Here is a 56,226-nt window from a genome sequence, read left to right as displayed (position 1 = left end):
CGTCGTCCATCGCGTGCATCACCGAGCCGGCCCCGAGGAACATGTTGGCCTTGAAGAAGCCGTGGGTCAGCAGGTGGAAGATCGCGAAGGCGTAGCCCGCGACGCCGAGACCGGCGCCGAGCATCATGTAGCCGATCTGGCTCATCGTGGAGCCGGCCAGGCCCTTCTTGATGTCGTCCTTCGCGCACCCGATGATCGCGCCCCACAGCAGCGTCACCGTGGCCACGATGACCACCGCGGTCTGGGCGGTCGGCGCCAGCTCGAAGACGAAGTTGGAGCGGGTGATCAGGTAGACGCCGGCGGTGACCATGGTCGCCGCGTGGATGAGGGCGGAGACCGGGGTCGGGCCCTCCATGGCGTCGAGGAGCCAGGCCTGGAGCGGGACCTGGGCGGACTTGCCGCAGGCTCCGACGAGCAGCAGGACGCCGATCCAGTTCAGCGTGGTCTCGGTCGCGCCGCCCGCCAGGGCGCTGACACCGCTGAAGCTGGTGGTGCCGAAGGTGACGATCATCAAGAAGATCGCCAGGCTCAGGCCCATGTCGCCGACCCGGTTGATGACGAAGGCCTTCTTGGCGGCGGCGGCCGCGGACGGCTTGTGCTGCCAGAACCCGATGAGCAGGTACGACGCGAGACCGACGCCCTCCCAGCCGAGGAACAGGCCCACGTAGTTCTCCGCGAGGATCAGCATGAGCATGGCCGCGACGAAGAGGTTGAGGTAGGCGAAGAACCGCCGGCGACGCGGGTCGTGGGCCATGTAGCCGATGGAGTAGACGTGGATCAGCGAGCCGACGCCGGTGATCAGCAGCAGGAAGAGCGCCGACAGCGGGTCGTAGAGCAGATCCATGCCGATGTGGAGCTTCCCGGCGTCGATCCAGTCGTAGAGGTGCTGGGAGACCTGGCGCTCCCCCTCGTCGCGACCGAGCAGGTTGACGAACAGCACCAGGCTGATCAGGAACGAGCCGGCCGAGGTCGCCGTACCGAGCAGGTGGCCCCACTTGTCGGTACGCCGGCCGCCGAGCAGGAGGATCGCGGCGCCGAGCAGCGGCAGCGCGATGATCAGCCAGAGCAGGGTGAACGGCCCGTCGGCCTCGGTCGGCGCGACCACGGGGATGTGGGTCTCGCTGGCCTTGAGCGTCAGGGCCGGCGTCAGCGCGGTGAGTGCGTGCATCATCCCGTCCTCAGAACTTCAGCAGGCTCGCGTCGTCGACCGAGGCCGAGCGACGGGTCCGGAAGATGGTCATGATGATCGCGAGCCCGACCACCACCTCGGCCGCGGCCACCACCATCACGAAGAAGGCCGCGATCTGGCCGTCGAGGTTGCCGTGCTGGCGGGCGAACGCGACGAAGGCCAGGTTGCAGGCGTTGAGCATCAGCTCGACGCACATGAACACCACGATCGCGTTGCGCCGGGTGAGCACCCCGATCGAGCCGATGGTGAAGAGGATGGCGCTGAGCACCACGTATTCGGTCACGCCTCGTTCTCCTCACTGGAGCCGGTAGCAGCGCTCTTCCCCGCCGTTTCGGGCTTCTCCGTGGGATCCACGCCGAGCTGGTCCGTGATCGCGTCGATGTCGCGCAGGCCGGTCTTCTGCATGGTGCCGCGGGCCGCGAGCACCCGCGAGACCGACGCCGGCGCCGGGCTGCCGTCGGGCAGCAGGGCCGGGGTGTCGACCGCGTTGTGGCGGGCGTAGACGCCGGGAGGGGGCAGCGGGCCGAGGTGGGCACCGCTCTCGCCGTACGCGCGGATCCGGTCGGCGGCCAGGTCGGCCTGGGTCTTCTTCGGCGTGAGCCGCTCGCGGTGGGCGAGCACCATCGCGCCGACCGCGGCGGTGATGAGCAGCGCGCTGGTGGCCTCGAAGATGAAGACGTAGCGCGAGAACAGCAGATCGGCGAGCGCCTGCACGTTGCCGCCGGAGTTCGCCTCGTCGAGGCCGACGGCGGTGCCGAAGGTGAGCTGGGTCAGGGCGACGACCATCACCACGACGAACGCCAGGCCGACCACCCAGGCCAGCGGGCGCTGGCCCTTGATGGTCTCGACCGTGGAGTCGGAGGCGTCGACGCCGACCAGCATCAGCACGAACAGGAACAACATCAGGATCGCGCCGGTGTAGACGATGATCTGCACCGCGAACAGGAAGGGCGCCTCGAGCACGGCGTAGAGCACCGCGAGGCTGATCATCACCACCGCCAGCAGCAGCGCGGCGTGCACGGCCTTGCGGACGAACAGGATGCCGAGCGCGGCGAGCACCATGATCGGCGCGAGGATCCAGAAGGCGGTCACTGCTCGGCCCCCTTGAACTCCCCACGGTAGTAGTCGTCGTCGTTGCCGAGCAGCATCGGGTGCGGCGGCTGCTCCATGCCGGGCAGCAGCGGCGCCAGCAGGTCGGACTTCTCGTAGATCAGGCTGGCCCGGCTGTCGTCGGCGAGCTCGTACTCGTTGGTCATGGTGAGCGCCCGGGTCGGGCAGGCCTCGATGCACAGACCGCACAGGATGCAGCGCAGGTAGTTGATCTGGTAGACGCGGCCGTAGCGCTCACCGGCGCTGTAGCGGCCGGTCTCGCCGTCGGGTCCCACGCTGTCGTCGTTCTCCGCGCCCTCGACGTAGATCGCGTCGGCGGGGCAGGCCCAGGCGCACAGCTCGCACCCGACGCACTTCTCGAGGCCGTCGGGCCAGCGGTTGAGCTGGTGACGACCGTGGAAGCGCGGCGCGGTGGGCAGCTTCTCCTTGGGGTACTGCTCGGTGACGACCTTGCGGAACATGGTCCGGAAGGTGACGCCGAAGCCGGCGACCGGGTCCCAGAACTGCTCCTTGAGGGACGGGCCCTTCTCGCCGGTCCTCTTCGAACCGTGCTGGTCAGCCATTGCTCACCCCTGAATCGCGGACGGTCTCGTTGACGGTGGCATCGGAGCGGAACACCAGCGGCGCGGCAGCACCGCGGACCGCGCCGCCCGCGGGCATCGGCGGTACCGGGAAGCCCCCGGCGCGCGGAGCGACACCCTCGGTCTCGGGCTCGGCGTCCTTCTCGGGGAGGAAGAAGCTCAGCAGCAGCGCCACGAGCACCACGCCGGCGATGATCAGCCAGAACTGCGGGTTGCTGCCGAATCCCTCGTCGAACACGCCCTCGTTGCGGGCCGCGCGCATGGTGGCGACCGCGACGATCCACACCAGCGAGATGGGGATCAGCCGCTTCCAGCCGAACGCCATGAACTGGTCGTAGCGCAGCCGCGGCAGCGAGCCGCGCAGCCAGATGAAGATGAAGATGAAGAAGAGCACCTTGCCGAAGAACCACAGCACCGGCCAGTAGCCCTGGTTGGCGCCCTCCCACACGTGGTCGATCCAGAACGGCGCGTGCCAGCCGCCGAGGAAGAGCGTGGTGGCGAGCGCGGAGACGGTCGCCATGTTGATGTACTCGGCGAGGAAGAACAGCGCGAACTTCAGGCTGGAGTACTCGGTGTGGAAGCCGCCCACCAGCTCGCCCTCGGCCTCGGGAAGGTCGAACGGCGCGCGGTTGGTCTCACCGACCATGGCGATCGTGTAGATCACGAACGACGGCAGCAGGATCAGCCCGAACCACAGGTTGTCCTGGGCGGCGACGATCTCGCTGGTCGACATCGAGCCGGCGTACATGAAGACCGAGACCAGCGCGAGGCCCATCGCGACCTCGTAGGAGATCATCTGGGCGCTCGAGCGCAGCCCGCCGAGCAGGGAGTACGTCGAGCCGCTGGACCAGCCGCCGAGGACGATGCCGTAGATGCCGATCGAGGCGATCGCCATCACGAACAGCACCGCCACCGGCATGTCGGTGAGCTGGAGCGGGGTGTCGTGGCCGAAGAAGCTCACCTCGGGACCGAACGGGATCACGCTGAAGGTCACGAACGCCGGGACCACCACGATCACCGGCGCGAGCACGAAGACCACCTTGTCGGCGGCCTTGGGGATCAGGTCCTCCTTGAACGCCAGCTTCACGCCGTCGGCCAGCGACTGCAGGAGCCCGAAGGGGCCGTGCACGTTGGGGCCGATCCGGTGCTGCATCCGGGCCACGACCCGGCGCTCCCACCAGATGTTGAACAGCGTGAGCAGGACCAGGATCACGAAGATCAGCAGGGTCTTGAGCCCGACGACCCACCACGGGTCCTTGCCGAACAGTGCGAGCGACTCCTTCACCCGTGCACCCCTTCCGCTCCCGTGATGGTGACCGTGGCGCCGGGGGACGCCAGGTCGGCGAGGACGCCGTTGCCGACCGAGTTGGCCGGCACCCAGACCGCGCCCTCGACGAGGTCGTCGCAGATCTCGGCCGGCAGCGTCATCGAGCCGCGGTCGCCGGTGAGGGTGACCGTCGGGCCGTAGCTGTCGAAGTCGGCCGGCGTGACCAGGGCGACGGGCGTGCGGGCGGTCGCCTTGAGGTACTTGTCGCCGTCCTGCAGCGAGCCGTTGTCGAGCAGCTGCTTCCAGGTGGCGAGCCGGACGCCGTCACCGGGTCGCTCGGCCGGGTCGGTGGTGCCGAGCGATGGCCGCTCGCCGTCCCACGGCCCGAGCTGCGCCATCTCGGCGCGCACCTCGTCGACCGTGCGGAACCCGAGCGGACTCCCCTGACCGAGCTGGGCGAGCTCCTCGGCGATGCCGGCGAGCGCGCGCAGCTCCGGCAGCGAGGCCGGGTTGTGGAGCGCGGCCTCCCAGCCGCGCACCCGGCCCTCCCAGTTGACGAAGCTGCCGGCCTTGTCGGTGGTGGGCGCGACCGGGAAGACGACGTCGGCACGGTCGGTGACCTCGGTGCGGCGCAGGTCGAAGGCGACCACGAAGCCGGCCGCGTCGAGCGCGGCGCGGGTGGCGGCCGGGTCGCTGGTGTCGTCGGGGTCGACGCCGGCGACCACCAGGCCACCGAGCGTCCCGTCGACGAGCGCCGCGACGATGCCGTCGGCGTCGCGGCCCGGGGTCTCGGGCAGGTGCTCGACGCCCCAGGCGGCGGCGACGTCGACCCGGGCGCGGGCGTCGGCGACCGGGCGGCCGCCGGGCAGCAGGGTCGGCAGGCAGCCGGCCTCGAGCGCGCCCCGGTCACCGGCCCGGCGCGGCACCCAGGCCAGCCGGGCGCCGGTGGCCGCGGCGACCTCGGCGGCGGCGCTGAGCGCACCGGGCACGGTCGCGAGCCGCTCCCCCACCAGCAGGACCGACGTGGCGTCCAGCTCACCGGCCAGCGCGCGCAGCGCGGCCGGCTCGTCGCCGGGCAGGGTCGGGACCAGTCGGGCGGAGAGCTTCGCCAGGCCGCGGGTGGTGAACGGCGCCAGGCCGACCACCTGGGTGCCGCCGGCGCGCACCGACTTGCGCAGCCGCAGGAAGATCGTCGCGGCCTCGTCCTCGGGCTCCAGCCCCACCAGGACGACCTTCGCGGCCGACTCCAGGTCGTCGTACGTGACGCCGCCGTGGCCGGGCCCGGTCAGCACGACGTGAGCGGCGAGGAAGGCGGCCTCCTCGGCGGAGTGCGGGCGGGCCCGGAAGTCGATGTCGTTGGTGTCGAGCGCGACCCGGGCCAGCTTGGCGTAGGCGTAGGCGTCCTCGGCGCTGAGCCGGCCGCCGGTCAGTACGCCGACGCCGCCGGCCTGCTTCGCCGCCGCCAGGCCGCGGGCGGCGACGGTGAACGCCTCGGGCCACGAGGCCGGGCGCAGGCTGCCGTCGTCGTCGCGGACCTGGGGGTAGGTGAGCCGGTCGTCGGCCTGGAGGTAGGCGAACGCGAACCGGTCCTTGTCGCTGATCCACTCCTCGTTGACCGCGGGGTCGTTGCCGGCCTGGCGGCGCAGCACCGTGCCGCGGCGGTGGTCGATGCGGATCGCGGAGCCGCACGCGTCGTGCTCGGCGACACCGGGCGTGGAGACCAGGTCGAAGGGCCGCGAGCGGAAGCGGTACTGCTCGGAGGTGAGCGCGCCGACCGGGCAGATCTGGATCACGTTGCCGGAGAAGTACGACAGGAAGGGCGCGTCCTCGGCGATGCCGATCTGCTGCTGGGCTCCGCGCTCGACGAGTGCGATGAACGGGTCGCCGGCGATCTCGTCGGCGAAGCGGGTGCAGCGCTGGCACACGATGCAGCGCTCGCGGTCGAGCAGGACCGTGGGCGAGAGGTTGATCGGCTTGGGGAAGGTCCGCTTCACGCCGCGGTTGCGCTCGTCGGAGAAGCGCGACTCGCCGCGGCCGTTGGACATCGCCTGGTTCTGCAGCGGGCACTCACCGCCCTTGTCGCAGACCGGGCAGTCGAGCGGGTGGTTGATGAGCAGCAGCTCCATCACGCCCTGCTGCGCCTTGTCGGCGACCGGGCTGGTGACCTGGGTGCTGACGACCATGCCCTCGGCGACCGGCAGCGTGCAGGAGGCCTGCGGCTTGGGGAAGCCGCGTCCGTTCCCCGCGTCGGGTACGTCGACCAGGCACTGCCGGCAGGCACCGGCCGGCGCGAGCAGCGGGTGGTCGCAGAAGCGCGGGATCTGGACGCCGATCTGCTCGGCGGCCCGGATCACCAGGGTGTCCTTGGGCACACTGACCTGGACGCCGTCGATGGTGACGGTGACCAGGTCGGTCTTCTCGATCTCGCCGGCGCTCATGCCGACACCTCCTGTCCGGCCCAGGCCGTGGACCGCGCCGGGTCGAAGGGGCACCCTCCCTGCTGGAGGTGGGCGAGGTACTCGTCGCGGAAGTGCTGGATCGAGCTGGACACCGGGCTGGTCGCGCCGTCGCCCAGCGCGCAGAACGAGCGGCCGAGGATGTTGTCGCACTGGTCGAGGAGCTGGTCGAGGTCGGCCTCGCTGCCCTGGCCGTTCTCGAGCCGGGTCAGTGCCTGCACCAGCCACCAGGTGCCCTCGCGACAGGGCGTGCACTTGCCGCAGGACTCGTGCTTGTAGAACTCCGTCCAGCGCAGCACCGCCCGCACCACGCAGACGGTCTCGTCGAAGATCTGCAGGGCGCGGGTGCCGAGCATCGAGCCGACGGCGCCGACGCCCTCGAAGTCGAGGGGTACGTCGAGGTGCTCGGCGGTGAGCAGCGGCGTGCTGGAGCCGCCCGGCGTCCAGAACTTCAGCTGGTGCCCCTCGCGCACGCCACCCGCCAGGTCGAGCAGCTCGCGCAGCGTGATGCCGAGCGGCGCCTCGTACTGACCGGGCTTCGTCACGTGGCCCGACAGCGAGAAGATGCCGTGGCCCTTGGACTTCTCGGTGCCCATGGAGCCGAACCAGGCCGCGCCGTTCTTGACGATGGCGGGGACCGAGGCGATGGACTCGACGTTGTTGATGACCGTCGGGCTGGCGTAGAGGCCCGCGACGGCGGGGAACGGCGGGCGCAGGCGGGGTTGGCCGCGGCGGCCCTCGAGGCCCTCGAGGAGGGCGGTCTCCTCGCCGCAGATGTAGGCGCCGGCGCCGGCGTGGACGACGACGTCGAGGTCGTAGCCCGAGCCGTGGATGTCCGTGCCGAGGTGACCGGCGGCGTACGCCTCGGCGACGGCGGCCTGGACCCGGCGGATGACGTGGACGACCTCGCCGCGGATGTAGATGAACGCCTTGTTGGCGCGGATGGCGTAGGAGCTGAGGATGACGCCCTCGACGAGGACGTGGGGGTTGCCCATCATCAGCGGGATGTCCTTGCAGGTGCCCGGCTCGGACTCGTCGGCGTTGACCACGAGGTACTTCGGCTTGGGGTTGTCCTGGGGGATGAAGGACCACTTCATCCCGGTCGGGAAGCCGGCGCCGCCGCGCCCGCGCAGGCCGCTGTCCTTGACCGCGGCGATGACGTCGTCGGGGCTCATCCCGAACGCGACGTCGAGGGCCTGGTAGCCGCCCTGGGCGGCATAGGTGGCGAGCTTCCAGGACTGCTCGGCGTCCCAGATGTCGGTGAGGACCGGGGTCAGCGTGTCGGTCATGCGTCACCGTCCTTCTGCGGGGCCTCGACGGCCGGCGTGGCCGCCGGGTCGGGAGCGTGCCAGCCGCGCTGGCGGGCGACCTCGAGTCCGGCGAGGGAGGCGGCGCCCGCGGACGGCCCCTCGTCGACCCGGCCGTCGGGGAAGCCGGCGAGCACCCGCTCGGCCTCGCGCCAGGTGCAGAGCTTGGGACCGCGGGTGGAGCTGACCTCGTGGCCGGCGCGCAGCGCCTCGACCAGCTGGACCGCCGACTCGGGGGTCTGGTTGTCCATGAACTCCCAGTTGACCATCAGCACCGGCGCGTAGTCGCAGGCCGCATTGCACTCGATGTGCTCCAGGCTCACCGTGCGCGAGTCGCCCTGGCGCTGGACGGCGACCTCGTCGTTGCCGATCTCGAGGTGGTCCTTGAGCCGCTGGAAGATGGCGTCGCCGCCCATCACCGCGCACAGGGTGTTGGTGCACACGCCGACGTGGTAGTCGCCGACGCCGTGGCGCTTGTACATCGTGTAGAAGGTCGCGACGCCGTTGACCTCGGCGGCGCTGATCTCGAGGATCGCGGCGCACGCCTCGATGCCCTCGGGGGTGATCCGGCCCTGGGCCGCCTGCACGAGGTGCAGCATCGGCAGCAGCCCCGAGCGCGGCTCGGGGTAGCGCCCGGCGATCTCGCGCAGCTCGGCGAGCGTCTTGTCGTCCAGCGGCGGGGTGCTCATCGGTCGACGCCTCCCATCACGGGGTCGATGCTCGCGATGGCGACGATGACGTCGGCGATCTGGCCGCCCTCGCTCATCAGGCCCATCGCCTGGAGGTTGTTGAACGACGGGTCGCGGAAGTGCGCCCGGAACGGTCGGGTGCCGCCGTCGGAGACGACGTGGGCGCCGAGCTCGCCGCGCGGCGACTCGACCGGCACGTAGGCCTGGCCGGCCGGGACCCGGAAGCCCTCGGTCACCAGCTTGAAGTGGTGGATCAGCGCCTCCATCGACTCACCCATGATGTGGCGGATGTGGTCGAGGCTGTTGCCCATCCCGTCGCTGCCGATGGACAGCTGGCTGGGCCAGGCGATCTTCTTGTCGGCGACCATGACCGGCGCGCCCTCGAGCCGGGCCAGCCGGTCGGCGGCCTGCTCGATGATCTTGAGCGACTCGTGCATCTCGTTGAGCCGGACCCGGAACCGGCCGTAGGAGTCGGCGGTGTCCCAGGTCTGCACGTCGAAGTCGTAGGTCTCGTAGCCGCAGTAGGGCTGGGCCTTGCGCAGGTCGTAGCCGTAGCCGGTGCTGCGCAGCACCGGTCCGGTCAGGCCGAGCGCCATGCAGCCCTCGAGGTCGAGGTGGCCGACGTTCTCGAGGCGGGCCTTGAAGATCGGGTTCGCGTTGCACAGCGCGGCGTACTCGGGCAGCCGCTTCTTCATCAGCGCGACGAAGGAGCGGATCTCGTCGAGCGCGCCGGGCGGCAGGTCCTGCGCGACGCCGCCCGGACGGATGAACGCGTGGTTCATCCGCAGGCCGGTGATCAGCTCGAACAGGTCGAGGACCAGCTCGCGCTCGCGGAAGCCGATGGTCATCACCGTGAGCGCCCCGATCTCCATGCCGCCGGTGGCGATGCAGACCAGGTGGGAGGAGATCCGGTTGAGCTCCATGAGCAGGACCCGCATGATCTGGGCCTTCTCGGGGATCTGGTCCTCGATGTCGAGCAGCCGCTCCACACCCAGCACATAGGTCATCTCGTTGAAGAAGGGCGCGAGATAGTCCATCCGGGTGCAGAAGGTCACGCCCTGGGTCCAGGAGCGGAACTCCATGTTCTTCTCGATGCCGGTGTGGAGGTAGCCGATCCCGCAGCGGGCCTCGGTGACCGTCTCGCCCTCGATCTCGAGGATCAGCCGGAGCACGCCGTGGGTCGAGGGGTGCTGCGGACCCATGTTGACGACGATCCGCTCGGCCGCGTCGCCCTCCCCCAGGTCGGCGGCGATCTCGTCCCAGTCCTGGCCGGTGACGGTGAAGACCCTGCCCTCGGCCGTGTCGCTGGCGTCGGCGTAGAAGTCGGTGCTCATCAGTTGTAGCTCCTCCGCTGGTCCGGCGGTGGCACGCTCGCGCCCTTGTACTCGACGGGGATGCCGCCGAGGGGGTAGTCCTTGCGCTGCGGGTGGCCCGGCCAGTCGTCGGGCATCAGGATCCGGGTCAGTGCCGGGTGGCCGTCGAACTGCAGGCCGAACATGTCCCAGGTCTCCCGCTCGTGCCAGTCGGCCGCGGGATAGATCGGCACGAGCGACGGCAGGTGCGGGTCGCTGTCGGGTACGGCGACCTCGACCCGGACCCGGCGGTTCCAGGTGAACGACATCAGGTGGTAGACCGCGTGCAGCTCGCGGCCCGCGTCGCCCGGGTAGTGGACGCCGCTGACTCCCGAGAGCAGCTCGAAGCGCAGGCTCGGGTCGTCGCGGAGCTTGGTCGCCACCTCGAGCAGGTGGTCGCGGTGGACGTGGAAGGTGATCTCGCCCCGGTGGATCACGACCTGCTCGATCAGCGGGTCGAGCACGTCGGCCACGGTGTCGAACCAGCCGCCGTAGGGACGCTGCGCGGCACCGGGCAGCACCACGGGGACCACCAGGCCGTCGTACCCGCTCGTGTCGCCGGAGCCCTTCACGCCGAACATCCCGCGGCGCTCGCCGACGGCGCGGATCTCGACGCCGGGCTCGCCGAGGGACTCGGGCGCGTTCTCGGGCGACTGCCCGGTGGCGGGCTGCTCGACGGCCTTGTCGGGGCCGGCCGGCTTCTCGTCGCTCACCGCAGCATCCCCCTCATGTCGCTGGTCGGCAGCGCCACCAGGCCCTCGGCCTCGAGCTCGCGGATCTGAGCCTGGCGGTTGGCGCCGAGGGGCGTGTGCTGGACCTTGTCGTGGAGCTTGAGGATCGCGTCGATCAGCATCTCCGGGCGCGGCGGGCAGCCGGGGAGGTACATGTCGACGGGCACGACGTGGTCGACGCCCTGGACGATCGCGTAGTTGTTGAACATGCCGCCGCTGCTGGCGCACACGCCCATCGCCAGCACCCACTTGGGCTCGGCCATCTGGTCGTAGATCTGGCGCAGCACCGGCGCCATCTTCTGGCTGACCCGCCCGGCGACGATCATCAGGTCGGCCTGGCGCGGGCTGGCCCGGAACACCTCCATGCCGAACCGGGCGAGGTCGTACTTGGGGCCACCGCTGGTCATCATCTCGATCGCGCAGCACGCGAGCCCGAAGGTCGCCGGCCAGAAGCTGGCCTTGCGCATGTAGCCGGCCAGTCCCTCGACCGTGCTCAGCAGGACTCCGCTGGGGAGCTTCTCCTCGACACCCATGGTGTGTCCCTCCGGTCAGTCCCAGTCCAGGCCGCCACGACGCCAGACATAGGCGTAGGCGACGAAGACGGTGGCGATGAACAGGACCATCTCGATCAGCCCGAACCAGGCCATCGCGTCGAAGCGCACGGCCCAGGGGTAGAGGAAGATGATCTCGACGTCGAAGACGATGAAGAGCATCGCGGTGATGAAGTACTTCACCGGGAAGCGTCCGGTCAGCGCCTGGGGAGTCGGCTCGATGCCGCACTCGTAGGAGTCGTACTTGGCGCGGTTGTAGCGCCGTGGCCCGACCATCGTGCTCATGACGACCGACCCGACCGCGAACAGCGCGGCCAGAGCCGCCAGCACCAGCACCGGCGTGTAGAGCTCCATGAGACTCCCTCTCGTGATCTTGTGAACAGAATCACTAGTGGCGTGCCACACATATTGCCACTGCTCGGAGACCTCGGCACAGGGGGGTGCCCAAAGCCGGCTCCGCGCCGCCCGGAAACCCGAAAACCGCCCCTGACCTGGGGATTTAACGCACGAGAGGGTTGCGTAATTCGGCGGGCGCAGGGGCGCGGCCCGTCAGGTCCACAGCGAGGTGACCGGAACGGCCCAGACGCCGTCGACCAGCTCGAAGGTGGCCTCACCCCGGTGGAGGACCACGGTCGCCAGGAGTCGGTCCCCGAGCTGTTCGCGCAACCAGAGCAGGTGCCGCGCGTCAGCGGGTCGCGGTTCCACGCCGGCCTTGACCTCCACCGCCACGAGCCCGTGGTCGAGCTCGATCAGCAGGTCGACCTCGCGTTCGCCGCCTTTGGTCCGGACGTGGTGCAGGACGCCGCCGAGTCGGTCGCACTCCGGGCGGAGCTGGGTCGCGACGAAGGACTCGAGGAAGCGCCCGGCCAGCGCCGGGTCGCGGCGCAGCTGGTCGGGCCCGATCCGCGCGAGGGCCAGAGCCAGCGCGGTGTCGACGTACTGCCGCTTGGGATAGGTGGTGATGCGTTTGATCCTGTTGCTCTCCCACGCCGGTAGGTCCGCTCTGATGTGGGTGCGGGTCAGCATCTGCTCATAGGCAGCCAGGGTCACCCGGTTGATGTCGGCAGAACGCCACAGGTACTCGTCGGGGACGGCTTGTGACTCACACTCGGCCAGCACCCGCAGCAGCCGGTTGACCCGCACCGGATCGCGCTTGTCCTCGACGCTCCGTTCGGCGATCGTGCCGGCGTAGGACCGCAGCCAGTCAGCACTCCCAGCGAGTCTCGCCGCGGCGGGGAACCCGGTGATCGCCAGGTCCCCGATGTCGAATCGTGGGTGTCGGCGTCCCGGCGTCGCGACCTGGCCGGCAAGCAGCCGCTCGAGCCACAGCGGCTCGGCGCCGCCTCCTTCGAGCTCTCGCCGGGTCATCGGACGCAGTGCGATCCGGACGCTGCGCCCCGTCAGCGGGTACGTCGGACCATATGCCTCGGGCTCGACCGAGCCGGCGAGGATGAAGCCTCCCGGCGCGGGATCTGCGTCGACGATGGACTTGGCGGCCCAGAGCAGCTCGGTGCCCGCCAACTGCCATTCATCGACCAGAACCGGACGAATCTCGTCGGCCAGGACTCCACCTGGATCCGCCTGGACGAATGCGAGGTCACGGGGGAATCGGAGCTCCGACGTGACCACCCGCGCGGCAGAGGTGGTCTTCCCGGCCGCTCGGGCACCGTCGAGCATGACGACCGGGAAGGTGTCGATCGCGGCAGCCAGAGCCTCGTCGGCGATCCGCGGAAGATAGGTCACGCCATCCAGAGTAGCGGTTTCGTCGGCTCGGCAGTAGCGGTTTCGTCAGGCCGGCAGCCGCGCCAGCCAGGCGTCCGGCAGCAGCTGCCGCGGGATGGTGACCCACTGTCGGCCGACCTCGTCGCGAGCGAGGACGACGACCGGCCCGGGCAGCACCCGGGTCAGCCGCTCCCAGGGCAGCTCACTGGCCCCCGCCGCCGTCTCGAGCCGCAGCGCCTCCGCGCTCGCCTCGGCGGCCACGGTGGCACCGACCGGGTACGCCGCGACGAGCATCCGGCGCACCGGGCCACGCGCGGAGAACCAGAACCAGGCAGCCATGGCGCCTGCGGCCACCGGGCCCAGGAGCAGGCCGGGCGTGTCCCAGCGGGCCGCGCCGAGCACCGCCAGGGCGCAGCCGAACAGGAGCACCAGGTAGAGCGAGAGCCGGCGCCACAGCCGCCAGGTCGTCGTACGGATCAGCGTGGCCTGCTCGGCCGCGGTGACGGTCCACTCCACGCGGCCGACGGACGGGTCCACGAGGCGGGTCAGGCCGTCGCGCGGTGCAGGGCGACGATGCCGCCCGAGAGGTTGCGCCACTCCGGCTTGGTCCAGCCCGCCTCGGCGATCAGGTCGGCGAGACCGCGCTGGTCGGGCCAGGCCCGGATCGACTCGGCCAGGTAGACGTAGGCGTCGGGGGCCGAGGAGACGGTGCGGGCGACGGCGGGCAGCGCCTTCATCAGGTACTCGATGTAGACGGTGCGCCACGGCGACCAGGTGGGGTGGCTGAACTCGCAGACCACCAGCCGCCCGCCCGGCTTGGTGACCCGGCGCATCTCGGCGAGTCCGGCGAGCGGGTCGACGATGTTGCGCAGCCCGAAGGAGATGGTGACCGCGTCGAAGGTGGCGTCGCGGAACGGCAGCCGGGTGCCGTCGCCGGCGGTGAACGGCAGGTGGGGCAGCTGCTTCTTGCCGACCTGGAGCATGCCGATCGAGAAGTCGCACGGCACCACCGAGGCGCCGGCGTCGAGGAAGGGCTGGCTGGAGGTGCCGGTCCCGGCGGCGAGGTCCAGCACCCGGTCGCCGTACGACGGGTCGACCGCGGCGAGCACGTCCCGCCGCCAACGGCGGTCCTGCCCGAAGGACAGGATGTCGTTGGTCAGGTCGTAGCGCCGAGCGACGGTGTCGAACATCCGTCGTACGTCGGCGGGCTGCTTGTCGAGCTCTGCGCGGGCCACCGCGGCAGCCTAGTCGTCGCCTCGCAGCTGCCTGTCGAGCAGGTCCCGCAGCTCGCGGTAGTGCCGCTCGGCGCCGGCCTCCTGGTAGCTGCTGGTGTCGGCCATGGTGAAGCCGTGGGGTGCGTCCGGGTAGACGGCGCTGGTGTGGGCCAGACCGGCTGCCGTCAGTGCCTCCTCGAGCCGCGCGATCGCGTCGGGCGCCATCGACGGGTCGTGGTCGGCGTGTGCGAAGACGTACGCCGCCCGGCTGGCCGGGAGCCCGAGGTGGGGGCTGTCCGGACGGCGACCGCGCCGCCCATGCAGTAGCCGGTCACGCCGAGCGGACCGTCCGCGACGGCACCGTCGCGGTGGAACAGGTGCGGCGCGAGGACCACGTACCCCCAGGAGGCGATCCGGTCGGACATCGCCTCCACGGCGCTCAGGCCTGGTGGGTGAGGGCCAGCACCTTGTCGACGTACGACGCGACCTCGTCGGGCGTCAGGCCGTTGGTGAACAGGTCGTAGGTGAGCCCGTTGACGGCCTTGCGGCACTGCACGCGGTAGTCGGCGCCGGTCGGCTTCTCGCCGGTGGGCGCGCCGGTGGTCTGGTCGACCGGGTCGCTCCACGCGATGGCGCAGTGGCTCCCGTCGATGTCCTCGAGCGCGTAGTGGGTCCCGGAGTCGGTGTCGTCGACGACGAACGGGCCACTGGGGTTGACCAGGCCGGCCTCGCCGGGGACCACGGTGACCGCGATCTGAGCGGGCACCGACTGCGCGGCGCTCGTCGCCTGGGGCACGTCGATGTACGCGCGGACGGCGGCTTCGCCGTACTGCGCCTCGAGGGCCTTCTGCGACGCGGCCTCGGACGCCTCGGTCTCCTTGACGAAGGTGGCGTAGCGCTCGGCGTCGGCGCCCGTCTGCTCCTGGGTGACCTTCTGGAGCGCGACGAACCGGTCGTCGAGCTTGGTCGGCAGCGAGGGCACCGCGGCGGTGTCGTCGACCAGCTTGGGGAGGCCGACGCCGAAGCCCACGGCTCCGGCGAGGAGGAGGACGCCGGTGGTGGCGCCCACGACGGTGGATCGTGCGATCGGCATCAGGCCATCATGCCGGGTCCACCTGAGCGCCGGCTGATCGCCCCGGCCGGCGGGTCAGAGGTCGGTGCCGTCGGCCAGCCGGGCGTACTCCTGACCGGCGGCCTCCAGGAACCGGCCGAACTGGGCGTCGGCCACGCCCAGGCCCTCGGGCGAGAACACCCGGTCGTGGATCGCGACGTTGCGGGCCGCGCCGACCGTGCGGGCGAAGTCGACGCCCTCGGAGACCCGCATCCACGGCGCGCACACCGGCGCCAGCAGTACGTCGACCGCGACCCCCGGCGGGAGGAGCGCGTCCCCCGGGTGGAACACGGTGGTCTCCCCCGCAGCGAGCAGGTAGCCGCTGTTGTGGAAGCGCGGCAGCTCCGGGTGGATCACGGCGTGCAGCTCGCCCACCGCCCGCACCTCGATCCCGCCGATGGTCCAGGCCTGGTCGGGCGCCACCACGGTGACCCGCTCCAGCAGGTCGGGGGCGTGCTCGCGGATCTGGGCGGCGACCGCGTCGATGGTGAAGATGGGCGCGTCGGTGGCCCGCAGGTGGTCCGGCGCGTAGTGGTCGGGATGCTCGTGGGTGATCAGCACCGCGTCGACGCCCTCGACCGACTCCCGCTGGCTCCACGCGCCGGGATCGAGGACGAGGGTGGTGCCGGCGTGCTCGAGGCGGACCGCGGAGTGACCGAACTTGGTGAGACGCATGCCGTCCAACCTACTGTTGCGCCTTGTGAACTGGGGACGCTGTGGGGCACTGGTCGTCGCGCTCGGGATGCCGGGGCTGGTCGGGTTGACGGTGGCACCCGCCCACGCGGCCGGGACCGAGCTGCACCAGGTCGTCGCCTTCATCGACCCGGCCGCGACCGTGACGATGGGCGGCCGGGCCTACTTCTCCGCCGACGACGGGATCCACGGTCGGGAGCTGTGGACCTCGGACGGTACGTCGGGCGGCACCCGGCTGCTCGAGGATGCCCATCCCGGCTCGGGCAGCTCCGTGCCGACCGACCTGGTCGTGGTCGGGAGCCAGCTCTACTTCACCGCCAGCGACGACATCCATGGCCGCGAGCTGTGGACCTCGGACGGGACCCCGAGCGGCACCCGGATGGTCAAGGACATCGCCGGCCCCCACCTGGACGCGTTGTCGGGCGAGGGCGCCGGGCTGACCGCGCTGGGCGGCGAGGTCTACTTCGCCGCCGACGACGGCGTGCACGGTCGGGAGCTGTGGCGCTCTGACGGCAGTGAGGCCGGGACCGTGCGGGTCGGGGGCAGCAACGACACCGGCAGCAGGCTGCCTCCCACGGCCGCCATGGCGGCGGTCGGCTCCACGCTCTACTTCGCGGCGGATCCGGGCGGCACGGGCTACGAGCTCTGGGCCTACGACGCCACCGACGGCTCCGCAGGGGAGGTCGCCGACCTCTATCCCGGCACCACTCCCGGGGAGGACGGCCCGGTCGTCAACAGCTCCACACCGGCCGGTTTCGTGGCTGATGGGAGCACCCTCTACTTCGTCGCCGACGACGGCACCGGTCCCAAGCTGTGGAAGATCGTCGACGGCACGCCGAGCCGGGTCACGAACCCGGCCGTCGGCAGCGATCCCACGATCGAGCTGGTCGACGGGCTGCTCGCCGTCATCGACCACGTCCTCTACTTCGCGGCCGACGACGGCGAGACCGGCACCGAGCTGTGGCGGTCCGACGGCACCCCCGGCGGCACCCGCCTGGTCACCGACCTCGAGCCGGACGGGCCGGGCGCGCTCTTCGGCGTCTCGCGGAGCGACACCGCCGTCGTCGACGGCACCCTCTACTTCGCGGCCGCCGACAAGGGCCAGCTGTGGTCCACCGACGGCACCGCCGCCGGCACCCACCGCGTCGCGGACCTCTCCCCCAGCTTCCTGGCCGCGTCCGGCAGCACCCTGTTCCTCACCGGCGACGACGGCACCGGCGCCGGGCTGTGGGTGCAGGGGGTTGCCGAGCCGTCCACGCCCCCGGCCGTCGTACCGACGACCAAGCCGGGCTGCACCGCGGCCACCACCGCGGCGGCAGGCGCCGCCGCCCAGGTCACCAGCGCCACGGTGAAGCTGAAGAAGGCGAAGAAGACCCGCAACCCGGCCAAGGTGAAGAAGGCGAGGAAGAGGCTCGCGAAGGCCAAGAAGGCCGCCGCGACCGCGGCAGCCGCCCAGGCAGCCGCCTGCGCCTGAGCGAGCGCGTGAGCTGCTGTCGGCGGATCGGACGACACCGCGGCCCCTGCCGGTCAGGCACGACGCTTCCTAGCATCGCGGCCATGAGTCCAGCCGCGCGCCGACGTACCCGCAGAGCACTCAGCCGGATCGGTGTCGCCGCAAGCGTGGCGGCGGCCGCACTGACCTGCCCGTACGCCGCGGGCGCGGCTGACGACGACCTGGTTCCACAGCTGGTCAAGGACATCGCGCCCGGCCCCGACGGCTCCTGGCCTGACGAGTTCGTGACCTTCGACGGCAGCATGTACTTCGCCGCTTTCGACGATGTCGCCGGCACCGAGCTCTGGAGATCGGACGGCACGAGCGCCGGGACCACCCTGGTCAAGGACATCGCCCCCGGGTCGACGACGTGCACCGACGAGGACCGCAGCTACGCCTGCCCGATCTCGTCGTGGCCCACGAACCTCGCCGTGTTCGGCGGGGCGCTCTACTTCTCGGCGGACGACGGCAGCCACGGGCGCGAGCTGTGGACGAGCGACGGGACGGCGGCCGGGACCGTGCTGGTCAAGGACATCAGCGCCGGCACCACGTCCGACGAGGACGGCACCCGACCCGCGGGGTCCTACCCTCGCTCGTTCACCCCGATGGGCGGGGCCCTCTATTTCACAGCCGATGACGGCGGCCATGGCGAGGAGCTGTGGCGCACCGACGGGACCGAGTCCGGCACCGTCCTGGTCAAGGACGTCAATCCCGCGACCGAGTCCTGGGCCGGGGTCGGACAGGTCCGTGCTGCCGGCGGCTACGTCTACTACATCAGCGACCGCGCGGACGGCCGGCGCGAGGTCTGGCGGTCCGACGGCACTGCGGCCGGCACCGTCCCCTCGGGGCTTCCCGGAGGCTCGTACTACGCCGACGACCCCTACCTCGTTCCGGTCGGTGACACCCTCTATGCGTTCACCGGCTCCGAGCTGTGGACGACGGACGGCACGACCGTCGACGACGTCGGGCCCGCGCCCGCGACCCGTGACTACGGCGGCGCCTCCTTCGCGAAAGTCCTCGGCGACACCGTCTTCTTCGCCGGCCACGGTCCGGACGGCGGCAACGAACTGTGGAAGACCGATGGGACCGCACCGGGGACGGTGCGGGTCAAGGACCTCTACGCGGGAGACCCCGACGACGAGGAGGACACCGACGGCAAGTTCATCAGCCAGTTCCGGGTGATGGGGGACGTCCTCTACTTCGTCGCCGATGACGTGACCCATGGCCGGGAGCTGTGGCGCAGCGACGGCACCGAGGCCGGTACGGCCATGGTCAAGGACATCCACCCCAACGAGGCGGGCGCGTGGAGCAACGGGCCCGAGATCCTCGCCGTGCTCGGCACCGAGCTGTACCTCACCGCCGACGACGGCAGCCGCGGCCGGGAGATCTGGCGCTCCGACGGCACGGCCGCCGGGACGGTGCTGGTCGCCGAGCTGAACCCGGGGAGCGCGGGAGTCGCGGGCGGATCGGGCGGCTGGGAGGAGAGCGTCGCTGCGTCCGTCTACGACGGTCACCTCTACTTCGGAGGCGACGACGGGCAGCGCGGCCGCGAGCTGTGGCGCCTCGGCAGCACCGCCGACTCCCCGGGCGACGTGACGCCGCCCGACACGGCCATCGCCGCGGGGCCGGCCGCGGGCTCGGTGAGCACCTCGAGCAGCGTCAGCTTCGCGTTCACCGCCGTCGGCGACGACACCACCCGCTTCCAGTGCCGGATCGACGACCAGCTGTTCGCTGCCTGCACCTCGCCGCACACCGCCACCGGGCTCGGCAGCACCACCCACACCTTCGAGGTGCGCGCGGTCGATGCCTCCGGCAACATCGACCCCACCCCCGCCGCGCGGACCTTCACCGTCGCCGTGCCGACGCCTCCCGCCGGCCCGACCAGCCCGACTCCCGCCCCGGCCTGCGCTCCCGCCACGAGCGCCGCAGCGGACGCCGCCGCTGATGTGACCAAGGCCAAGAAGCGGCTGACGAGGGCGAAGAGGTCGCACTCGGCGCCAAAGATCAAGAAGGCCCGGAAGAAGCTGAAGAAGGCGAAGGCCGCCGCCGCGCCGGCGAAGGCCGCCCAGGCCGCCGCCTGCGGCTGAGCCGGTGGCCGACGCTCCTCCGGGCTCGGATGCGGAGCCGTCCCGGGTCTCCTGGACCCACAGTGACGGGTTGCCCGACGTCCTGACCAATGCCGGGTGCTCGCTGCTGGTCAGCACCTACCAGGCCGGCCAGCTCGCCGCGATCGGCGCGGCCGACGGGCGCCTCACCGTCTCCTTCCGCGCCCTCCCCCGGCCGATGGGCGTGGCGGTCGACCCCGACGGCGCGGGGCTGCGGGTGGCGAGCCGCGACCAGGTCTGGCTGCTGGGGAGCGCACCCGGCATCGCGCCCGAGCTGCCGCCGGCCGGCACCCACGACACCTGCTACCTGCCACGTACGTCGACCTTCACCGGCGACATCCAGGCCCACGAGCTCGTCTGGCTGCACCCGCCGGGACGCGAGCCGCGACAGATCGTGGTCAACACCGCCTTCTCCTGTCTCGCCGAGATCGACGACCTTGCCAACTTCCGGCCCTTGTGGCGACCGCCCTTCATCACCCGGCCCGCCGCCGAGGACCGCTGCCACCTCAACGGCGTCGCCGTGCGCGACGGCCGCGCCTCGGCGGTGACCCTGATGGCGGCCACCGACGAGGCCCACGGCTGGCGGCGGCTGCCGAAGAGCAGCGGGGTCGTCCTCGACGTACCGAGCGGGGAGGTGATCACGTCCGGCCTGGTGATGCCCCACTCCCCGCGCTGGTACGACGGCCGGCTCCACGTGCTGAACTCGGGCCTGGGCCAGCTCCAGCGCGTCGACCTCGCCTCCGGCGCCCGCGAGACCGTCGCGGCGCTGCCCGGCTACACGCGCGGGCTGGCCCTGCACGCGGGACTCGCCTTCGTCGGCCTGTCGCGGATCCGCGAGACGGCCGTGTTCGGGGAGGTGCCGCTCGCCGCGCACCACGACCGGCTCAGGTGCGGCATCGGGGTCGTCGACCTCGCGACCGGCACGACCGTGGCGACCCTGCAGTTCACCTCGGCGGTCGAGGAGATCTTCGACGTGCAGGTGCTGCCCGGCGTCCGCAGCCCGGCGCTCAGCGGGCCGGACGGCCAGGAGGTCTGGCTGGCCTCGTGACGCGCGCGCTGTCGACCGATCGGACGACTGGGGCGACGGCGGCGGCCTTCCTACGCTCACGCCCGTGAGCAAGGGACAGCGTGCGGCACAGGACCGGAGCCGGGAACGGCGAGCGATCGCGAAGGCCCGGCGCCGACGCCTGCGCAAGGCGGCGGCCCGGTCCGGCGCCGCGGCGACGGTGGCCGCCCTCGCCTGGGGTGGGCTGGTCCTCCCGCCGGCCACCGCGGCCGACGGCGATCCGGTGCTGGTCGCGGACATCGCGCCCGGTGCGGGGGACTCCTTCGAGGACTGGGACATGAGCGCCTCCGCCGCCCTGGGGGAGATACTCCTCTTCGCCGCCGACGACGGCGTGCACGGTCGCGAGCTGTGGCGCACCGACGGCACGGCCGCGGGCACCCGGATGGTGAAGGACCTCGCTCCCGGGGCCGACGGATCCTGGCCCGGCGCGTTCGTCACCTTCGGCGACGTCGTCTACTTCTCCGCCCGGTCGGCACCCGGCACCGAGGACGGGCTGTGGCGGACCGACGGGACCGCCGCGGGCACCACGCTCGTCGTCCCGGATGCCGGCGTTGGGGAGATGTATGCCTGGCGCGGCCGCCTCTACTTCGAGGGCTACGACGAGGCACACGGTAGCGAGCTGTGGTCCAGCGACGGCACGCCCGCCGGGACCGCGCTGCTCAAGGACCTGAATACGCGGACCGAGACCTACGAGGGCACGACCCACCCGGAGAGCTCGTCGCCGTTCAGCTTCACCGCGCTCGGCGACCGGCTCTACTTCGCCGCCGACGACGGCGACCAGACCGAGCTGTGGGCGACTGACGGCACCGCCGCGGGGACCCGACCGGTCGTCGACCATCCCCCGGAGGACTTCTTCCACGCCCGGCGGCTGGCCGCCGTGGGCGACACCCTGTTCTTCAGCGGCTACGACACCAACGGTGAAGAGCTCTGGCGCAGCGACGGCACCCCCGCCGGTACCCGGATGGTCGTCGACCTCGCGCCGGGCAGCGACCCGATGTACGGGCCCAACAAGACCCGGCCGAACAACCTGACCGCGTTCGGCCAGGCCCTGTACTTCGAAGCCTTCGGCTCCCTGTGGACCTCCGACGGCACCGCGCAGGGCACGATTCGGGTGACCGACGCGGACACCGTCGACGACATCGCCGACGAGTACGGCGACCTGATCGCCACCGAGCACGCCCTGTACTTCTCGGGCCACGACGACGACCACGGCTACGAGCTGTGGCGCAGCGACGGCACCTCGGCCGGCACGGCACTGGTCCAGGACATCTACCCCGGCACCTCTCCCCGCTACGGCCGGGAGTACCCCAACAGCTCCCAGGCCCATGTCCTGGGGCGCACGCCGACCCGGCTGTACTTCACCGCCGACGACGGCAGCCACGGCCGGGAGCTCTGGTCGCTGTCCCTGGCCGATGTGCCCACCACGCCGGGCACCCCGGGCACCCCCACCACTCCGCCGTCAGGTGCGCCGACCCCCTCGGCGTGCGCCCCCGCCACCGCGGCCGCCACCACCGCCCAGGCCGAGGTGGCCAAGGCCAAGAAGCGGCTGGCCAAGGCCAAGAAGGCGCACCGCGCGGCGGCGGTCAAGGCCGCGAAGAGGAAGCTGAGGAAGGCAAAGAAGGCCGCTGCCGCCGCAGCCGCCGCGCAGGCGGCCGCCTGCGGCTGACGCTCACCGGCTCACAGCCCGGAGGCGACCACCGGCGCGAGAGCTCGTACCCTCTCGACGAGCACCTGGTCTCCCGCGCCGACACCAATGACCCTGAGCAGGAACACATGCGTGGCCGTCGCCGCGTACCGTCCGTTCTCGACATCGACGACGGCGCCGCTACCTGGTGCCGGCGCCTCGGGCGGTGGTGGATTGGCTCCATCCGGGGACCAGACCGCCAGCTCGAGCTGACTGCCACTCGCCCCGGCCCACACGCACTGCCCTCCGGTCGAGTCATCGACCGCGCCGAAGGTCGCGACCGGGTCCACCTCAGCAGGGCCGATGGCGGCGGTCACGTTCTCCTCCCGCAGGAGCGCACAGACGTCTGAGGGCATCGGTCGGCCCGAAGGCGCTGGGTCCGACGCGACGTTCGACGCCGAGGGTGATGCGTCCGCCGGCTCGGCATCCGGACGACCGGGCGGTGGCGTATCCGCACCGCAGGCGGTGGCCAGCATCAGAAGGCCGGCGGCAACTAGCGCGCCGATCATCCTCATGGCGCGGTGTATGCCCAGGCGAGAGCGAACAGCGACTGAGTGCTTGCGGCGAGGTCCGTCCAGCCGAGCACGAAGGTTCCCGCGTTGTTGAACGTGACATCGGCTTCGAAGGCCTTGCCGTTGAACCCGGCCACATTCGAGGTGCCATAGACATAGAGACAGACCTTGCCCGCGGGAGCGGTCGGTCCGGCGAACGAGCCGCTACACGCCGGATCGGCGTCGACGGGCATCACGTTCTGCATGTTGACTGCGTCGTTCCCGACCAACGGGGCGCTGGGCAGTGCGGGCAGCTGGAACGACTGCACGTGGCCACCGGCGACCGGACCGGTGAGATAGCTCGTGTACCAGGTGCCCACGACCGTCGTGCCGGAGGGAATCCTCTCCCACGGCGAGGTGTCCACCAACGCCTCACGAGAACCGGCCGGCAGGTCCGCCCAGCTCAGCGAACCGTCCAGCACGTCGGCTCCGTGAACGGAACCGTCCTTGATGTCGGCACCGGTGAGCGAGCCGTTCTTGATGTCCGCCGAGGTGACCGTGTTGTTCCGGATCTGCTTGCCGGTGATCATCGCGGCGGCGCTCGCGGAGCCGGCGCTCGCCACCAGCACCACCACGGCCCACGGCACGACAGCGCTCCACCGCACCCTGCTCCGCCATGCTCTCATCGCTGCCCCTCATCTGCGTCGTCCATCGGTTCGGACGCAAGAGTGGCGGCAGATGGGCGACTCCGGGGCGCGATCAGGCCCGAACCAGTGCTTGCCCTACGTCAGCTACGTGGTCTCCCTACTCGTCGACGCCGAGCAGGCGGGCCGCGGCGGCGGCTCGCGAGCTGACCCGGAGGGAACGCAGGACCGCCGACACATGCTTCTCGACGGTCTTGACGCCCAGGCTCAGCTCCAGCGCGATCTCGGCGTTCGAGCGACCGGCGGTCAGCGCCGCTGCCACCTGCCTCTGACGCGGCGTCAGCCGGTCCAGCACGGTCTGGTCGAGGACGGCAGCCGGACGAGCGGCACCGACGATGCCGACCCGGCTCGTCACGCCGAGCACGTCGAGAACCGCCGCGACATGTACCTCGACGGTGCGGGGGGAGACCACCAACAGCTCGGCGATCTCCTGGTTGCGCAAGCCGCGCGCGGCCAGCCGCGCGACCACGGTCTGGGTGGGAGTGAGCCGGTCCCAGCCGACACCGGGAAGAGGTCGTGGTCGCCGCCCCGATCGGGCGAGCGCGCGGACCAGCCAGTCGCGCAGGTCGTCCCCCGCCACGTCGACCATCAGCCGGGCGACGTCCGCCTCGGCGATCGCCCCGACTCCGTTCGTCCCGGCCTGCGCCGCCGCCAGCACGGCCCGGACACCTATCAGATGACTGCTCACGCCCGCCGCCCGACCGGCTGCCGCCGAAGCACGCCGCAGGCCTGCCTCGACCTCGCCACAGGCGACCCGGTGCCGAGCGTGCGCGGCCTCTCTGGCGGCGATCATCTGAGCGTTGTCCCCGAGGGCGAGGCGGTCGAAGTCCGCGAGAATCCACTCCGCGAGCTCCAGGTTCCCCCCGGCGATCGCTGCCTCGACGAGCAGGTCGTAGCCGTAGGCGCGCAGTGCAGGCGGCAGGAGCGGTAGGCCGGCACCGCCGCTGCCGTACCGCAGGAGCTCCGCAGCAGCGGCCGGGTACCCACACGACGCCAGACCGAAGGCGCCCACGAGCGCGAGCCCACTGTCGGCGTACGTGGCGGGGGCGACGATCAGCGCGCGCATCTGCTCGGCCACCGAGACCACGGCCTCGGTGTCGCCGCGAAGGCCCGCGACGAGAGCACGCAGACAGCGCACCGCCTGCTCAGCGACCGGAGTCGTCGCGTCCGCCGCGGCGAGGTCCAGCTCGTCGGTCGCCCGGGCGATCTCCCCCTGGAACAGCAGCCCACGGACGAGTGCCAGCCTCAACCACGTCCGCACCCGTCGATCACGGACGCCCAACTGGAGGGCCTCCGACGCGAGCCGCTCGCACTCGCGCAGAGCTCCCACGACGTGCGCGGCCTCGCAGGTGTGAAACACCGCCATTGCCCCGCCCAAGGTCGCCGGATCGGCGCCGTGCGTGTCGAGGGAGTCGCTGATCGTGGCGGAACAGAGCGCTTCGACCTGGCGCCGCACGGCGCGCTGGTAGGGCGAGTGGCCCTCCGACATCGCCACCCTGGCGAGCGCCTCGTCGAACCGCGCAGCGAAGAGAAGGCCGTAGGCCGCAACAGCCGATGCACCCGGCGACCTGTCCGGCGGGCCCGACTCGACCAGCCGGTCGGCGGCGAGACCGTCCATCACCGCGAGAACCCGGCTGGCCGCCGCGTCGTCGTCCATCTCGTCAGCCGGTCTGGTGGTGGACGTAGCACCAGCGCCAGTCCTCGTCGGGCTCGACCGAGCGCATCACCGGATGCTGGGTCTCGCGGAAGTGGGCGGTGGCGTGGCGGCTCGGGGAGGAGTCGCAGCAGCCGACCTCGCCGCAGGTCAGGCACATCCGCAGGGCCACCCAGCGGGTGCCCTCGGCGAGACAGCGTGCGCAGACCAGCTCGTCGGGCGGGTCGAGGAGCGGCGTGCTCGCGAGGTGCTCGCAGCCGTCGTTGCGCTGGATGCGGGTGCTGTTGCGCAGCTCGGCGCGGTCCGCCTCGGCCGCGTCGAGCATCGACTCCTCGACGTCGAGCATGGCCAGCACCTCGCTGACGATCTCCGACGGCACCGACCCGGTGGACCGGATCTCCAGCACCCGGCGACGCTCGGCCTCGATCATGTCGCCGCGCCAGCGGGAGTACAGGTCGCTGGGGCTCTCCTCGCCCTCGGTCGTCCCGAGCCGCTCCCAGGCGGCGAAGTTGCGCTGCTCGATGCGCTGGATGATGAGCGCCCGGACCTGGTGCGGGTCGTCGCAGTCGGCGGCCAGCTCGTCGAGGCGGTGGATGCCGGCCTTGGCCGCCTGCTGGAGCAGGGTGGCGCGGGCCAGGGCGTCGTCGTGCGGGTCGGGTGCGGGCACCCGCAGCCGGCGCGCGAGGAGCGGCAGGGTCAGCCCCTGACCGAGCAGGGTGCCGGCCACGACGGTGAACGCGACGATGAGCAGCACCTCGCGGTGGGCGGTGTCCTCGGGGACGGTGAAGGCGGCGGCCAGGGTCACCACGCCGCGCATACCGGCCCAGCCGATGAGGAACGAATAGCGCCACGAGCGCTGCTCGCCGGTCACCGGGTCCGGGCCGTGCCGCAGCAGGAAGGCCTGGCCGGCGAAGACCCACAGCATCCGCAGCACCACGACCGCGACGAACGCGGCGACGCAGGCCGTCACGATGGTGCCGACGCCGAACTCGCTGTCCCCCACCTCGCCCAGCAGCCAGTCGGCCTGCAGCCCGATGAGCAGGAAGACGGTGTTCTCGAGGACGTAGGCGATGGTGCGCCAGTTCATCCGCTCCGCGATCCGCGACTGCGCGGTCTGCAGCACCGGCGCGACGTGCCCGAGCGCGAGACCGGCGACCACGACCGCGACCACGCCGGAGGCGTGGATCTCCTCGGCCAGGATGTACGCCGCGAACGGGATCACCAGCGAGATCGCGGTGTCCATCAGCGGGTCGGTGATCTTCTTGCGCAGGAAGCCGACGACCACGAAGGCCAGCGCGCCGACCGCCACGCCACCTCCGGCGGCGATCACGAAGTCGCGCCCGACCTGCCAGGCGGTGACCGTCGTACCGATCGCGGTGACGGCGGCGCGCAGCGCGACCAGCGCGCTCGCGTCGTTGAACAGCGACTCGCCCTCGAGGATGGTGACGATCCGGCGCGGCAGGCCGATCCGGCGCCCGATCGCGGTGGCCGCGACGGCGTCGGGCGGCGCGACCACGGCGCCGATCGCGAGCGCCAGCGGCCACTCGATGTCGGGGATGACCAGGCGGACCACAGCGGCGACGCCGACCGTCGTGAACGCGACCAGCCCGACCGACAGCAGCAGGATCGGCCGGCGGTTGGCGTTGAAGTCGACCAGGGAGGTGTTGACCGCGGCGGAGTACAGCAGCGGCGGCAGCAGCCCGAGCAGCACCACCTCGGGCTCGAGCCGCAGCTCCGGCACGCCCGGGACGTACGACGCCGCGACCCCCACCACGACCAGGGTCAGCGGCGCCGGGATCTCGGCCCGCTCCGAGATCGCGGTGACGGCGAGCACCGTGGCCGCGATGGCCACGAGCAGGAGGGCGATCTCCACAGGGGTCCGTCCTTGTCTGGGGGTCGACGGCGTGCTGCCCCAACCTAAGGCGTGGCCCGGAGATTCCGCTCCCCGGCCGGGCGCCGATTCGGGGGATTCGCGGCCGGCGCCCCGTCGGCGCACCTAGCATCCCGGTCATGCCCTCGCCCGGACTCCGCCCGCGCCCGCTGGCAGCGGTGCTCGTCGTCGTGCTGATCTCGGCCGGCGTGCTGGTCTGGGCGCTCGGCCGCGGCCATGACCCGGCCCCTGCGGCGTCCGACGGGCCGGCGACGACCGCACCGGCGAGTGCGCCCGCGCTGCCCGCCGGTTCGCCGTCGCCGCCGCCCTCGTCGGCGCCCTCCGGCCCCCACGCCGCGCCCAGCACACCCCCCGACGGGGGCACCCCGACCGGCCGTCCGTCCGCGCACCCCTCCGACCGCCCGTCGGGGCACCCGACGGGCGTCCCGACCACCGGGTCCTGTGGTGCTCCGGCAGGCCGAGGGCCGGTGGCGCCGGTGCCGGCGGACGCGGCGGCGCCACGGATCCGGGCCCAGGTCACGGGCACTCTGCAGCTGCTGCGCGAGATGGCCCCGCCCTCGGCGGTCCAAGCGGCGGTGGACGGCCTGCGCAGCTACTACCGTCGCGTCGGCGAGCTGGCCCCCGACGGCGACGGATCTCTCGACGGCGCGGCCCGCAGCCAGGTCGAACAGCTCACCCAGGAGGTCTACGCGCGATTCGCGCCGCCCGTCCTGGACTATCTGAGCCGGCGCTGCTGACGAGACCGGACGACCCCACCGGGTAAAGAATTCCGGGAGTTTCCTCGCGGTCCGGCACGCCGTCACTACCTTCGCTCCCATGAGCATGGGCCAGCGCCAGGCACGCGAGAAGTCGATCCAGCGGCGAGCGGCGAAGAAGGCCGAGCGCAAGCTGCGCCGGCGTCGGCTGCGCAGCGCCGGCGCCCGCTCCGGCGCCGCCGTCGCCGTGACCGCTCTGGGCCTGTCCGGACTCGGCATGGCGCCCGCCCTCGCCGCCTCGACCGACCCGCACCCGGTGGCCGACATCCGGCCCGGTCCCGATGGCAGCGACCCCGGTGACAAGGCGGCGCTCGGCGGCTCGGTGCTCTTCGCGGCCACCACGCCCGGCAAGGGCACCGAACTGTGGAAGTCGGACGGCACCGCCGCCGGCACCGTCCTGGTCAAGGACATCTACCCGGGCACCTCGTCGTACACCTACAACGGGCACACCTACACCGACGACAACAGCTCGTGGCCCCGCGACTTCGTCGCGATGGGGGGCAATGTCTACTTCACCGCCTTCGACGAGGCGCACGGGCGTGAGCTGTGGAAGTCCGACGGGACGGCCACCGGCACCGTCCTGGTGAAGGACGTCAATCCGGGCAGCGCGGGCTCGACGTACTCCGGGTACGGCGAGTACGGCTCCGGCGGCACCAGCCTCGCCGTCATCGGGAACACCCTCTACTTCGCCGCCTACGAGGGCGAGCACGGCCAAGAGCTGTGGGCGTCCAACGGCACCACGGGCGGCACCGCGCTCCTCAAGGACATCACCCCGGGGACCAGGTCCGAGACCTACACCGACGACGACGGCGTCGAGCACACCTACACCTACCCGAACAGCTCGAGCCTGGACGGCTTCGCCGCGGCCGGCACCATGCTCTTCTTCTCCAACTGGGACGAGACCAACGGTCGGGAGCTGTGGAAGTCATCCGGCACGTCGGCCGGGACCGCGTTCGTCAAGGACATCTACCCCGGCACCACCACCGAGACGGACACCTACGTCGATGACGACGGCGTCGAGCACACCTACTCGTACACCTTCGCCAACAGCGCGGACCCCCGGGCGGTCGGCGCGATCGGCAACACGCTCTACTTCTCCGCGACCGACGGGACCAACGGCCGGGAGCTGTGGAAGTCCGATGGCAGCTCCGCCGGCACCTCGCTGGTCAAGGACATCTATCCCGGGACCTCGACGTACACCTACGTCGACGACGACGGCATCGAGCAGACGGTGACCGAGACGAACCAGTCCTCACCCACGGCTCTGGCCTCGGCGGGCTCTACCTTCTTCTTCTCCGCGCGTGACGAGGCCCACGGCCGCGAGCTGTGGAAGTCCGATGGGACGACGGGTGGCACCGTGCTCGTCAAGGACGTCTCCCCCGGCCCGCGCAGCGGCACGTACTCCTACGGCCAGGGAGCCGGCTCCGGCGCGATGGTCGGCAGCACGCTCTACTTCTCCGGGCGCGACCAGGCCAATGGCGCGGAGCTGTGGTCCTCCGACGGGACCACCGGCGGCACCGCGCTGGTCGAGGACCTGTTCCCGGGCACCTACTCCTACACCGACAACGGGCACACCTACACCTACCCGAACTCGGGCGGGCCGGGCAGCTTCGCCGCGACGGGGAGCATCCTGTTCTTCTCCGCCGACGACGCTGCTCGTGGCCGCGAGCTCTGGGTGATCGGCGTGGACGAGCCCGCGACCGGTGGCGGCGGTGGCGGCGGTGGTGCGGGGACGCCCGCCGTGAACCCGGCCTGCGCGCCCGCGACCACAGCCTCCGCGAACGCCGCCTCGGCCGTGGCCAAGGCCAAGGCCAAGCTCAAGAAGGCCAAGAAGTCCCACAACGCGGCCAAGATCAAGAAGGCGAAGGCCAAGCTCAAGAAGGCCAAGAAGGCGGCGACGGCGGCGGCCGCCAACCAGTCCGCGTCCTGCGCCTGAGGACGGGGTGGAGAGCTCCGAGAAGGCGACGGGCAAGGACGCCGGCACCCCCGTCTCCTGGACCCACAGCGCCTCCCTGCCCGAGATCCTGACGCGGGCCGGGTGCAGCCTGCTGGTCTCGACCTACCAGGCCGGCCAGCTGGTCGCGGTCGGTGTCGACGAGGGACGCGTCCACCTGTCCTTCCGGCACTTCGACCGGGCCATGGGCGTGGCGGTGGACCCCGCCGACGCGCCCAGCGCGGCCGGACGGGCCGGCCCGGGCCTGACCGTGGGCTCGAAGAACCAGGTGTGGTCGCTGCGCTCCTTCCCCGGCATCGCACCCCAGCTCCCCGGCGCCAGGTACGACGGCTGCTACCTGCCGCGCAGCTCCATCTTCACCGGGCCGATCCAGGGCCACGAGGTGGTCTGGGGGCGCGACCCGGACGGCGCAGCCGAGCTGTGGCTGGTCAACACCGCCTTCTCCTGCCTGGTCGGGATGACGGACGCCGAGAGCGCGGAGCACAACTTCGTGCCACGCTGGCGCCCGCCCTTCATCAGCTCGATGGCCGCCGAGGACCGGTGCCACCTCAACGGGCTGGCGCTGCGGGACGGGCGGCCGGCGTACGTCAGCCTGATGGCCGCCACGGACGAGCCCTCCGGCTGGCGCAGGCTGCCGAAGGCCAGCGGGATGATCCTCGACGTCGCCTCGGGGCAGCCGGTCACGACCGGCATCGTGATGCCGCACTCACCGCGGTGGCACGACGGCCAGCTCTACGTCCTCAACTCGGGGATGGGCCACCTGCAGCGCGTCGACCTCGCCTCGGGCCGCCGGGAGGTGGTCGCGGCACTGCCCGGCTACGCCCGCGGCCTGGCCGTCCACGACGGCCTGGCGTTCGTAGGGCTCTCGCGGATCCGGGAGACCGGCATCTTCGGCGACGTCCCGCTCGCGGAGTACCACGACCAGCTGAAATGCGGCTTCGGCGTGATCGACCTGGCCTCGGGGACGACCGTGGCGACCTTCGAGTTCACCCAAGCGGTCGAGGAGATCTTCGACGTCCAGGTGCTGCCCGGCGTCCGGTGCGCCGCGCTGAGCGGCCCGGACACCGGGGAGATCTGGATCGCCTAGCAGCCGCTAGGTGGCCTCGGCGAGCCCGCGGATCCGCAGGTCCAGCTCGCGTCGCCCGGCCCGGGACACGACGGCCTCGACGACCTCGATGCCGCCGTTGGGGCTGGCGAGCGCCTGCTCCAGCTCGGGGCGCGAGCCGACCCGCAGGTGCGGGACCCGGGCGGCGGCGCAGAGCGCCGCGAGGTCGTGACCGTGGGGGGTGCCGAAGAGCCGCTCGAAGGAGGCGGCGTGCTCGGGTGCGCCCTGCTCCAGCATCGAGAAGATGGCGCCCCCGTCGTCGTTCGGTACGACGATCGTCAGGTCGGGGCGCGGCTCGTCGGGTCCGAGCACGAGCGCGGTCTGGTCGTGCAGGAAGGTCAGGTCGCCCATCAGGGCGAGGTTCCGGGTGCCGTCGGGGCGGCCCAGTGCGGCGCCGATGGCGGTGCTGATGGTGCCGTCGATGCCGGCGAGACCGCGGTTGGCGACCACCTTGCGCCGGGTGCCGACGGCCGGCGGGCGGAGCATCAGGTCGAGGTCGCGGATCGGGCTGGAGGCGCCGACGACGAGCAGGCCGCCGGCGGGCAGGGCGGCGTGGGTGGCCGCGGCGACGTCGTACGGCGTGAGGGCGGGCTGCTCGGCGAGGAGGCGGTCGAGCCGGCGCCCCAGCTCGCGGTCGGCCTCGCGCCAGGCGCCGAGCCAGGCCGGGTCGTCGGGTGCGCCGGACCAGGTGGGGCCGTCGACCGTGGTGGAGCCAGGGGGCCGGACCGGCCAGACGCCGGGCCCCGGGACCACCAGCACCTCGACGTCGGCTCGCTCGAGCAGCCGGGTGACCGGCCGGGACAGGGTCGGCCGGCCGAACACCACGACCCGCTCGATCGACGCGCCGAGCTCGGTGCCGAGCAGCAGCCGGTAGGTGCGCAGCGCGTTCTCACCGGTCCGCGCGCCGCTCGACGGCTCGGCCAGCAGGGGCCAGCCGGCGTCCTCGGCGAGCCGGCGGGCGGGCGGCCCGGCGCTGTCCCCGGCCACCACCACGGTCCGGGGTCCCGGGGCGAGCGGGTTCTTCTCGCGCATCTGACGAATGGGCTGCGAATCGGGCGAGATGACAGCCCATTCGTCAGATGCGCGGGGGACGGGCGGCACCAGCGGAGCGTCGAGCTGCAGGTTGAGGTGGACCACCGAGTCCCACGCAGCGGGTACGGCGGCCACCTCCGCCACCGAGGTGAGGTCGTGGGTGGGGACCAGGGGGCCGAAGATGCCGACCTGGTCGGTGGTCTGGTTGGCGCCGGTACGACGCAGCCGGGCCGGCCGGTCGGCGGAGACGACGACCAGGCCGATGCCGGCGTGCGCCGCCTCGAGGACGGCGGGATGCAGGTTGGCGACGGCGGTGCCGGAGGTGGTCAGCACGGCCGCGCGCGCTCCCGACCTGGTCAGCCCCAGAGCGAGGAAGCCGGCGGTGCGCTCGTCGATGCGCGTGTGCAGCCGGAGTACGCCGGCCTGCGCCGCCGCCCACAGCGCCATCGCCACCGGAGCATTGCGGGAGCCGGGAGCCACCACGACCTCGGTCACGCCGGCACGCCGGAGCCGGGCGACGAGGGCCTCCGCGAGCGCGAACGAGCTGTCGGTCATGGCCGCTGATCCTTCCGTACCGCCCGCACCGCCCGCACCTCCCGCACCTCGGCGAGCCGCGCCTCCCAGTGCGCCACCCGCTCGGGCGCGGCCCCGAGGGCGTCCAGCCGCGCCTCCTCCACCGCCGGCCGTACGACGGGCAGTGCGCCGTCGACGGGCAGCAGCGGCGTGGCGGCGACGTCGTCGGTGAGCAGCTGCACCGTGGCCAGCCCGCACGCGTAGGGCAGCTCCGGCAGCGCCGCCGCCAGCGCCACCCCGGCGGCGATCCCGACCGAGGTCTCCAGCGCGCTCGACACCACGACGGGCAGGCCGATCCGCTCGGCGATCTCCAGGCAGGCGCGGACCCCGCCGAGCGGCTGCACCTTGAGCACCGCGATGTCGGCCGCGTCGAGCTCGCGCACCCGGTAGGGGTCCTCGGCCCGACGGATCGACTCGTCGGCCGCGACCGGCACCGACACCCGGCGGCGGACGAGCGCGAGGTCCTCGACGGAGGCGACCGGCTGCTCGGCATACTCCAGGCCGCCGGCGGCCCGGTCCAGCCGGGCGATCGCGGCCACCGCCTCGTCGACCGACCACCCGCCGTTGGCGTCCACGCGGATCCGGCCCCCGGGGCCCAGCGCGTCGAGCGCGGCGCGCACCGCCTCCAGCCGGGCCTCCTCCTCGGCGAGGCTCTGCCCCGGCTCGGCGACCTTCACCTTCGCGGTCCGGCAGCCGCCGGCGAGCACGATCTCGTGCGCCCGCTCGGGACCGACGGCCGGCACGGTCACGTTGACCGGCACCCGGTCCCGCACCGGCTCGGGCCAGGCGCCCGCGGCGGCCTCCTCCGCGCAGCGCAGCCAGGGCTCGGCCACCTCGGGTGGGTACTCCAGGAACGGGCTCCACTCCCCCCAGCCCGCGGGACCGCGCACCAGCGCCGCCTCGCGCACGGTGATCCCGCGGAACCGGGTCCGCATCGGGATCGACACCACCCTCATCGCGCCGCTCACCCCGCCTGCTCCGCAAGCCGGAGCAGCGCCTGCCGGTCGGGCTTCCCGTTGGCCAGCAGCGGGATCGCGTCGAGCCGGACCAGCTGGCGCGGCGCCCACGCCCGCGGGTGGACGGCGGCCACCCACTCCCGCAGCTCGTCGAGGTCCGGCCCGCCGACCACGAAGGCGACGACCCGGTTGCCCCACTCGGGGTCCGCGATCCCCAGCACCTCTGCGGCGCCGACCCCGGCATGCCCCCGCAGTCGCTCGGCCACCGCCGGCCCGGGCACGTTGAGGCCACCCGTCACGATCACGTCGTCGACCCGCCCGATCACGACCAGCCGCCCGTCCTCGTCGAACCGGCCGGCGTCGGAGGTCAGGAACCAGCCGTCGACGAGCACCTCGGCGGTCAGGTCCGGCCGGCCGTCGTACGCCGTGAACAGGGTGGGCCCGGCGATCCGGATCCGGCCGCCCTCGCCCAGCGCGACGCCGACCCCGTCGAGCGGCATCCCGTCGTAGACGCAGCCGCCCGAGGTCTCCGCGGAGCCGTACGTCGCGACCACGCGCACCCCGAGCTCCGCGGCCCGGAGCCGGAGCGACGCACCGATCGGCCCGCCGCCGAGCAGCACCGTGTGCGCCCGCCGGAGCGCGGCGACGTCCTCGGGAGAGCCGAGCATCCGGGTCAGCTGGGTCGGCACCAGCGAGACGAACCAGCCCTCCCCGGCGGGCCAGCCGTCGCGCTCGAGCACGGTCGGCTCGTGGCCGGCGACGAGGGACCGCAGCACCACCTGCGCGCCCGCGACGTACGACGGCGGCAGCGCCAGCACCCACGGTCCGCTCGCACCGAGCCGGGCCGCGGAGGCCCGCACCGACGCGAGGAGCGCGGCGCGCGGGAGCCGCACCCGCTTGGGCTCCCCCGTCGAACCGGAGGTGGCGACGACGAGGTCGACCTCGGCGGGACCGTCGAGCCAGGCGCGCGCCTGCGCCACCACACTGTCGGGCGAGCCGTCGGGCGACCAGAAATCCACGCGACAGACGCTAGCCCCCGGCGCGAGGATGTCGGCGATGAGCACTCCCCTCTCGGGCGATCCACGTGGGTTCTTCGCCCGCCTGATGCCTCCTGCCGGCCTCCCGCGACGACTCGCCACCCAGGGCATGGTCTTCGCGCTGGGCGAGAGCGCGTTCATGACGGGCAGCGCGGTCTTCCTCACCAGGGTCGTCGGCATGTCGGCGGGCCGCGCCGGTCTGGCGCTGACGATCATGGGCATCGCCCAGTTCGCGTTCTCCTACCCGGCCGGGCGGATCATCGACCGCCTCGGCCCCAAGCGCGTCTGGGCCGCCCAGGCGGTGGCTCGGGCCCTGGTGTTCCTCGCGCTCCCGTTCGTCGAGGGCTTCGGGCAGTACGTCGTCGCGGCCGCCCTGATGGGCGCCTTCACCGCCTTCGGCCGGTCCAGCCACCAGGCCTACGTCTACGATGTGCTGCCGCCTCAGACCCGGGTCCAGACGCAGTCCTACATGTACTCCTGGCTCAATGTCGGCCACACCCTCGGCGCGCTGGTCGGCGGCCTGGCGCTCGCCACGGGCAGCCTCGAGGTGATCCGGTGGACTCCGGTCGTCACCGCGGCCCTGATGGTGCTCAACGCCGTCGGCATCACCCGGCTGCCCGCCGCGCCCCACGACCTGCGCGCGTCGAGCGGCGAGGCCCGCGTCCGGCCCACCGGCCCCGGGCCGCTGCGCAACATCGGCTGGATCCTCACGACCTTCTTCCTCGGCGTGATGTGGACCAACCAGATCCTGCTCAACGTCGTGATCCCGCTGTGGCTGGTGGAGGCCACCGACGCGCCGCAGGTCCTGCTGGCCTGGCTGTTCGGCACCAACACGGTGCTGTGCATCTTCCTGCCGGCGTACACCTCGAAGGGCGTGCGCACCCTCGACGACGCGCTGCGCTACACCTGGGTCTCCTCGGCCTTCTTCGTGACGTCGTGCGTCATCACGATGATCACCCACTCCACGGTGGGCCTGATCACCGTGCTGCTCGTCTGGCTCGGGCACGTCACCGTCACCGGCGCCGAGCTGGCGATCTCCGCGGCGAGCTGGTCGTTCGAGGCCGAGCTGTCGGACCCCGACCGGCGCGGCGAGTACCAGGGCGTCCAGGAGGTCGCGGGCGCGCTGGGCTTCCAGTGGTCGCCTGCCGTCTACACCTTCCTCGCGCTGACCTGGGGCGCCGAGGGGTGGCTGGTGATCGCCGCGATCATCCTCGCCGCCACGATCGGGCTCGGCCCCTCGGTGCGCTCGGCGCGGCGCTTCGCCGAGCGGAACTTCCGAGCCGCCCGGGACGGCGCGTCCACGACGACGCCGTAGCGGTGGCCGAGCGCGCACCCTCGGCACCCGACCCGGCTGGACGCCGCCGCACCCCCGCCTGCTTGAATCGGCCGTTATGGCCACTCCCGCGCACTGGATCGCCGGCGCCCGGCTCCGCACCCTCCCGGCCGCGGTCGCACCGGTCGTCGTCGGTACCGCCGTCGCCGTGTACGACGACCGCGGCGTGTGGTGGAAGGCGCTGCTCGCCGCCGTCGTCAGCCTGGCCCTCCAGGTGGGCGTCAACTACGCCAACGACTACTCCGACGGCATCCGCGGCACCGACGACGAGCGGGTCGGCCCCCTGCGCCTGGTCGGCTCCGGGCTCGCCAGCCCCGGCGCCGTGAAGCGCGCGGCCTTCCTGTCCTTCGGCGTCGCCGGCGTCGCCGGCCTGGTCCTCGCCGCGACCACGTCGTGGTGGCTGGTGCTCGTCGGCGCGCTCAGCGTGCTCGCCGCCTGGTACTACACCGGCGGCAAGAAGCCCTACGGCTACCTCGGCCTCGGCGAGGTCATGGTGTTCGTCTTCTTCGGCCTGGTCGCCGTGATCGGCACCACCTGGGTGCAGACCGAGCGCTGGGGCACCAGCGGCTGGGCCGCCCTCACGGCCGGCGCCGGCGTCGGCGCGCTGGCCTGCGCGATCCTGGTCGCCAACAACCTGCGCGACATCCCCACCGACACGGTGGCCGGGAAGATGACGCTGGCCGTGCGCCTCGGCGAGCGTCGTACGCGTGGCTTCTACGCCGTCCTCGTCGGGCTCTCCGCCGCCGCCGTCGTCGTGCTCGCGGCGATCACCACCTGGTGGGCACTGCTCGGCCTGGGCTTCCTGCTGCCCGCCGTCGCGGGGGCGCGGATCGTCCTCGGCGGCGCCCAGGGCCCGGCTCTCATCCCGGTGCTGCAGAAGACCGGTGTGGCCGAGCTGTTCTGGGCCGTGCTGGCCGGCGTCGGCCTGGTCGTGGGCTGAGGCTGCGCCTCAGTCCGCGGGGCTGCTGATTCATCACGGGATGTAGGCGAATCCCCACTTCTGTAGCGGGGTTCCGCTACAGAAGCTCCGGTTCGGCTACATCCCGTGATGAATGCCGAGCCAGCAGACCGATCAGCTCACTCCTCCGAGTCCTCCTTGGACCGCATCTCCTCGTACTTCTCCGTGATCCGGCCGGCGCGGTTCTCGACCTTGGCCGCGAACGCCGAGCGCTGCCGCTCGAGCAGGACGTACGACGCGATGCCGCTGATCAGGAAGGCGATCACGATGACCCACAGCACGTTGACGGTGTCGGCGGCGAGCAGCCAGACGCCGGCCACGACGCAGAACGCGCCGAGGAACAGGCCGGCCCGGAGGGCGGTGTAGATCCAGAACTCCTTCACCTCTCCAGCCTAGGCGGCCGACGGGCGGCCGCGGTCATCGGGACCCGACCCGATCTCACCGCCCACGGCCTACTCTGGAGACGTGAAGCTGTTGCTCGTCGTCCTCGTCTTCGCGGCCGTGACCTACCTCGCGGTCCGCTGGCTGCAGGACCACGGCCACGGCGACCAACCGGCCCGCCGTCGTACGCAGAAGCCCCAGCCGCCCACGCGTCCGGTCGCCCCCGACGACGACGACAGCTTCCTGCGCGACCTGGAGTGGCGGCGCCGCCAGCAGGAGCGGCACCGCGACCGGCCGCAGCCGCCGGACACCCCCGACGCCTGACCGAACGCCCGGCAGGACTCGGGCCCGCCGCCCCGGGCGGGTCTCCGTCAGGGGACGACCCGCTCCGCCGCGTACGAGTGCTGGCTGGTGGTCGAGAAGTAGTTGATCCCGATGAAGTTGAACCACAGCGTCGCGACGCCGACCAGCGCGAGGAGCGCGGCCTTGCGGCCCTTCCAGCCGGCGGTGGCGCGGGCGTGGAGGTATCCGGCGTACACGACCCAGGTGATGAACGCCCACACCTCCTTGGGGTCCCAGTTCCAGTAGCGCGACCACGCCTCGTGCGCCCAGATCGGGCCGGTGATGAGGACGGCGAAGGTCCACACCGGGAAGGCGAAGGCGTGCACCCGGTAGGCGAGCCGGTCGAGGGCGTCGAGCTTGGGGACCCGCTGCAGCCAGCCGCTCAGCGGGCGCTCCGCGGCGGCGGCGCGGCGCTCGGCGCGCATCCGGACGAGGTACATCACCGACGTGATGCCACCCAGCGTGAAGGCGCCGGTGGCGATCACGGCCGAGACGACGTGGATGACCAGCCACGGCGAGTTGAGCGCCTCGGTGAGCGGGGCGACGCCGTCGTAGAGCCAGATCACGGCGACCATCAAGGTGGCGACCACGAAGCCGACGACGAGCGGGCCCATCCAGCCCAGCGCGAACCTCCGGTAGAGCACGACGTAGAGCAGCGCCACCACGAAGGTGCCCGACAGGGTGAACTCGTACATGTTGCCCCACGGCACCCGGTTGGGGTCCGCGGCCATGCCGCGCCCGACCAGCGACACGAAGTGCGCCGCGCAGGCGATCGTGGTGAGCAGGATGCCGAGCCGGCCGAGGAAGGCGGTCCGGCCGGCGGACGCCGGCTCGCCCACCGTCGGCACATCGGCGGCGGCGCCCGCACCCACCAGCTCGCGGTCGGCGGCGGGCTGGCGCAGCGAGGCCCACTCGGCCAGGTAGACGACCAGGGCCAGGAAGTAGACGATGCCGGCCGCCCCCACGGCCTGGTTGCTCAGCGTCTCCCACGCGGTATTGCTCATGACTGCCTCACGTTCTCGGGTTTGTCCTGCAGCTGATCGAGTACGGCGGCGAGGACCTCGTCCATCTCACCATTGCCGGAACGGTCGAGCACCGCCACCTCGACCCGGGTGCCGCCGACGCCGGCCGGGACGGCGCGGACCCACACCCGGCGCGGCCGGATGAAGAGCGAGCAGCACAGCCCGACGAGGGCGAGGATCACGCCGAACAGCGCGATCCCCTTGCCGGGCGTCTGGCTGATCTGGACCCGGATCCACGGGTCCACCCGGTCGAAGGTCACCGAGCCCAGCCCGTCAGGCAGCTCCACGGTGCGGCCGACCTGGAGGTCGACGCGCAGCGGCTTGCCGTCGGCCTTCACGATCGGGGTCGCCTTCGCCTTGTCGAGGACGTAGACCGACTGGGAGCGACCGTCGTCGAGGCCGAGGTCGCCGGTGTAGGCGAGCATCGACAGGGTCGGGTTGAGGTCGTCGCCGAAGACCGTGACCGGGTTCCCGTCGACCATCTCGAAGGTCGGGAAGAACAGCCCGTCGAGGCCGATCTGGCCGGGCTTCGCGGTCGGTGCCTTCACGACGCCGTACGACAAGAAGCTGGCGTCGCGCGGCAGGAACACCGTCGGCCCGGTGTAGACGACCTGGCCGGTGCCGTCCTTGACCGTGATGACCGGGGCGTAGCCGTGGCCGATCAGGAAGACGTCGGTGCCGTCGATCTCGAGCGGGTGGTTGACCTTGAGCTCGTACTTCTTGGTCGCGCCGTCGCCGACCCGGTAGCTCAGCGAGGCCTGGAACTTGCGGGCCTGGCCGAAGCGCGGACCCTCCTTGAGCCAGTCGACGGAGAACTTGTCGACGGAGAACCGGAAGTTCTTCATCTGGCTCTGCCGGAACAGCCCACCGGGCTTGAAGTCGTCGTACTGGGTGAGGTTGTTGCTGAACGTGGTGCCCTGGACCAGGATCACGCCGCCCTGGTAGCCCCAGAGGCTGCCCATCGCGACACCCGCGAGCACGATCAGCAGGGACAGGTGGAAGACCAGGTTGCCGGCCTCGCGGACGTACCCGCGCTCGGCGGCCACGAAGTCGTCGCCGTCGGCGCCGCGGCGCACCCGGTGGCGGCGGCCGAGGACCCGGCGGGCCCGGGCGAGCACCTCGTCGAGCTCCAGCTCGGTGTCGTACGACGCCTGGACCGGCATCCGGGTGAGGTTCCGCGGCGCGACGGGCGGCTGGGCACGCAGCGCGCGGTAGTAGACGAACAGGCGCGGGATGATGCAGCCGACCAGCGAGAGCACGAGCAGCAGGTAGATCGCCGAGAACCACGGCGAGCCGTAGACCGAGAACAGGTCGAGCTTCTCGTAGATCGGCGTCAGCTTGGGGTGCTCTTCCTTCCAGCGGGTGACGGCGAGCGAGTCGACGTCGGCCTGCGGGATCACCGAGCCGGGGATCGCGGCCAGCGCGAGCAGCAGGAGCAGCAGCAGGGCGGTGCGCATCGAGGTGATCTGGCGCCACACCCAGCGGCCGAGCTCGCGCGCGGTCAGCTCGCCGGGCCGGCGCTCGTCGGTGCCGCTCATACGACGGTCTGCCCGAACTCGACGGTGCGCAGCTGCGCCCACTGCACGAGGTGGTCCCACCAGCCGGTGACCATGAGCAGCCCGATCGCGATCAGGAACAGCCCACCCACGCGCATCACGGTCGCCTGGTGCCGCCGGACCCACTTCAGCGCGCCGACGGTGCGGTTGTAGGCGAGCGCCACGACCACGAACGGGATGCCGAGGCCGAGGGCGTAGCAGAGCGCGAGCAGCGCGCCCCGGGCGGCGGTGCCGCCGTCGGCGTAGGTGAGGTTGAGGATCACGCCGAAGGTCGGGCCCACGCAGGGCGTCCAGCCGATCGCGAACAGCGCGCCGATCACCGGCGCGGCGCCGAGCCCCACGCCGGGCAGCTTGTGGATGCGGACGTCGCGCTGCAGCCACGGCACGAAGCCCGCGAACACCAGGCCGAGCACGATCAGCACCACCCCGAGGACGAGGGTGATCAGGTCCTGCCAGCGCTGCAGCCGCGACGCGAGCCCGCCGAAGGCGGTGCCGGCGAAGACGAAGACCACGGCGAAGCCGAGCACGAAGAGCACCGAGCCGAGCAGCATCCGGCCGCGGCGGCGGCTCGCCTCACCCGACGCCAGGTCGGCGCCGGAAAGGCCGGTGGCATACGACAGGTAGCCCGGCAGCAGCGGCAGCACGCACGGGGAGAAGAAGGACACCAGGCCCGCGATCATCGCGACCGGGATCGCGATGCCGAGCCCGCCGGCGAGCGCCTGCTCGCGGAACCAGTCACCCATCGGACTCCGCCAGGGTGTCCTCGACGATGGTGGTCAGCGTGGTCTTCGACGGCACCGGTCCGTTGATCAGCGCCGCGACCCGGCCCGCGCGGTCCAGGACGAGCGTCGCGGGAGGGGCGTACGGCGCGTACTTGCCCATGTCGAGCAGGGTCTCGCTGCCGGGGTCGTAGAGCGAGGGGTAGTCGACGCCGCGGTCCCGCTCGAACGCCGCCGCGGTCTCGGGCGCCAGGTCGCGGATGTTGATGCCGACGAAGGCGACCTGGTCGGGCTGGTCCTTCGCGAGCTCGTCCTCGGCCTCGACCAGCATCGGCATCTCGCTGCGGCACGGGCCGCAGCCGGACCACCAGACGTTGAGCACGACGACCTTGCCGCGCAGGTCGGCGATGTCGAGCGGGTCGCCCTGGACCGTCGTACCGCTGATGGCGAGCGGCTGCTGCCGCTTGCCGGAGTCGACGGAGACGACCTGCTGGTCGCCGTTGATGTACTCCAGGTCGCCGGTCCCGCCGATCCGGGAGCATCCGGAGGCGAGGAGGGCGACGCCGGCCAGGGCGGCGACGACAGCACGTCGGACCAGGGTCATGCCGGGGGCGTCCCCTCGGGCCGGTTCTCCTCCGGCGCGTCACCGGCGGAGAACGGGGCGGCGATGTCGCCGGTCGGGATCAGGTCGATGGCCGGCTCGGCGTACGAGATCTCGACCAGGTCCTCGCCCGCGAACCCGAACGAGGTGATCGAGCACAGCGTGCACTGGCGCTTGCGCGGGTCGTGGAGGAAGGAGCGCTTCTCGGCGGCCAGGCGGGTGGTCCAGATGGGCAGCTGGTGGGAGACCAGCACCGCCTCGTGGCCGGCGGCGTCGCGGCGGGCGTCGTGGACCGCCGCCATCATCCGCTCGACGATCGCCCGGTAGGGCTCGCCCCACGACGGCTTGAAGGGGTTGTAGAGGTGGCGCCACAGCAGCGGGTTGCGCAGCGCGTTGTTGCCCTTGCCGAAGGTGAGCCCCTCGAACCGGTTGGCCGACTCGATCACCCGGGCCTCGCGGCCGACCTCCAGGCCCAGCGCGGACGCCAGCGGCGCCGCCGTCTCCTGGGCCCGCTCGAGCGGGGAGGAGCGGATCAGGGTGATGTCGTTGCCCTTGAGCGCCTCCGCGACCCGGTCGGCCATGGCCCGGCCCCGGGTGGAGAGGTGGAAGCCGTCGCGGCGGCCGTAGAGGATGCCCTCGGGGTTGTGGACCTCGCCGTGGCGGACCAGGTGGACGACGGTGTCGGGGGTGCTCATCGGATCGCCTCCGCCGCCGCGCGGGCCGCCGACGGGAGCGCGTCGAGGACCTGCTGGACGGCACGGTCGTCGTGGGAGGAGGAGACGAACCACGCCTCGAACGCCGACGGCGGCAGGTGCACGCCCTGGTCGAGCATCGAGTGGAAGAGCGCGGCGTACGCCGGCACGCTGGTGGCCTGGGCCTGCGCGAAGTCGGTCACGGGGTGCTCGGTGAGGAACACCGAGAACATCGACCCGGTCGACTGGATGACGTGGGGCAGCCCGGCGGCGGTGAACGACTCAGCGATCCCGGCGCGCAGCGCGTCGGCGACCACGTCGAGCCGGGCGTAGACCTCGTCGGTCGCCTCGGTGAGGGTGGCGAGGCCGGCGGCGGTCGCGACCGGGTTCCCGGCGAGGGTGCCGGCCTGGTAGACGGGCCCCTCGGGCGCGAGGTGGGCCATCACGTCGGCGCGACCGCCGAACGCCGCGGCCGGGAAGCCGCCACCCATCACCTTGCCGAAGGTCATCAGGTCGGGCGCCCAGCCCTCGACGGCGCCGTCGGTGCCCCACTGGCCCGACCGGGAGACCCGGAAGCCGGTCATCACCTCGTCGCTGATGAACAGCGCCCCGTTGGCCCGGCAGGTCTCGGCGAGGAACCGGTTGAAGCCCGGCTCCGGCGGGACCACGCCCATGTTGCCCGGGGCCGCCTCGGTGATCAGGCAGGCGATCCGGTCGCCGTGCTCGGCGAACGCGGCAGCGACCGCCTCGCGGTCGTTGTAGGGCAGCACCAGGGTGAGCTCGGTGGAGCTGACCGGCACGCCCGGGGTGCCCGGGATGGAGAAGGTGGTGAGCCCGGAGCCCGCCGCGGCGAGCAGCGAGTCGACGTGTCCGTGGTAGCAGCCGGCGAACTTCACGACCACGTCGCGGCCGGTGAACCCGCGCGCCAGCCGGATCGCCGACATGGTCGCCTCGGTGCCGGAGGTCACCAGGCGCAGCCGGTCGACGGGGGTGCGCGCGACGATCGCCTCGACCAGCGCGACCTCGCCCTCGGTCGGGGTGCCGTACGACGTGCCGCGGGCCACCGCCGCCTGGACCGCGTCGAGCACGGCGGGGTGGCCGTGGCCGAGCAGCATCGGGCCCCAGGAGCAGATCAGGTCGACGTACTCGTTGCCGTCGACGTCGCTCAGCCACGGCCCGGAGGCGGAGCGGATGAAGCGCGGCGTGCCGCCGACGGCGTTGAACGCCCGGACCGGGGAGTTGACGCCGCCGGGGGTCACCTCACGGGCCCGGGCGAAGAGGGCCTCGGAGGTCGAGGTCAGGGGTGCGGACACCGCGCCATTGTCTCCGATGGGTCCCAATCGCCCTCATCGCGGTCCCTGCGTCGTGCGCCACGCCCATAGCATGTTCACAGAGTTGTGCGCGGGATCATGTGACACCCGTAACGTCGGTGTGTCACGATTCGTTGACTCGGTGCACAGGTGGGCACTGAGGGAGAGCCCGCGCGAACGGGGCCACTCGTGGCCAGGGGAGAGAGTCACACATGTCGAGGAAGCGTCTGGGGCGACTGCAACGCGTCGCCACGATCATTCCACTCGCCTTGCTGTCCGCGGCGTGGACCGCCTCGGTCGCCGGCATCGGGGGCATCGGCTCCCCCGTCCAGGCCGCTGAGACGCCCGGTCAGGTGACCGACGGCACCAGCGTGCCCGAGCAGTCGATCGAGGATCCCGCGAGCCTCTCCGACCCGGCCTCGATCGAGGGACTCGAGGACGGCAACGAGGCAGGCATCGTCTCCGCCGCGTCCACCAACGCCATCCCCGCCGCCGCCCTGGCCGCCTACCAGCGCGCCGAGACGGTCATCAACTCCGCCGACGAGTCCTGCAACATCACCTGGCAGCTCATCGCCGCGATCGGCCGCGTGGAGTCCAACCACGGTCGCCACGGCGGCAACGTCCTCGACAACGACGGCGTGGCCACCCCCGGCATCTACGGCCCCGCGCTCGACGGCCAGAACAACACCCAGGCCATCTCCGACACCGACGCGGGCGTCTACGACAACGACACCCAGTGGGACCGCGCCGTCGGCCCGATGCAGTTCATCCCGTCGACCTGGCAGGTCGTCGGCGTCGACGCCGACGACGACGCCGCCCGCAACCCCCAGGACATCGACGACGCGGCCCTGGCCGCCGCGGTCTACCTGTGCTCCGGTGACGGCGACCTCTCCACGGTCGTCGGCCAGCGTGCCGCGGTCTACCGCTACAACCACAGCCAGGCGTACGTCGACCTGGTCCTGAAGATCATGAACGCCTACCTCGAGGGCGACTTCACCTCGGTGCCCAACAACTCGACCGCCGCCGGCTACGTCGTCCCGGAGCCGCCGAGCTTCGACGTCCGCGGCCCCGGCAAGTTCAAGAGCGGCAAGGGCGGCGGCAAGGGCACCACCACCGGCAACCCGTCCAGCGACCCGACCGTCCAGGCTCCGCCCGCCGGTGCCGACAACGGGGGCGACAGCGGCAACGGCGGCACCCCGACCAAGCCGACCCCGAAGCCGACCCCGAACACCCCGTCCATCCCGAAGACCAACACCCCGCTCGACCCGGTCGTCGAGGGTGTCGACGACGGCGTCGGCGCGGTCACGTCCAACCTGATCAGCGGCGTGCTGGGCCTGCTCACCAAGCAGGACGCGGCCGCGGCCTGCCAGAAGCAGTACCCCAAGCTGACCCAGACGGTCGACCTGCTGAACTGCCTGCTGAGCTACGGCCTCAAGCCGTAGCCGGTCGCACGACCCGCGAGAGCCCCGGAATCTGACCCCCCAGTCCGGGGCTCTCGTCTTTCTCCGCGCTGGCTCAGCGGATCAGGCCGGCGGCCTCGGTCGCCCAGTAGGTGAGGATCAGGTCGGCGCCGGCGCGCCGGATCGAGGTGAGCATCTCGAGGATGGCGGGCTCGCGGTCGATCCAGCCGTGCGCGGCGGCCGCCTCGAGCATGGCGTACTCCCCCGAGATGTTGTACGCCGCCGTCGGGACGCCGAGCTCGCCCGCCGCGTCGGCCACCCGGCGCAGGACGTCGAGATAGGCCAACGCCGGCTTGACCATCACCACGTCGGCGCCCTCCTCGATGTCGAGCAGGGCCTCGCGCACGCCCTCGTTGGCATTGCGCCGGCCGTCCTGCTGGTAGGTGCGGCGGTCGCCCTGCAGCGAGCTGTCGACCGCCTCCCGGAACGGGCCGAAGAAGGCCGAGGCGTACTTGGCGGAGTACGCGAGGATGCCGGTGTCGGTGAACCCGGCCTCGTCGAGGGCGTCGCGGATGACGGCGACCTGGCCGTCCATCATGCCGCTGGGGCCGACCATGCCGGCGCCGGCCCGGGCCTGCACGAGCGCCATGTCGGCGTACCGCACCAAGGTGGCGTCGTTGTCGACCCGCCCGGCCGCGTCGAGGACCCCGCAGTGGCCGTGGTCGGTGAACTCGTCGAGGCACAGGTCGCCCATCACGACCAGGGCGTCGCCGACCTCGGCGACCACGTCGGCGATCGCGACGTTGAGGATCCCGTCGGGATCCGTGGCGCCGGAGCCGACGGCGTCCTTGGTCTCCGGTACGCCGAACAGCATGATCCCGCGCAGCCCCGCCTCGGCCGCCTCCACCGCCGCCTTCCGCAGCGAGTCGCGGGTGTGCTGCACCACGCCCGGCATGGAGCTGATCGGGATCGGCTCGCTCGCGCCCTCGCGGACGAAGACCGGCAGCACCAGCTGCTCGGGCCGCAGCGTGACCTCGGCGACCAGATCCCGGATCGCCGCCGAGCTCCGCAGGCGACGGGGACGGACGACCGGGCGCAGGATCTCGTTCACGCCTCCGAGTCTAGGAGTGCCACCGCGCCAGCCACTGGGTGGCGCCGGGGATCGGCTCCTGCGGACCGCTCGACGTGCCGACGGGGGTGTCCCAGAGCAGGTAGCCGTCGGGCACCGGTCCGCCGAGCGAGAACGACGAGTTCGCCTTCGAGACCCGCGCGAAGGCGCCGGAGGCCGGCTCGTAGACGTAGGTCCCCGCCCGGCCGCGCTCGTACGAGGTGATCTCGACCAGCCCGCCGGTCACCCAGCCGTCGATGCCGTCGCCCTGGATGGTGGTGACCGGCTCGCCGTCGGTCGTGAGCACCTGGATCCGGTCGTCGCGCCCGTTGTCGTAGGTGCCGCAGTACTGGCTGAGCACGATCCGGTCGCCGACCGCCCCGAAGCCGAGCAGGTTGCACTTCCTGCCGGAGCCGGGATCGAAGTCGTGCTCGGCGCCGGTGGCCAGGTCGCGCACGTGGATCCGGTCGTTGACGCCGCCGCTGACCGCCGACCAGATCATCGCGTCGTCGGTGAACGCCACCGCCCCCACCCGCAGGTGCTCGTCGCGGACGTCGGCCGGGTCGTCCAGGGACACCGACCAGAGGTCATGGGTGTCGCCCGGCGCCGCGGCGTCGTCGGCCTCGCCGTCGGGCCCGGTCGGCCATCCGCCGGGGGGCGCCGTGCCCTGGGTGGCCGGGATGCCGACGTAGAGGCGGCCATCGGGGCCGAGCTTGGGGATCGGGCCCTCGCTGCCGTCGGGCAGGCCCGGCCAGGACATCGTCGACCAGCTGCGGGTGGCGCGGTCGAAGACGTGGACGACCAGCGGCCCCGGCCGCTCCAGGCCCTCCAGCGAGGCGAGCACCAGCCGGTCGGTGCCGAGCTCCACCGGCCACGCCTGGCTCTGGTCGTCCAGCACGGGCAGCCACTGCTTGGCCCCGGTCGCCGGGTCCAGCAGGGCGTAGCGGCTGCGGTTCTCGGCCCCGTGCGGACCGTCGCGGAACAGGATCAGCCCGTCGTCGGTCACGCCGTCGTAGTACTGGCCGTTGGCGGCCTCGAGGTCGTCGTTCGTGTACGACGACAGCACGTCGTAGTCGGTGCCGGCCACCGCCGCCCGGGCGTCGGTGAGCCGAGTCACCGGTCCCTCCGGACGGGGTACGACGCTCGCCGCCGGCTCGTCCCGCCCATCGGCGCCGCGGCCGACCAGCGAGCTCACGGCCATCACGCCGACGACCGCGATCGCCACTCCCCCGGCCAGGCCGGCCCGACGCCGGCGTACGCGACGGCGACCGCCGTCCAGCACCGCCGCCAGGTCGACGTCGTCGGCCGGCGGGCTCGCCACCGCCTCGTGGAGCAGGGCGCGCATCTCGTTCACCATGTCCGCATTCCTCCCAGGGTCATCTCGCCGAGCGACGAGTCCTCGAACACGGAGCGGAGCCGGTCAAGCGCCCGGGCGGTCTGGCTCTTCACGGTGCCCTCGCTGCAGCCCAGCGCCTTCGCGGTGTCGGCGACGCTGAGGTCGTCGAAGTAGCGCAGCACCACACAGGCCCGCTGTCGCGGCGGCAGCTCTGCCATCACGGCGAGCAGCGTCTCCCGGGCACTCACCAGCTCGGCGACGTCGATCCCGTCCGGCCGCTGGTGGTCGGCCTCGACGACCAGCTCGGTGCTCGACCGGCGCCGCGCGTGGTCGAGCACCACGCTCACCAGCGCCCGGCGGGCATAGGCGTACTCGCGCCCGGCCCGGGTCAGCCGCGGCCACGCGACGTACACCCGGATCAGGGCGTCCTGGACGTGGTCCGCCGCCCGGTCCCAGTCACCGCACAGCAGGTACGCCGTCCGGCGCAGCCGGTCGCGCGCCCCCTGGGCGAAGGCGACGAACTCGTCCTCGTCACGCATCGGTCATCCGCTCCATGACGGACCCAACGTGGTGACCACGCCCCCAGGTTGCACCGACCCGGCACAAACTGGCTCTCGAATTGCGCCGACCCGGCAGAAAGTAGCTCCCGGAAGACGCCGACCCGGCAGAAACTGGCTCTGCTTTGAGCCACTTTCTGCCGGGTCAGCGCGAACCCAGAACCACTTTCTGCCGGGTCAGGCCTTCCGACGACGAGCCGACGGCTTGCGGTCGCTCGGCTTGGTGACCGGCTCGCCGGCCTCCAGCATCGCGGCCCGGCGGCTGGCGCCGAAGCCGGCGAGCGCCTCGACGAGCAGCTCGACGTCCGGCTTCGGAGCCAGTACGTCGACCCGCAGCCCGTGCTCCTCCGCCGTCTTGGCCGTGGCGGGCCCGATCACCGCGATGATCGTCGACGGGTGCGGCTTGCCGGCGATGCCGACCAGGTTGCGCACGGTCGAGGACGACGTGAACACGACGGCGTCGAACTTGCCGGTCTTGATCGCGTCGCGGGTCGGCGCCGGCGGCGGGGCGGCCCGGACGGTGCGGTACGCCGTGACGTCGTCGCACTCCCAGCCGAGGTCGATCAGGCCGGCGACGAGGTTCTCGGTGGCGATGTCGGCACGCGGCAGGAAGACCCGGTTGATCGGGTCCAGCTGCTCGTCGTACTCGGGCCAGTCCTCGAGGAGGCCGGCGGCGGACTGCTCGCCCGAGGGGACGAGGTCGGCGCGCAGGCCCCAGTCGGCGATCGCCTGGGCGGTCTTCTCGCCGACGGCGGCGATCTTGAGGCCGGAGAAGGCACGCGCGTCGAGGCCGTACTCCTCGAACTTCTCGCGGACCGCCTTCACCGCGTTCACCGAGGTGAACGCGATCCACTCGTAGCGGCCCTCGACGAGGCCGCGGACCGCCTTGTCCATCTGCTGCGGGTTGCGCGGCGGCTCGACGGAGATCGTGGGGACCTCCTCCGGGACGCCGCCGAACTCGCGGATCCGGTTCGACAGCGACGCGGACTGCTCCTTGGTGCGCGGGACCAGCACCCGCCAGCCGAACAGCGGCTTGGTCTCGAACCAGGACAGCTTCTCGCGCAGGTCGACGACGGCGCCGATGACGGTGATCGCCGGCGGCGCGATCCGGGCGGCCCGGGCGTCGGCGGCGATGTGCTCGAGCGTGGAGGTGATCGTCTCCTGCTCGGTGGTGGTGCCGACCCGGGTCATGGCGACGGGGGTCTGCGGCGAGCGGCCGATGGCGATGAGCTGCTTGGCGATGTCGCCGATCTGGCCGACGGCGGAGAGCAGCACCAGGGTCGGGGTGTCGGCGTACCGGGTCCAGTCGACCTTGTCGCCGCAGGTCACCACGGCCACCTCACGGTGGTCCTTGGTGGTGAGCGGGATGCCGGCGTACGCCGGGACGGCGCCGACCGAGGAGACCCCCGGGACGACCTCGAACGCGAGACCGGCCTTGGCGACCGCCTGGGCCTCCTCCGGACCGGACGCGTAGAGGAAGGGGTCGCCGCCGAGGAGGCGCACCACGCGCAGGCCGCGCTTGGCCTGCTTGACGACGACCTTCGCGCGGGCGGCGTGGGTGAGCGGCTGGCCGTCCTCGCCGAAGCCGCCGTCGATGATCTCCGGGTCGGGGGCCGGCTCGTCGCCGACCTGCTCGGCCCGGGCCCGCACCACGGCGACCAGGTCGGCGTGACCGGGCTCCTCGGTGATGACCACGTCGGCGTCCTCGATCAGCCTGACGGCGCGCACGGTGAGCAGGTCGGGGTCGCCGGGGCCGGTTCCGACGAAGGCCGTGAAGCCGGGGCCTCCGGGGTGGACCTGGGCGGCGGCGGGAGTCGAAGCAGCCTTGGCTGTCGTGGCTCGCGTCATGGGTTGTGCACCTCTGCAGATCGTGCGGACGGGGGGTCGTTCGGTTCGGGGGTGGTGGACTGCGCGTCACGCAGCTCGGCCATCAGCTCGGCGCCACCGTCGGCGAGCATCTCGGCGCCGAGGTCGCCGCCGAGCTTGGCGGCGGAGTCGGGCCAGGAGGCGGGATCGGCGCCCAGCTCGGCCGACGCCGAGCGGCGTACGGCGAGCCCGCCGTCCTCGCTCAGTACGACGGCCCGCAGCCACAGCTCGGGGCCGTCGTCGCCCTCGGCGACCTCGGCGAGGGCGCCGATCGGAGCGGCGCAGCCGCCCTCGAGGGTGGCCATCAGGGTGCGCTCGGCGGTGACGGCGGCGCGGGTGCCGGGGTCGTCGAGCCGGGCGAGCAGCGCGAGGGTCTCGGTGTCGTCGGCCCGGCACTCGACGGCCAGGGCGCCTTGGCCGGGGGCCGGGAGCACCTGGAGCGGGTCGAGCACCTCGGTGACCTCGTCGAGCCGGCCGAGCCGGGCCAGGCCGGCGCGGGCGAGCACGACGGCGTCGTAGCGGCCCTCGGCGATCCGGCCGATCCGGGTGTCGACGTTGCCGCGGACCGCGACCAGCTCGACGCCGAGGCCGAGCGCCTCGATCTGCGCGACGCGGCGCGGGGAGCCGGTGGCGACCTTGCTGCCCGGGGGCAGCTCGCCGAGGGTGAGCCCGTCGCGGGCGACGACGACGTCGCGCGGGTCCTCGCGCGGAGGTACGGCGGCCAGCGCGATGCCGTCGGTGGCGTAGGTCGGGAGGTCCTTGAGCGAGTGGACGGCGACGTCGACCTCGCCCGCGAGCAGCGCGTCGCGCAGCGCGCTGACGAACACCCCGGTCGACGGCACGCCCACGAGCGAGGCCCCGCTGGCCTGGCTGCGGTCGCCGTCGGTGGTGATCTCGACCAGCTCGGTGGCGCCGCCGAGCGCCTGGAGGGCGGCGGCGACGTGGCCGGACTGGGTGGTCGCCAGCAGGCTGCGGCGGGTGCCGATGCGCAGGCTCATGAGCGTCCCTCCTCGCTGACGACGGGCCGGGTGACGGCGTCGACCGCGTCGGGGTCGAGCGCGAACAGCTCGGCCAGCGCGGCGGCGTACGAGACGGCGCCCTGCTCGTTGGCGAGCTCCTTGACCCGGACCGTCGGCTCGTGGAGCAGCTTGTCGGCGACCCGGCGCACGGTGTGGCGGATCTCGTCGCGGGTGGCCTCGTCGAGGTCGGGCAGCCGGCTCTCGAGGCGGGTCATCTCGGCGTCGACGACATTGGTGGCCATCGAGCGCAGCGCGACGACGGTCGGCGTGACGCTGGCCTGGCGGCGCGCGGCGAGGAAGGCGGTGACCTCCTCGCCGAGGATCCGGCGCACCTCCTGGACCTCGCGACCGGTGGGGCCGCCGTGGAGCAGGTCGGCGAGCTCGGCCAGCCCGACCCGTCGTACGCCGGGCAGGTCGGCCACGTCGGGCGCGATGTCGTGGGGCAGGGCGAGGTCGATCAGCGCCAGCGGCCGGTCGAGGTCGCCGCGGACCCGGGTCAGCAGCGCGCGGTCGATGATCGTGCCGGAGGAGCCGGTGCAGCTGATCACGATGTCGGCCTTGGCCAGCTCGTCGGCGAGGTCGCCCAGCCGGACCGCCTCGCCGGAGTACTGCACGGCCAGCCGGACCGCGCGGTCCACCGAGCGGTTGACGATCGAGAGGTGTCCGGCGCCCAGCCGGCTGGCGGTCGCGGTGGCGAGCCCGGCCATCGCGCCGGCGCCGACCACGACGACGTACTTGCCCTCGGTCGCGCCGACCACCGACGCGGTCTCGTCGAGCGCGGCGCTGACCAGAGTGGGGGCGACCTGGTCGATCTCGGTCTCGGCGCGGGTGCGCTTGCCGACCCGCAGCGCCTGCTGGAACAGCAGGTTGAGGGCCGGGCCGACGGTGCCGAGCTCCTGGCCGCGGCGCAGCGCCTCGCGGGTCTGGCCGAGGATCTGGCCCTCGCCGACCGCCATCGAGTCGAGGCCGGCCGCCACCTGGAAGAGGTGGGAGATCGCGCCGTCGTCGTAGTGGACGTAGAGGTGCGGGAGCATCGCCTCGGTCGTCTCGCCGGCTCGGTCGACCAGGAGTCGGGAGATCTGCTCGATGCTGCCGTGGAAGCGCTCGACCTCGGTGTAGATCTCCAGCCGGTTGCAGGTCGCGATGACGGTCGCCTCGCTGACGTGCTCGCAGGACGCGGCGTCGGCGATCAGCTTGTGGACGCCGTCGCGGTCGAGCGCGACCCGCTCGAGCAGGGAGACCGGGGCGGAGTTGTGGGAGATCCCCACGACGAGAACGCTCATGCGGCACCTCCGTCGGCGCCCGCGGCCGCGCCGTCGGCGCCGTGGGCCTTGCGCTGCTCGTGGTAGGCGAGGATCTGCAGCTCGATCGACAGGTCGACCTTGCGTACGTCGACGCCCTCGGGCACCGCCACCACGGCCGGCGCGAAGTTGAGGATGCTCGTGATCCCGATCGCGACCATCCGGTCGGCGACGTCCTGCGCGGCGAACGCCGGCGTGGCGATCACGCCGATCGCGACGTCGTGCTCGCGCACGATCTCCTCGAGGTCGGCGAAGGGACGCACGACGACGCCCGCGACCTCGCGGCCGACGATGCCCGGGTCGGCGTCGAGCAGCGCGACGACCCGGAAGCCGCGGCTGCGGAAGCCGGAGTAGTTGGCCAGCGCGTGGCCCAGGTTGCCGATGCCGACGATGACGACCGGCCAGTCCTGGGTGACCCCGATCTCACGGGCGATCTGGTAGCGGAGGTAGTCGACGTCGTACCCGACGCCGCGGGTGCCGTAGCTCCCGAGATAGGACAGGTCCTTGCGCAGCTTGGCGCTGTTGACGCCGGCGGCGGACGCGAGGTCCTCGCTCGAGCAGGTGCGGATCCCGCTGTCGGCCAGCGCCGTCAGGGCCCGCAGGTAGACGGGCAGGCGGGCGACCGTGGCCTCCGGGATGACCCGGGCGGCATCCGTCGAACTCCGTGTGGTCACAGCTCCACTTTCCAGCCGCGCGATCTGGCGTCAACCACGCGGCTCGATCACTGTAGGAGTTTGTGAACGTGGGAACAAAATGGACGAAAGCCCCCCGCATCGGGTACGGGCGCGGCCCGTGGTAGACGCCGGCCGATCGGCGGCCCGTTCAGCTCAACGCGGCGCGCAGGCGCTCCGGGCTGACCCGCCAGAAGTCGTGCTGGCGACCGTCGACGAAGGTGACCGGGATCTCGTTGGCGAAGCGGTCGGCGAGGACCGGGTCGTCGTCGATCGAGACCTCCTCGTAGGACTCGCCGAGCTCGGCGCAGACCGCCTCGATCACCGCTCGGGCGTCGTCGCACAGGTGGCAGCCGGGGCGGCTGTAGAGCGTGACCCGGGCGCTCATTCGAGGATCCCCAGCGCCTTGCGCCGCTCGGCGCCGCGCAGCACGCCCTTGCGGATCTTGCCGGTCACCGTGCGGGGCAGCGCCGCGACGACCTCGACCCGCACCGGTCGCTTGTACGGCGCCAGGTGCTCGCGCGCCGCCGCCGCGACCGCGTCGACGACCTCCTCGGCGGCGGCCCCGGTGACCTCGCCGGCCTCGGGTACGACGTACGCGACGACGGCCTCGCCCGTCTGCTCGTCGGGTACGCCGAGCACGGCGGCCTGGCGCACGCCGGTCACCTCCTCGAGCACGGCCTCGACCTCGGTCGGGTAGACGTTGAAGCCCGAGACGATGACCAGCTCCTTGACCCGGTCGACGAGGAAGAGGTCGCCGTCGGCGTCGAGGAAGCCGACGTCGCCGGTGGACCACCAGCCGTCGTCGGCGGGTCCGTCGTGGCCGTCGGGCCAGTAGCCGCTGAACAGGTTGCGGCCCCGGATCTGGATCTCGCCGGGATCGTCGAGGGCGGGCGTGTCGAGCGGTACGCCCTCCTCGTCGACGAGCCGGAGGTCGATGCCGTCGAGGGCGGCGCCGACCGAGCCGGCCTTCGGCTCGGCGGAGCGCAGGGTGCTCGTGACGACCGGCGAGGCCTCGGTGAGGCCGTAGCCCTGGTGGATCGGGACCCGGGCCAGCGCGCCGAACTCCTCGACCGTCTCCGCCGCGAGCGGCGCCGAGCCGGACAGGATCATCCGCACCGGGCCGAGCCGCTCGGCGAGCGCGTCGACGCCCCGCCACGCGGCGAAGACCGGCGGCGCCACGGGTACGACGCTGCACGCCTCGTCCTCGACCAGGTCGAGGGTGCCCTCGGGGTCGAAGCGCTCGGCGAGGACCAGCTTGGCGCGATGCCGGAGCACCCCGCCCAGCACCGCCCCCAGGCCGTAGACGTGGAACAGCGGCAGCACTCCGAGCACGACGTCGTCGGAGTGGATCATGGGCGGCTCGACCGAGGCGACCTGCTCGACGTTGGCCAGCAGCGCGCGGTGGGTGAGCATCGCGGCCCGCGGCCGGCCGGACGTGCCGCTGGTGTAGAGCAGCACGGCGAGCTTCTCGGGGTCCTGCAGCGGCGGTACCGGGACGGCGGGCTCGGCGCGCAGGTCGTCGTACGCGCTCTCGTCGGGCCGCGGCTCGCCGCCGACCAGCACGACCCGCGGCTCCGGGCGGCTCTCGTCGTGGGCGGCCGCCGCGACCTCGGGACGCGCCACCGCGTCGCGCACGGTCGCGACGGTCTGCTCGTCGGCCAGCACCAGGCGCGCCCCGCAGTCGACGAGCATCGTGGCGAGCTCGGTCGCCGTCGACCCCGGGTTGACGGGGACGGCGACCGCCTGCGCGCGCAGCACGCCGAGATAGGCGGTGACGAACTCGAGCCGGTTGCCGAGCAGGAGCAGCACCCGATGGCCCGCGAGGACGCCGGACCGGCCCAGGCCGGTCGCGACCCGGGCCACCTCGTCCTCCAGCTCGGCCCAGGTCAGCCCCCGCCCCCCGGCCTCGACGACCGCGAGCCGGTCGGGGTGCTCGGCGGCGGCGGACGCGACGAGAGCGGCCACGTCGGGCACAGCGTCCGGCAACGACATGGAGGGATCCTACGTGCCCGAAGTCTTCTAGGCTGGGCCGCATGGTGCCGCCCGCCGACCGACCCCGCCGGCTCAACCTGCAGCAGCGCTCGCGCCTGGCCGGCGAGGCCGCGGCGGCCGCCGCGGAGGTCGAGACGGCCCTCGCACACCCGGTCGACCCCAAGGCGGCCGCGTTCTTCGACGTCGACAACACGGTCATGCAGGGCGCGAGCATCTTCCACCTGGCCAAGGGCCTGTACCGCCGCAAGTTCTTCACCACCCGCGACCTGGTCGGGGCGGCGTACAAGCAGGCCTACTTCCGCATCGCGGGGGTCGAGGACCCCGAGCACGTCGCCGAGGCGCGCAACTCCGCGCTCGCGTTCATCGCCGGGCACACGGTGCAGGAGCTGGAGGAGATCGGCGAGGAGATCTTCGACGAGGCGATGGCCCACCGGATCTGGCCCGGCACCCGGGCGCTCGCCCAGATGCACCTCGACCAGGGCCAGCGGGTCTGGCTGGTCACCGCGGCGCCGATCGAGATCGCCAGCCTGATCGCCCGCCGGCTCGGCCTCACCGGTGCGCTCGGCACCGTCGCCGAGCACGTCGACGGCGTCTACACCGGCAGGCTCGTCGGCGACATGCTGCACGGACCCGCCAAGGCCGTGGCGGTCACCGCCCTCGCCGAGCGCGAGGGCCTCGACCTGGCGCTGTGCTCGGCCTACAGCGACTCCGCCAACGACCTGCCGATGCTCAGCCTGGTCGGCGACCCGTGCGCCATCAACCCCGACGCCAGGCTGCGCGCCCACGCCCGGGCGCAGGGCTGGCGGATCCGCGACTACCGCACCGGGCGCAAGGCGGCCCGGGCCGGGCTGATCGCGGGCTCGGCGGCCACCGGCGCCGCGATCGCCGGGGCGGTCGTACGACGGCAGGTGCGACGCCACGTCGGCTGAGCCCGTCCTCCCTACCGGACGGTAACCTGATCCGATCGGGTGGTCCGGGATCCGGGCGAGCGGTTGTCGCGTTCCGGTACCACTGCGCAAGGATCCGCCGTAGGATCCCCTGCGGGGGCAGTAGGGAGGGGACCCGCATGACCTGGCAGCGCACCGACCTGTCGCGAGGGCTCGATGCCCTGCGCGCGGCCGTGCTCGCTGCCCTGTCCCCTCAGCCGGCGCTGGCCGGCGGCACCCCGGCGGGCCCTGGCGGGCGTCGTACCGCTGACCACTGGCTGCTGAGCGAGGCCCGCACCGAGACCGACGGCTACGAGCGCGAGAGCACCGGCGGCTTCGGCGACGCCACCTTGGCGGCCTCCTCCGAGGAGTCGCCCGAGGCGCGCGAGCGGCTGATCGCCCTGGTCGAGCTGGCGCGCGGCGGCGACGCGGAGGCGTTCGGCCAGCTCTACGACCACTACCAGCCCTCGGTCTACCGGTTCCTCTACTACCGCACCCGCTCGGTCGTGGTCGCCGAGGACCTGTGCTCGGAGACCTTCTTCCGCGCGCTGCGCAACATGTCGTCCTTCCGCTGGCAGGGCAAGGACTTCGGCGCCTGGCTGATGACCATCGCCCGCAACCTCGCCACCGACCACTTCAAGGCCGGCCGCACCCGCCTCGA

Annotated in this window: 54 protein-coding genes (2 of these 54 cut by a window edge); 13 read left to right on the top strand and 41 right to left on the bottom strand. The window is 72.4% G+C overall.

The window, feature by feature from the left end; genetic code table 11:
* From nuoL to JOD66_RS16055, 18 genes are all read right to left on the bottom strand, one after another.
* A protein-coding gene (nuoL, locus tag JOD66_RS16140; protein ID WP_204837869.1) for an NADH-quinone oxidoreductase subunit L crosses the window boundary here: on the bottom strand, nucleotides 1-1,168 show its 5' portion. 788 nt of this gene lie to the left of the window's left edge; 1,168 of the gene's 1,956 nt are visible here — the first part of the coding sequence; its start codon is at nucleotides 1,166-1,168; the stop codon falls past the left edge of the window.
* A gap of 10 nt (nucleotides 1,169-1,178) precedes the next feature.
* The gene (gene nuoK / locus JOD66_RS16135) at nucleotides 1,179-1,472 is read right to left on the bottom strand and encodes an NADH-quinone oxidoreductase subunit NuoK (RefSeq protein ID WP_141800503.1); all 294 of its coding nucleotides are present in this window, start codon (nucleotides 1,470-1,472) and stop codon (nucleotides 1,179-1,181) included.
* Nucleotides 1,469-2,251: an NADH-quinone oxidoreductase subunit J gene (locus tag JOD66_RS16130; protein ID WP_239546380.1), complete on the bottom strand. Its 783-nt coding sequence runs from the start codon at nucleotides 2,249-2,251 to the stop codon at nucleotides 1,469-1,471. The genes nuoK and JOD66_RS16130 overlap by 4 nt, the downstream gene beginning before the upstream one ends.
* Before the next feature lie 26 nt (nucleotides 2,252-2,277).
* Complete coding sequence (gene nuoI, locus JOD66_RS16125) at nucleotides 2,278-2,862, bottom strand: NADH-quinone oxidoreductase subunit NuoI (protein WP_204837867.1); 585 nt, start codon at nucleotides 2,860-2,862, stop codon at nucleotides 2,278-2,280.
* On the bottom strand, nucleotides 2,855-4,165 hold the full coding sequence (nuoH, locus tag JOD66_RS16120; protein WP_204837866.1) for an NADH-quinone oxidoreductase subunit NuoH: 1,311 nt from the start codon (nucleotides 4,163-4,165) through the stop codon (nucleotides 2,855-2,857). The genes nuoI and nuoH overlap by 8 nt, the downstream gene beginning before the upstream one ends.
* Nucleotides 4,162-6,585, bottom strand: a complete 2,424-nt coding sequence (locus tag JOD66_RS16115; RefSeq protein WP_204837865.1) for an NADH-quinone oxidoreductase subunit G — start codon at nucleotides 6,583-6,585, stop codon at nucleotides 4,162-4,164. Before JOD66_RS16115 ends, nuoH begins: the two co-directional genes overlap by 4 nt.
* The gene (nuoF, locus tag JOD66_RS16110) at nucleotides 6,582-7,892 is read right to left on the bottom strand and encodes an NADH-quinone oxidoreductase subunit NuoF (RefSeq protein WP_204837864.1); all 1,311 of its coding nucleotides are present in this window, start codon (nucleotides 7,890-7,892) and stop codon (nucleotides 6,582-6,584) included. The genes JOD66_RS16115 and nuoF overlap by 4 nt, the downstream gene beginning before the upstream one ends.
* Nucleotides 7,889-8,599, bottom strand: a complete 711-nt coding sequence (gene nuoE, locus JOD66_RS16105) for an NADH-quinone oxidoreductase subunit NuoE (protein ID WP_204837863.1) — start codon at nucleotides 8,597-8,599, stop codon at nucleotides 7,889-7,891. Before nuoE ends, nuoF begins: the two co-directional genes overlap by 4 nt.
* Nucleotides 8,596-9,933 carry an NADH-quinone oxidoreductase subunit D gene (locus tag JOD66_RS16100; RefSeq protein ID WP_204837862.1) on the bottom strand — a complete coding sequence of 446 codons (1,338 nt, stop codon included), beginning with the start codon at nucleotides 9,931-9,933 and terminating at the stop codon, nucleotides 8,596-8,598. Before JOD66_RS16100 ends, nuoE begins: the two co-directional genes overlap by 4 nt.
* Entirely contained in the window at nucleotides 9,933-10,664 is a 732-nt protein-coding gene (locus JOD66_RS16095) for an NADH-quinone oxidoreductase subunit C (protein ID WP_204837861.1), read from the bottom strand. The genes JOD66_RS16100 and JOD66_RS16095 overlap by 1 nt, the downstream gene beginning before the upstream one ends.
* Nucleotides 10,661-11,215, bottom strand: a complete 555-nt coding sequence (locus tag JOD66_RS16090) for a NuoB/complex I 20 kDa subunit family protein (RefSeq protein ID WP_141800511.1) — start codon at nucleotides 11,213-11,215, stop codon at nucleotides 10,661-10,663. Before JOD66_RS16090 ends, JOD66_RS16095 begins: the two co-directional genes overlap by 4 nt.
* Before the next feature lie 15 nt (nucleotides 11,216-11,230).
* Nucleotides 11,231-11,587 (bottom strand): NADH-quinone oxidoreductase subunit A, encoded by a 357-nt coding sequence (locus tag JOD66_RS16085; protein WP_204837860.1) that lies wholly within the window; start codon nucleotides 11,585-11,587, stop codon nucleotides 11,231-11,233.
* Between the two features lie 195 nt (nucleotides 11,588-11,782).
* Entirely contained in the window at nucleotides 11,783-12,976 is a 1,194-nt protein-coding gene (locus tag JOD66_RS16080; RefSeq protein ID WP_204837859.1) for an ATP-binding protein, read from the bottom strand.
* Nucleotides 12,977-13,021: 45 nt separating this feature from the next.
* Nucleotides 13,022-13,471: a hypothetical protein gene (locus tag JOD66_RS16075; RefSeq protein WP_204837858.1), complete on the bottom strand. Its 450-nt coding sequence runs from the start codon at nucleotides 13,469-13,471 to the stop codon at nucleotides 13,022-13,024.
* A gap of 29 nt (nucleotides 13,472-13,500) precedes the next feature.
* Entirely contained in the window at nucleotides 13,501-14,190 is a 690-nt protein-coding gene (locus JOD66_RS16070; protein ID WP_204837857.1) for a demethylmenaquinone methyltransferase, read from the bottom strand.
* Between the two features lie 9 nt (nucleotides 14,191-14,199).
* Nucleotides 14,200-14,493, bottom strand: a complete 294-nt coding sequence (locus tag JOD66_RS16065; protein ID WP_239546373.1) for a dienelactone hydrolase family protein — start codon at nucleotides 14,491-14,493, stop codon at nucleotides 14,200-14,202.
* A 115-nt stretch (nucleotides 14,494-14,608) separates the two neighbouring features.
* Nucleotides 14,609-15,262 (bottom strand): hypothetical protein, encoded by a 654-nt coding sequence (locus JOD66_RS16060; RefSeq protein WP_204837856.1) that lies wholly within the window; start codon nucleotides 15,260-15,262, stop codon nucleotides 14,609-14,611.
* A gap of 54 nt (nucleotides 15,263-15,316) precedes the next feature.
* Nucleotides 15,317-15,955, bottom strand: coding sequence for an MBL fold metallo-hydrolase (locus JOD66_RS16055; RefSeq protein WP_204837855.1), 639 nt, complete (start codon nucleotides 15,953-15,955; stop codon nucleotides 15,317-15,319).
* A gap of 25 nt (nucleotides 15,956-15,980) precedes the next feature.
* On the opposite strand from JOD66_RS16055, the gene JOD66_RS16050 reads away from it, so the two are divergent.
* From JOD66_RS16050 to JOD66_RS16035, 4 genes are all read left to right on the top strand, one after another.
* Entirely contained in the window at nucleotides 15,981-17,447 is a 1,467-nt protein-coding gene (locus JOD66_RS16050) for an ELWxxDGT repeat protein (RefSeq protein WP_204837854.1), read from the top strand.
* A gap of 83 nt (nucleotides 17,448-17,530) precedes the next feature.
* Nucleotides 17,531-19,552 (top strand): ELWxxDGT repeat protein, encoded by a 2,022-nt coding sequence (locus JOD66_RS16045; RefSeq protein ID WP_204837853.1) that lies wholly within the window; start codon nucleotides 17,531-17,533, stop codon nucleotides 19,550-19,552.
* Nucleotides 19,553-19,556: 4 nt separating this feature from the next.
* Entirely contained in the window at nucleotides 19,557-20,618 is a 1,062-nt protein-coding gene (locus JOD66_RS16040) for a TIGR03032 family protein (protein WP_204837852.1), read from the top strand.
* Between the two features lie 64 nt (nucleotides 20,619-20,682).
* Entirely contained in the window at nucleotides 20,683-22,302 is a 1,620-nt protein-coding gene (locus JOD66_RS16035) for an ELWxxDGT repeat protein (RefSeq protein WP_204837851.1), read from the top strand.
* 11 nt (nucleotides 22,303-22,313) lie between these two features.
* On the opposite strand, the gene JOD66_RS16030 is transcribed toward JOD66_RS16035, so the two are convergent.
* From JOD66_RS16030 to JOD66_RS16015, 4 genes are all read right to left on the bottom strand, one after another.
* Complete coding sequence (locus tag JOD66_RS16030; RefSeq protein WP_204837850.1) at nucleotides 22,314-22,835, bottom strand: hypothetical protein; 522 nt, start codon at nucleotides 22,833-22,835, stop codon at nucleotides 22,314-22,316.
* Entirely contained in the window at nucleotides 22,832-23,458 is a 627-nt protein-coding gene (locus JOD66_RS16025; protein ID WP_204837849.1) for a hypothetical protein, read from the bottom strand. Before JOD66_RS16025 ends, JOD66_RS16030 begins: the two co-directional genes overlap by 4 nt.
* 157 nt (nucleotides 23,459-23,615) lie before the next feature.
* Nucleotides 23,616-25,172: a response regulator transcription factor gene (locus JOD66_RS16020; protein WP_204837848.1), complete on the bottom strand. Its 1,557-nt coding sequence runs from the start codon at nucleotides 25,170-25,172 to the stop codon at nucleotides 23,616-23,618.
* A gap of 4 nt (nucleotides 25,173-25,176) precedes the next feature.
* Nucleotides 25,177-27,042 carry a Na+/H+ antiporter gene (locus JOD66_RS16015; protein WP_204837847.1) on the bottom strand — a complete coding sequence of 622 codons (1,866 nt, stop codon included), beginning with the start codon at nucleotides 27,040-27,042 and terminating at the stop codon, nucleotides 25,177-25,179.
* Nucleotides 27,043-27,179: 137 nt separating this feature from the next.
* Here JOD66_RS16015 and JOD66_RS16010 point away from each other — a divergent pair, with 137 nt between their 5' ends.
* The 3 genes from JOD66_RS16010 to JOD66_RS16000 all read left to right on the top strand — a co-directional run bounded on the left by JOD66_RS16010 (nucleotide 27,180) and on the right by JOD66_RS16000 (nucleotide 30,856).
* The gene (locus tag JOD66_RS16010) at nucleotides 27,180-27,797 is read left to right on the top strand and encodes a hypothetical protein (protein WP_204837846.1); all 618 of its coding nucleotides are present in this window, start codon (nucleotides 27,180-27,182) and stop codon (nucleotides 27,795-27,797) included.
* Between the two features lie 79 nt (nucleotides 27,798-27,876).
* Nucleotides 27,877-29,751 (top strand): ELWxxDGT repeat protein, encoded by a 1,875-nt coding sequence (locus JOD66_RS16005; protein WP_204837845.1) that lies wholly within the window; start codon nucleotides 27,877-27,879, stop codon nucleotides 29,749-29,751.
* Between the two features lie 7 nt (nucleotides 29,752-29,758).
* Nucleotides 29,759-30,856, top strand: coding sequence for a TIGR03032 family protein (locus JOD66_RS16000; RefSeq protein WP_204837844.1), 1,098 nt, complete (start codon nucleotides 29,759-29,761; stop codon nucleotides 30,854-30,856).
* Between the two features lie 6 nt (nucleotides 30,857-30,862).
* Here JOD66_RS16000 and menD read toward each other — a convergent pair whose 3' ends face one another.
* The 3 genes from menD to JOD66_RS15985 are packed head-to-tail and all read right to left on the bottom strand — an operon-like array spanning nucleotide 30,863 to nucleotide 34,454.
* Complete coding sequence (gene menD / locus JOD66_RS15995; RefSeq protein WP_204837843.1) at nucleotides 30,863-32,461, bottom strand: 2-succinyl-5-enolpyruvyl-6-hydroxy-3-cyclohexene-1-carboxylic-acid synthase; 1,599 nt, start codon at nucleotides 32,459-32,461, stop codon at nucleotides 30,863-30,865.
* Complete coding sequence (locus tag JOD66_RS15990) at nucleotides 32,458-33,435, bottom strand: o-succinylbenzoate synthase (protein WP_205126421.1); 978 nt, start codon at nucleotides 33,433-33,435, stop codon at nucleotides 32,458-32,460. Before JOD66_RS15990 ends, menD begins: the two co-directional genes overlap by 4 nt.
* 8 nt (nucleotides 33,436-33,443) lie before the next feature.
* Entirely contained in the window at nucleotides 33,444-34,454 is a 1,011-nt protein-coding gene (locus tag JOD66_RS15985) for an AMP-binding protein (RefSeq protein ID WP_307823572.1), read from the bottom strand.
* Between the two features lie 37 nt (nucleotides 34,455-34,491).
* On the opposite strand from JOD66_RS15985, the gene JOD66_RS15980 reads away from it, so the two are divergent.
* Together JOD66_RS15980 and JOD66_RS15975 are read left to right on the top strand one after the other, a co-directional pair.
* Complete coding sequence (locus tag JOD66_RS15980) at nucleotides 34,492-35,787, top strand: MFS transporter (protein WP_204837841.1); 1,296 nt, start codon at nucleotides 34,492-34,494, stop codon at nucleotides 35,785-35,787.
* A gap of 76 nt (nucleotides 35,788-35,863) precedes the next feature.
* On the top strand, nucleotides 35,864-36,745 hold the full coding sequence (locus JOD66_RS15975) for a 1,4-dihydroxy-2-naphthoate polyprenyltransferase (RefSeq protein ID WP_204837840.1): 882 nt from the start codon (nucleotides 35,864-35,866) through the stop codon (nucleotides 36,743-36,745).
* 137 nt (nucleotides 36,746-36,882) lie between these two features.
* Here JOD66_RS15975 and JOD66_RS15970 read toward each other — a convergent pair whose 3' ends face one another.
* Nucleotides 36,883-37,146, bottom strand: a complete 264-nt coding sequence (locus JOD66_RS15970; RefSeq protein ID WP_204837839.1) for a DUF4229 domain-containing protein — start codon at nucleotides 37,144-37,146, stop codon at nucleotides 36,883-36,885.
* 82 nt (nucleotides 37,147-37,228) lie between these two features.
* On the opposite strand from JOD66_RS15970, the gene JOD66_RS15965 reads away from it, so the two are divergent.
* Nucleotides 37,229-37,468 carry a hypothetical protein gene (locus JOD66_RS15965; protein ID WP_204837838.1) on the top strand — a complete coding sequence of 80 codons (240 nt, stop codon included), beginning with the start codon at nucleotides 37,229-37,231 and terminating at the stop codon, nucleotides 37,466-37,468.
* Nucleotides 37,469-37,515: 47 nt separating this feature from the next.
* On the opposite strand, the gene ccsB is transcribed toward JOD66_RS15965, so the two are convergent.
* Genes ccsB through hemL form a run of 6 tightly spaced genes read right to left on the bottom strand, consistent with a single transcriptional unit; the run spans nucleotide 37,516 to nucleotide 43,389 of the window.
* A complete protein-coding gene (gene ccsB / locus JOD66_RS15960) occupies nucleotides 37,516-38,490 on the bottom strand; it encodes a c-type cytochrome biogenesis protein CcsB (protein WP_204837837.1) in 975 nt (324 codons plus the stop codon).
* Nucleotides 38,487-40,046 (bottom strand): cytochrome c biogenesis protein ResB, encoded by a 1,560-nt coding sequence (gene resB / locus JOD66_RS15955; RefSeq protein WP_204837836.1) that lies wholly within the window; start codon nucleotides 40,044-40,046, stop codon nucleotides 38,487-38,489. The genes ccsB and resB overlap by 4 nt, the downstream gene beginning before the upstream one ends.
* The gene (locus JOD66_RS15950; RefSeq protein ID WP_204837835.1) at nucleotides 40,043-40,807 is read right to left on the bottom strand and encodes a cytochrome c biogenesis CcdA family protein; all 765 of its coding nucleotides are present in this window, start codon (nucleotides 40,805-40,807) and stop codon (nucleotides 40,043-40,045) included. Before JOD66_RS15950 ends, resB begins: the two co-directional genes overlap by 4 nt.
* Nucleotides 40,800-41,387: a TlpA disulfide reductase family protein gene (locus tag JOD66_RS15945; protein WP_204837834.1), complete on the bottom strand. Its 588-nt coding sequence runs from the start codon at nucleotides 41,385-41,387 to the stop codon at nucleotides 40,800-40,802. The genes JOD66_RS15950 and JOD66_RS15945 overlap by 8 nt, the downstream gene beginning before the upstream one ends.
* Nucleotides 41,384-42,079: a histidine phosphatase family protein gene (locus JOD66_RS15940; RefSeq protein ID WP_204837833.1), complete on the bottom strand. Its 696-nt coding sequence runs from the start codon at nucleotides 42,077-42,079 to the stop codon at nucleotides 41,384-41,386. The genes JOD66_RS15945 and JOD66_RS15940 overlap by 4 nt, the downstream gene beginning before the upstream one ends.
* Nucleotides 42,076-43,389 carry a glutamate-1-semialdehyde 2,1-aminomutase gene (gene hemL, locus JOD66_RS15935; RefSeq protein ID WP_307823571.1) on the bottom strand — a complete coding sequence of 438 codons (1,314 nt, stop codon included), beginning with the start codon at nucleotides 43,387-43,389 and terminating at the stop codon, nucleotides 42,076-42,078. The genes JOD66_RS15940 and hemL overlap by 4 nt, the downstream gene beginning before the upstream one ends.
* A gap of 209 nt (nucleotides 43,390-43,598) precedes the next feature.
* Here hemL and JOD66_RS15930 point away from each other — a divergent pair, with 209 nt between their 5' ends.
* Nucleotides 43,599-44,828, top strand: a complete 1,230-nt coding sequence (locus tag JOD66_RS15930; protein WP_204837832.1) for a lytic transglycosylase domain-containing protein — start codon at nucleotides 43,599-43,601, stop codon at nucleotides 44,826-44,828.
* A gap of 73 nt (nucleotides 44,829-44,901) precedes the next feature.
* On the opposite strand, the gene hemB is transcribed toward JOD66_RS15930, so the two are convergent.
* From hemB to JOD66_RS15885, 9 genes are all read right to left on the bottom strand, one after another.
* A complete protein-coding gene (hemB, locus tag JOD66_RS15925; protein WP_307823570.1) occupies nucleotides 44,902-45,897 on the bottom strand; it encodes a porphobilinogen synthase in 996 nt (331 codons plus the stop codon).
* A gap of 10 nt (nucleotides 45,898-45,907) precedes the next feature.
* On the bottom strand, nucleotides 45,908-47,251 hold the full coding sequence (locus JOD66_RS15920; RefSeq protein WP_204837831.1) for a hypothetical protein: 1,344 nt from the start codon (nucleotides 47,249-47,251) through the stop codon (nucleotides 45,908-45,910).
* Complete coding sequence (locus tag JOD66_RS15915) at nucleotides 47,245-47,769, bottom strand: SigE family RNA polymerase sigma factor (protein ID WP_204837830.1); 525 nt, start codon at nucleotides 47,767-47,769, stop codon at nucleotides 47,245-47,247. Before JOD66_RS15915 ends, JOD66_RS15920 begins: the two co-directional genes overlap by 7 nt.
* Nucleotides 47,770-47,964: 195 nt before the next feature.
* Nucleotides 47,965-49,635 carry a bifunctional uroporphyrinogen-III C-methyltransferase/uroporphyrinogen-III synthase gene (locus tag JOD66_RS15910; RefSeq protein WP_204837829.1) on the bottom strand — a complete coding sequence of 557 codons (1,671 nt, stop codon included), beginning with the start codon at nucleotides 49,633-49,635 and terminating at the stop codon, nucleotides 47,965-47,967.
* A complete protein-coding gene (gene hemC, locus JOD66_RS15905) occupies nucleotides 49,632-50,651 on the bottom strand; it encodes a hydroxymethylbilane synthase (protein WP_204837828.1) in 1,020 nt (339 codons plus the stop codon). The genes JOD66_RS15910 and hemC overlap by 4 nt, the downstream gene beginning before the upstream one ends.
* Nucleotides 50,648-51,955 (bottom strand): glutamyl-tRNA reductase, encoded by a 1,308-nt coding sequence (locus JOD66_RS15900; protein WP_204837827.1) that lies wholly within the window; start codon nucleotides 51,953-51,955, stop codon nucleotides 50,648-50,650. Before JOD66_RS15900 ends, hemC begins: the two co-directional genes overlap by 4 nt.
* A complete protein-coding gene (locus JOD66_RS15895) occupies nucleotides 51,952-52,647 on the bottom strand; it encodes a redox-sensing transcriptional repressor Rex (protein WP_307823569.1) in 696 nt (231 codons plus the stop codon). The genes JOD66_RS15900 and JOD66_RS15895 overlap by 4 nt, the downstream gene beginning before the upstream one ends.
* A 148-nt stretch (nucleotides 52,648-52,795) precedes the next feature.
* A complete protein-coding gene (locus tag JOD66_RS15890) occupies nucleotides 52,796-53,032 on the bottom strand; it encodes a glutaredoxin family protein (protein WP_204837826.1) in 237 nt (78 codons plus the stop codon).
* Nucleotides 53,029-54,639, bottom strand: a complete 1,611-nt coding sequence (locus tag JOD66_RS15885) for an AMP-binding protein (RefSeq protein ID WP_204837825.1) — start codon at nucleotides 54,637-54,639, stop codon at nucleotides 53,029-53,031. Before JOD66_RS15885 ends, JOD66_RS15890 begins: the two co-directional genes overlap by 4 nt.
* 41 nt (nucleotides 54,640-54,680) lie before the next feature.
* On the opposite strand from JOD66_RS15885, the gene JOD66_RS15880 reads away from it, so the two are divergent.
* Nucleotides 54,681-55,568, top strand: coding sequence for an HAD family hydrolase (locus JOD66_RS15880; protein WP_204837824.1), 888 nt, complete (start codon nucleotides 54,681-54,683; stop codon nucleotides 55,566-55,568).
* Nucleotides 55,569-55,705: 137 nt separating this feature from the next.
* Nucleotides 55,706-56,226 carry the 5' portion of a sigma-70 family RNA polymerase sigma factor gene (locus JOD66_RS15875; RefSeq protein ID WP_204837823.1) on the top strand. The gene runs 268 nt beyond the window's last position, so only the first 521 of its 789 coding nucleotides appear in the window; it begins with the start codon at nucleotides 55,706-55,708; its stop codon lies beyond the right edge, outside the window.

The organism is Nocardioides nitrophenolicus (assembly GCF_016907515.1).
In the GTDB taxonomy this organism is placed as follows: Bacteria; Actinomycetota; Actinomycetes; order Propionibacteriales; family Nocardioidaceae; genus Nocardioides; species Nocardioides nitrophenolicus.
The sequence above is the reverse complement of the archived record's forward strand: the minus strand, read 5'-3'. Positions and strand labels throughout refer to the sequence as shown.

What these genes read in the sequence shown, in the direction of transcription:
- JOD66_RS16130 (WP_239546380.1), bottom strand. Translation starts at nt 2,251, where the DNA reads ATGGTGCTCGCCGCGCTCGGCATCCTGTTCGTCCGCAAGGCCGTGCAC.
- nuoI (WP_204837867.1), bottom strand. Translation starts at nt 2,862, where the DNA reads ATGGCTGACCAGCACGGTTCGAAGAGGACCGGCGAGAAGGGCCCGTCC.
- JOD66_RS16115 (WP_204837865.1), bottom strand. Translation starts at nt 6,585, where the DNA reads ATGAGCGCCGGCGAGATCGAGAAGACCGACCTGGTCACCGTCACCATC.
- nuoF (WP_204837864.1), bottom strand. Translation starts at nt 7,892, where the DNA reads ATGACCGACACGCTGACCCCGGTCCTCACCGACATCTGGGACGCCGAG.
- nuoE (WP_204837863.1), bottom strand. Translation starts at nt 8,599, where the DNA reads ATGAGCACCCCGCCGCTGGACGACAAGACGCTCGCCGAGCTGCGCGAG.
- JOD66_RS16100 (WP_204837862.1), bottom strand. Translation starts at nt 9,933, where the DNA reads ATGAGCACCGACTTCTACGCCGACGCCAGCGACACGGCCGAGGGCAGG.
- JOD66_RS16090 (WP_141800511.1), bottom strand. Translation starts at nt 11,215, where the DNA reads ATGGGTGTCGAGGAGAAGCTCCCCAGCGGAGTCCTGCTGAGCACGGTC.
- JOD66_RS16085 (WP_204837860.1), bottom strand. Translation starts at nt 11,587, where the DNA reads ATGGAGCTCTACACGCCGGTGCTGGTGCTGGCGGCTCTGGCCGCGCTG.
- JOD66_RS16060 (WP_204837856.1), bottom strand. Translation starts at nt 15,262, where the DNA reads ATGCCGATCGCACGATCCACCGTCGTGGGCGCCACCACCGGCGTCCTC.
- JOD66_RS16055 (WP_204837855.1), bottom strand. Translation starts at nt 15,955, where the DNA reads ATGCGTCTCACCAAGTTCGGTCACTCCGCGGTCCGCCTCGAGCACGCC.
- JOD66_RS16045 (WP_204837853.1), top strand. Translation starts at nt 17,531, where the DNA reads ATGAGTCCAGCCGCGCGCCGACGTACCCGCAGAGCACTCAGCCGGATC.
- JOD66_RS16030 (WP_204837850.1), bottom strand. Translation starts at nt 22,835, where the DNA reads ATGAGGATGATCGGCGCGCTAGTTGCCGCCGGCCTTCTGATGCTGGCC.
- JOD66_RS16020 (WP_204837848.1), bottom strand. Translation starts at nt 25,172, where the DNA reads ATGGACGACGACGCGGCGGCCAGCCGGGTTCTCGCGGTGATGGACGGT.
- JOD66_RS16010 (WP_204837846.1), top strand. Translation starts at nt 27,180, where the DNA reads ATGCCCTCGCCCGGACTCCGCCCGCGCCCGCTGGCAGCGGTGCTCGTC.
- JOD66_RS16005 (WP_204837845.1), top strand. Translation starts at nt 27,877, where the DNA reads ATGAGCATGGGCCAGCGCCAGGCACGCGAGAAGTCGATCCAGCGGCGA.
- menD (WP_204837843.1), bottom strand. Translation starts at nt 32,461, where the DNA reads ATGACCGACAGCTCGTTCGCGCTCGCGGAGGCCCTCGTCGCCCGGCTC.
- JOD66_RS15990 (WP_205126421.1), bottom strand. Translation starts at nt 33,435, where the DNA reads ATGAGGGTGGTGTCGATCCCGATGCGGACCCGGTTCCGCGGGATCACC.
- JOD66_RS15980 (WP_204837841.1), top strand. Translation starts at nt 34,492, where the DNA reads ATGAGCACTCCCCTCTCGGGCGATCCACGTGGGTTCTTCGCCCGCCTG.
- JOD66_RS15975 (WP_204837840.1), top strand. Translation starts at nt 35,864, where the DNA reads ATGGCCACTCCCGCGCACTGGATCGCCGGCGCCCGGCTCCGCACCCTC.
- ccsB (WP_204837837.1), bottom strand. Translation starts at nt 38,490, where the DNA reads ATGAGCAATACCGCGTGGGAGACGCTGAGCAACCAGGCCGTGGGGGCG.
- resB (WP_204837836.1), bottom strand. Translation starts at nt 40,046, where the DNA reads ATGAGCGGCACCGACGAGCGCCGGCCCGGCGAGCTGACCGCGCGCGAG.
- JOD66_RS15950 (WP_204837835.1), bottom strand. Translation starts at nt 40,807, where the DNA reads ATGGGTGACTGGTTCCGCGAGCAGGCGCTCGCCGGCGGGCTCGGCATC.
- JOD66_RS15945 (WP_204837834.1), bottom strand. Translation starts at nt 41,387, where the DNA reads ATGACCCTGGTCCGACGTGCTGTCGTCGCCGCCCTGGCCGGCGTCGCC.
- JOD66_RS15940 (WP_204837833.1), bottom strand. Translation starts at nt 42,079, where the DNA reads ATGAGCACCCCCGACACCGTCGTCCACCTGGTCCGCCACGGCGAGGTC.
- JOD66_RS15930 (WP_204837832.1), top strand. Translation starts at nt 43,599, where the DNA reads ATGTCGAGGAAGCGTCTGGGGCGACTGCAACGCGTCGCCACGATCATT.
- JOD66_RS15920 (WP_204837831.1), bottom strand. Translation starts at nt 47,251, where the DNA reads ATGGTGAACGAGATGCGCGCCCTGCTCCACGAGGCGGTGGCGAGCCCG.
- JOD66_RS15915 (WP_204837830.1), bottom strand. Translation starts at nt 47,769, where the DNA reads ATGCGTGACGAGGACGAGTTCGTCGCCTTCGCCCAGGGGGCGCGCGAC.
- JOD66_RS15910 (WP_204837829.1), bottom strand. Translation starts at nt 49,635, where the DNA reads ATGACGCGAGCCACGACAGCCAAGGCTGCTTCGACTCCCGCCGCCGCC.
- hemC (WP_204837828.1), bottom strand. Translation starts at nt 50,651, where the DNA reads ATGAGCCTGCGCATCGGCACCCGCCGCAGCCTGCTGGCGACCACCCAG.
- JOD66_RS15900 (WP_204837827.1), bottom strand. Translation starts at nt 51,955, where the DNA reads ATGAGCGTTCTCGTCGTGGGGATCTCCCACAACTCCGCCCCGGTCTCC.
- JOD66_RS15890 (WP_204837826.1), bottom strand. Translation starts at nt 53,032, where the DNA reads ATGAGCGCCCGGGTCACGCTCTACAGCCGCCCCGGCTGCCACCTGTGC.
- JOD66_RS15885 (WP_204837825.1), bottom strand. Translation starts at nt 54,639, where the DNA reads ATGTCGTTGCCGGACGCTGTGCCCGACGTGGCCGCTCTCGTCGCGTCC.
- JOD66_RS15880 (WP_204837824.1), top strand. Translation starts at nt 54,681, where the DNA reads ATGGTGCCGCCCGCCGACCGACCCCGCCGGCTCAACCTGCAGCAGCGC.